Source organism: Nocardia sp. JCM 38205 (assembly GCF_058222935.1).
This window is the reverse complement of record NZ_JBYHFL010000001.1, coordinates 340,490-395,092: the sequence shown is the minus strand read 5'-3', so window position 1 is coordinate 395,092 and position 54,603 is coordinate 340,490. Positions and strand designations below refer to the sequence as shown.

The window sequence follows — 54,603 nt, the reverse complement described above, 5'->3', positions numbered from 1 at the left end:
CGCCCGGCCGGCCGAATTCGCCGCCGCCGTCGCCGATATCGACGCCGACCTGCAGCGCAGAATCGACCAGCTGGCCGGCTACCGCCGCAGCATCGCCGCACTCGACAGCGGTGAGCGGCTCGTCCTCCCGGCCGAGGTGGTCGACATCCTGGACCGCATGCGCCGCCTCGGCGTCAGCGAGCGACGTGTCCGCGCCGAACGTGACGCGTGGATTCTGATGCAGGCGCTGGAGCCGGGCGCCATGGCGCAGCGGATCCGGGAGAAGAACAGCGCCTTCGACGATCCGGAGACCGTCCGGCTGTATCTGGCCTGTGATCGCGCGGCGGACTGGGATCCGCGCGATCCGCGGCTGGACAGGCTCATCGACGAGCTCGACGCGTGGAAGACCCGGCACGAAGCAGACGGCGGCGGCTCCGGACATGTGGCGCTGGTCTTTTCCCGGATCTCGGAGGAAACCCCGGCGTGGCAGCGCATCGTCGAGGTGCTCACCTGCCGCGCCGAGCGGCACCGCACCGCCCGGTCGGGCAGTGGAGGCGGTGCGGCTCTCAGTTCGCCTACCAGTACCGATGCCGCTGCCCGTCGGTGTCGGCGATCCAGATGATCGCGTCCGCGCCCGTCAGGTCCGCCGGGGTGAACGGGATGTGGCCGGGCATCATCGGCTCGCCTGACCGGATCGTCGCGGGCAGGGCGGCGCGCAGCGGGCCGGCCGGGAACAGGGCGCGCCCGCTGGTGGCCTCCGCCAGCACACCGGCCAGGGTGCCCGGCTCGCTGTGCGGGTTCGCGTCGGCGGCCACGAAGGCATAGCGCTCACCGAGGGCGAGGGCGACGAGCGCGCCGGCGTTGGCCCACCGCACCTGGTTCTCGCCGACCGCCATGCTGGGCGGCGCGTACTGCAGGTGCACATTGTGGGCGAAGACCAGGGTGGCACCGCGGTGTTGTTCGCGGGCCCTGATGTCGAGCAGGTTGTCGGCCATCAGCTCCGCGCGCACCGCGAGCATGTGCGCGATGCGGTCGGGGCCGGTCTCGGCCATGGCGGCATGGAAGCGCAGCTGGCCGAGGACGGTGCGGGCGGAGGCGACGGCGTCGGCGTAGCCGTCCGGGTCCGCCGGGTGCAGGGCAGGCGCGGCGCGCCGCAGGGCACCGGCCAGATCGTCGGCCAGGATACGCAGGGCGCGAGCGCGTTCGGAGTCTCCGATGGAGGCGGCCGGGTCGTACATGGCGGCCTGGTTCGTCCACTCGGCGTCGTCGCCGAGTAGCGTTTCCAGCTCATCCGCCGACCGCGGGCGCAGGGGCTCGGGCAGGTACGCGACGGTCGCGCGCAGGGCAGGTCCGGGGCTCGCGATCTCGACCTGGTCGCCCGGAAAGTCGAAGCCGTAGCAGCGGACCCGATCGTGCGGCGGGCGGCCCGCGTTGTGCATGCGGAGCCATTCGACGAGTTCCCGATTGCCCGGTACGGCGCCGAAGTGATGGCTGAACCCGGTGGCGAGCACGGTGTCGAGATCGGTGCCCGCGCCGTGGACGTAGTCGTCGACCAGCGTGGCGGCGGTCATGTCGATCTCGAGCGCGATCGACCGGAAACCCCGGTCCACCAGTTGGGCGAGGAGTTTATTGCGCAGCACCGGGAAGGCCGCGATCCCGTGCGTCGGCTCGCCGAGCCCGAGCAGGGCCGTCGGCTCGGCACGCGCGGCGAGCAGTTCGTCGATGGCCCGGCCCAGGCTCGCCGAATCGCCGAGTTCGCGCCCGAGCGCGCGCAGCGAGGTGTCAGTGGACATGGATACCCCTTTCAGAAGAACCTGCCCTCGACGCTATCGTTGAAGAATCGGGTGAGACTTTCTCGAACCCCACCAGGCATTTACTGCTGAAACCCTCAAACGGAGGTCCGCGCTGCGTCCCATCGACCTCGCCCGGGAACACCGGTTGTCCGCCCAGGCGATCCGCAACTACGAGGACGCGGGCATCCTCCCGCCGAGCGCGCGCAGCGACACCGGCTACCGGCGCTACACCTCCCTGCACGCGCAGGCGCTGCGCACCTTCCTCGCCTTACGTGCCGGACACGGCCATGAACCGGCCGCGGAAATCATGCGCGCCGTCAACCGCGGCGACACCGAATCCGCCTACCGCCGGCTCGACGCCACCCATCTGGCCCTGCTCACCGAACGCGACACCCGCCTCGATGTCGCCGCCGGCCTCGGCGCACTGTCCACCACGCCACCGCCGATCCCCGGACCTCCGCTGACCGTCGGCGAACTCGCCCGCCGCATCGGTGTGCACCAAGCCACCCTGCGCGCCTGGGAATCCGCGGGCATCCTGCGCCCGCAGCGCAACCGGGCGACCGGCTACCGCGAATACGGCCCCGACAGTGTGCGCGACGCCGATATCGCTCGTCAGCTGCGCCGCGGCGGCTACCCGCTGCACAAGATCGTGCAGTTCCTCGACTCCGTCCACGAGGCCGGCGGCCCGGAAGCTCTGCACGAGTTCCTGGCGGCCTGGCAACATCGCCTCGACACCCGCAGCCGCCACTTACTCAGCGGTGCAGCACAATTGGATGCCTACCTCACCCTGCTCGATCGCCGATAGCCGGTCCGCGCCCAGGGCTGCACAGTCTCGTCGCATGCCGAGCGCACTGCGCCCGCCGCCCTGGCCCGAGCCATCCTGCACGGCGACGCATGAGCACTCCGGTGCTTCCAGGGCCGCCGTGCCCGACGGCTGCGGCTCGGGTGTGACCTCAACTGCTCGCCGGAACGCCGACCTGCTGCGGTGTCTTGTCATTGCGCAGCCCGCGCCAGCTGGGGTGGCGTAGGCCCTCGCCGGTGTATTCGCGGTATTCGATATCGCCGACCAGGACCGGGTCCACCCAGTGGGCGGCGCCGACGGCGGAGCGGGGCGGCGGTTGGGGGAAGGGCGGATCGGTGCGGGCGAGGGTATCGAGACGGGCGCGCAGGGAGCGGCGGACGGCGGCGGTGAAGCCGGTACCGACGTTGCCGAGGTAGACGAGGCGGCCGTCCGGGTCGTTGGCGCCGAGGATCAACGATCCGAAGGTGGATGCCATGGCGCCGTTGCCGGTGGTCCAGCCCGCCACGATCGCCTCGGTGGTCTTGCGCAGGGGCGTTTTGATCCAGGCGGGGGAGCGGCGGCCGGGCTGATAGGTGGAATCGATGCGTTTGGACACGATGCCTTCGAGATGGTTCTCCCGGGCCACGGCGATGAGCTTGTCGGCGTCGACGTCGAGCCAGTGCGGCGGAGTGCGCACCGGCGCGTCGGTGAACTCCAGCTCCTGCAAACGCTCGCGCCGTCGCAGGTACGGCAGGCCGGTCAGCGAGTCGGGGCCGGCACCGAGGATGTCGAACAGATGCAGCTGCACCGGCACCGCGGCGATCAATTGGTTGGTCGGCCGCACGACATGCATCCGCCGCTGCAACAATGCGAACGACGGCGCGCCCGTGGCGCTCTGGGCGATGATCTCGCCGTCGAGTACCAGCTCACGCCCGCCCGCCAGATCGCCGAGCACGCCGGCCAACTCCGGATACGACCCGGTGACATCGCGCTGATTGCGGCTGTAGAGCCGGCATTCACCGCCCCCGCAGACCACGATCGCCCGCACCCCGTCCCACTTCATCTCGACCGCCCACTCGGCATCATCGGGCGGCCGTCCTGAGACGGCAAGCATCGGCGCCGGAACCGCGACCACCGCCCCAGCGTATCCGCAGCAAACCTCCGCGTCCGCCGATTCGCTCGGGGCACGGTCGGGCGGCGTGTTCACACCAGGTCGCGGGGGATGCGCCGGTGCCAGTTCTGCGAATACACCCGCTGGTCGACCACCCGCGGGTCGACGGTGGACAGGTCGATCTCGTAGGCGTCGAGCCGGGCGTCGATGACGAACTCCTCGGCGGTGCAGCGCAGCACGGTGCGGGTGACGATCTCGGTGCGCCAGCTGCCGCGCTCGAGACGGCGCACGGTGCGGGTCTCGCCGCGTACGGAGGTGACATCGTTGCCACGGAAGCTGAACCATTCGGTGGTGGCACGCCGGACCCGGGTTCCGGTCTCGTCCAAACGGATGATGCCCTGGTCGTTCTCCACTTCGAGCGTGGAGACGCCGCTGGCCAGGTCGCGTTCCACCTTCCAGTGGTGCTTGCCCGGCTGCAACCGAGTGCTGGCGTCCGGTGGCGCCGCTTCCGGGGCGCCGAAGGAACGCGGCTCGGTGTCCCCGCGCCGGGCCGGACGATGCGGCAGCATGAGCGAGCTGCGCCCCGCCACCAGGGTGAGCATGACGGGCTCCGGCGACGGCCAGGCCAGCGGCCAGTACGACGAGGAGATCGACAGCCGGATCCGGTGACCGGGCGGGAACGAGTGGGCGATGCCGTTGAGCGGCACCCGGACCCGGTAGTGGCGGCCCGGCTCCAGCGGCCGCGGATCGGCGCTGCCGTCGCGATGGGTGAGGTTGAGCAGCCCGTAGGTCACCCGGGTCGCCTCGCCATTGGGCGCCACATCCGACAGCCGCGCGGCGACCATCGCGTTCGGACGGTCCGCCGACACCTCCAGCTCCAGGCTCGGCAGCCCCAGCACCTCGAAGGTGTCCTCCAATGCCTCGGTCTCGAAGACCAGCGACCCGCCGTCCTCCTCGCGCTGGTCCGACGGGAGATCCGGGGTCGCGGCATAGGACGCCCATTTGCCTGCGAACATGCCGACACTCAATGGCGACTGCACGTGCAGCAGGCGGGCGTCGATCTCGGCCGGCGCCTCGGCCAAGGTGTAGCGCCCGAGCACGTAGTGCCGCGGCTCGATTCCCGCGGAGGGCCACCGCGGTTCACCGACCCAGCGGCCGGGCCGGTCCTCGTAGGACGGCTGCGGTGACACGCTGTCCTGCATCCACGCCCGCAGCATCGGCTCGTCCATGATCCCGGTGTCGACGCCTTTGAGCCAGTGATCCCACCAGCGCACCAGCTCCTGGAGGAACCCGATCGCCGGGCCGGGCACCCCCAGATGCGGGTACTTGTGCCCCCACGGTCCGATGATGCCGAGACGGGGCACCTCGAGATGTTCGAGCAGCCGGAAGATGGCATTGGTGTATCCGTCGGCCCAGCCGCCGACCACCAGCACCGGGCAGCGCACCGCGCCGTAGTCCTCGTTCACCGACGCCCGTTTCCAGTAGTCGTCGCGGTGTTGATGGCGCAGCCACTGCTCGATCCACAGCCCACTGCCCGCCAGCCGTTCGTGCCACATCTCGCGCCAGCGATCACCGACGATGTCCGGATCCGGTGGCAGGCTGTTGAAGGCGAACATCACCGTCGCTTCGGACAAATTGTCCGAGAGCAGGCAGCCACCCATGTAGTGCATGTTGTCGACATAGAGGTCCTCGGTCGCCGACGCGCTCATCACCGCCTTCAACGCGGGCGGGCGCTGAGCGGCCACCTGCAAACTGTTGAAACCGCCCCAGGAAATGCCCATCATGCCGACATTGCCGTCGCACCACGGCTGCGCGGCCAGCCATTCGATGACGTCGCAGGCATCCTGGTGTTCGGTGGGCAGGTACTCATCGGTGAGCACACCGTCGGAGTCGCCGCTGCCGCGCAGGTCGACCCGCACGCTGACATACCCGTGCCCGGCCAGATAGGGATGGTTCAACGCATCTCTGGCTCGGGTGAGGTCGCGTTTGCGATACGGGATGTACTCGAACACCGCAGGTAGTGGCGTGTCGGCGACCGGTCGCCACACGCGAGCCGCGAGCCGGGCCCCGTCGCGCATCGGGATGAAGATGTTCTCGATCTCGCGCACCCGGTAGGGCAACGATTCGACCGTATGCACTCAGTCGACCTCCTGGAATTCGAACCGAAGGGCCTCGAGACAGTCCTGATACCGCTGTTCGAGCTCGGCGTGATCGTTCGCGCCGATGTAGAGGGTGGCGAGCCGGTACCGATAGGCATCCTGATTCGGCAGCTCCGACAAGCGGTCGCCGACATTCACGTCGATGTGCACCACCGTCGCCGGGAACCGCCGGCGCAGCGCCGCGATCTCGCTCTCGGCCGGCACCCTCGTGACCACACCGTCGTCGTACCGGGGGATCAGGCATTGGGCGGCGACGGCGAAATCACCCTGCCGGGAAGGCATCCGCGGCCTGCGCCCGAGCGCGACGTCGATGGCGACCGAATGATTCGAGGTGCCATCGACTTTGACGAACAGATCGCTGTGCGACTGCGAGATCCGGGTATTGATCTCGATCAGCCACAGCTGTGCGGTCTCCGGCTCCCACATGAACTCGGAGTTGAAGCAGCCGTTGTCGAAACCGATGTGGCGCAGGTACCGCTCGGTGACGTCGATCATCTGCTGTTGGACCTCGACCGGCACCGTGCGTGCCGGGTAGTCCAGGTGCACGAAACTGTGGCCCGCTTCGTCCTTGCGCATGTCGAACACCCCGTGCACGTGGTACTCGCCCTGGAACATCGATCCTTCCGGCGCCGCCTGGATCCCGCTGACGACCTGTTCGGCCAGGCAGGTGCGACCGCCGACGGCCCGGGCCTCCTCGGGGACGCGCACCCGCCCGAGTACCTGGTCGAAGGGATCGGCGATGCGCGCGATGGCGTCCCTGATCTCGGCGGTCGCGTCGGCGAACTGCTGTGCGTCGGCGATCTCGAACCCCAGCTGTGAGGAATGCGCCTTGATCGGCTTCACCCAGAACGGGAACGCCAGGTCGATCGTGTCCAGCGCGTACGCATCGAAGGGGTCGAAGGCGGCGAACCCGGGGACGCATTCGGGCACCGACGCCCGTTGCAGCAGCCGGCTCCACAACTTGTGTTCGCAGCCGATCACACTGTCCAGGCTCGGCGAGGGCAGGTGATACTCGGCGGCCAGGATCGGCACGAGCACGCTGGTCGGGAAGTCCCAATGCGCGATGATCGCGTCGATCGGGCCGTCGAACGCGGCGAGCTCGTCGCGTGCGCGCCGGAGCAGCTCGTCGAAGTCGAACTCCTCGGCCGAGACCAACGCGTCGTAATCGAGCAATCCGTGCACGCGCAAGCCACCGGGCACCTCGACCGTCTCCAGGTCGGCGCGCTGCCCGCGCGTCAGACCCGGGACGAAGACATTCACCACGTTCGTCCTCCAGATGCGGCTACCGCGATGACGGCGTCGGGCCGGGCAGCGACAGCCGCTCTCACGCCACAGCTCGACGGGCTCTTGGACACCGGCTACCCCGTACCGGGCGCGGCACGCACCCGGTACGATTCCGGGCCGCTGCGCACCCCTCGTTGAGACCGGCCATCGGGGGTTCCATCAGCCCACGGCCGCCGCGGTGCAGGTCAACAATGTGCACCTGGTGCGCGGCATGCTCGGCAGGCCCGGCTGCGGGGTGTTGCAGATGAACGGCCAGCCCACCGCCGAGAACACCCGCGAATGCGGCGCCGACGGCGACCTGCCGGGGTTCCGCAACCAACCCGGCGGTCTCGCTGCCGGAGCTGGGACGTATCCGCGAGATCCTGTCGCAGGAGCGGCTGTTTCTGGTAGTGCAGGATATTATCCGGACCGAAACCGCCGAACTGGCCGATGTGGTGCTGCCCGCGGCGGCGTGGGGTGAGAAGACCGGCACCTTCGACGGGCAGCCGCTACCGGCCTGGCACGATCCGGAATCGGCGTTCGAGGCATGGCAGCGGTGCTCGGCCGGCCGGCCCTGCGATTACACCGGCATCAGTTACCGAATGCTGCGCGGTGGTGATCGCCGGAGCGGGTGCCGCCGACCTCGGCATCTCCGAGGGGGATCTGCTCGAGCTGACCTCGCCGCGCGGCACGATCCGGGCGCACGCTCGGGTATCGAGGATTCGGCGGGGTGTGTTGTTCGTACCGTTCCACTACGGCTACTGGGATGCCGAGGGGCACGGTCATGATCGTGCCGCCAACGAAATGACCGTCACCGATTGGGATCCGGTGTCAAACAACCCCTGTTCAAGACTTCGGTGGCAGCGGTCCGCCGCCTCGCCCGCGGCAGCGAACCGGCCCGCGCACCGACCAATACATCCTCGGCGCCGCTGGACCAGTCCGTGCCGCCCACCCGCGGGGGAGCGCAGGCGATGGCGGACTCCGATGTCACCGCTACGAGGAGCTCCCGATGACATTGGCGATGCTGCTCGACGAACTCCATCGCGGTGAGCACACGCTCGAGCACGACCGCACCGCGCTCTCGGCCCGTCACCACGCCGAGCACGAGATCTGCTACATCGCAGGCGATCTCGCCGCCTGGTCGCGCGAACATCGGAAGCGGATCGAGCGAGTGGGCCCGCACCATGGTGCCGGCGCGCACCACGCGGTGAGCCTGCGATCGGTCACCGCACCACTACAGCGACGGGTGAGTGATCTGCTGGAACTGGCACAGGATTGCCATCCGCAGACCCTGCGTCAGCTGCGCTGGGCGAACGCCATGCTGAAAGTGCTGTCCCCGCAGATCCTCGCCGGCTGACCACCGTGGCCATCGAGTTATGACGAATAAGCGGTGCCGACCACACGATGTCGTAGACTGGTCGGTATTCAAAGGTTTGCCTTCAGAATGCAGGGTGGCCTGATCAGGGCGCGCAAGCGCACGGACCTGATTCGGGAGCATGATGGCACCACATTCCGAGTTCGAGACCACCCCGTTGCCGCGCCGGGAACTCTCCGCGCTGTGCGGGCACCCCGATCCGAAGGACCGGCTGGTGTGCTGCCGGCGCAGCCGCGGCCGCTCGGTCGTGCTGTCGGTGCGCGGCGAGGCCGACGCCTTCACGCTCCCGCTATGGCGGCAGGCAGTCGCCGAGGCCGCCGAGGATGCGCGTGCCAAAGGTGGCGGGTTGATCGTCGACACCACCAGACTGAATTTCCTGTCCTGGCGCACCTTGGCCACGCTGGCCGAGGACGCTGAGCGCTTCGGACGCGACGGCGTACCGGTGTGCCTGGTCAGTACCAGTTCCACGGTCTTCCGGCTCGCCGCCGCCGACCCGCGGGTCGGGCGGCTACCCATCCACTCCACCGTGGTGAGCGCGCTGACCCGGCTCGAGCTGGGCCGGCGCGGTTCACCGCCGCCGCGCGGAACCCGCCATCAGCAGACGCGCATCGCTCTCGTCGACCCGCCGCCGAGCGGGGACGGCTACAGCTCGACGAATGGGCATGGCTGACCGGGCGCACGCCACTTCGATGCCACGCCGGCGGCCCGGGCCTGCGACGTGGGCACACAGCTGCTCAGAATGACCTCGCGGACGATCACGCGGAATCTTCGTCCGGCTGCCCGTCGGAGCCGCCGTGATCGACGCCTGCCGTGCCGTCGCCTCCCAGTCGCCGGTGCACGGTGAGCAGCATGTGGTCGAATCGGATGCGCTGCTGCGCGGGCGCCTCGCCCTGCGTGGGAAGTGCCGCGACGAGTAGTTCGGCGAAATCGCGCAGTTTGATGTTGGTTTCCTGGGATCGCCACCGCAGCACCCGGAAGGCTTCGTCGGCACTGAGACCGTAGATGAGCATCAGAGCGCCCTTGGCCTGTTCGATGACGGATCGGGCGTGGATGATGTCGGGCACCGTCTCGTCGAGGATTTCCTTGCGCTGGACGTCGAAGGATCCGGTGACGTCCACGCAGTATCCGGTGGCGCCGACGACGACGCCGTCCTCGACCAGCGGCTCGCCCACCACGATGACATGATGCTGCTGCCCGGCGGTGTCCACGATGCGGTGCCTGCTGGAGAACGGTTCACCGGTCTCGATGGCCTGCGCGATGCACCGCGCGACGCCCTCGCGGTCGTCGGGATGTTTGTGTGACAACAGCAGCTCGGTGGTCGGCTCCACCTCGCCGGGTTCGTATCCGTACAACCGGGCGGCCTCATCCGACCACGCCCAGTGCTCGTCGGTGAACCAGAGCCGCAGGATCCCCATCCGCTGCGGCTCTCCCGCCACTGCCTCCAGCGGATGGACAGTGGTGCCCGGTTCACTCTCGCCGCGCATGCTCGGCACCCGCCCGATTATCGTCTAACCAGCGGAAATATGCCAGGAGCCGGATCGCGGAGGCGGGGTGGCCGGCGGGTCCGTGCGGGCTCGACAACCACACCAGGAAACAGTTCTGAATCCCATGGTGAAATCACGCGCGACCGGTCGCCGGTACTGCTTCAATTAGCTATCCGGCGAGGGCGATCGCCGGGAGCGGAGGGTGGACGATGGATCCGCAGGCGATTCGAACGGCTCTCTATGGCGGCGATCCGGCCGGGACCGATCACGGGAGACCATGGCCCGGGATCGCCCCGATATTCGCCGTGGCCGCCGCATCGGTGCTGATCTGCGCGGGATGCGGTACGACGCCTCCCACTGCTCGTACCCCACCGCCTCCCGTCGGTGCGACGACGTCGAACGAGGCGGCCATCGCGACCACGCCGAGCGGTGCCGGACCCGACAACACGACCGGTGGCCAGGTGCCGCCACGCGGCCCGGGAACCGGTGGGCCGCCGCCGGTTCCGGGGAAGCCGGATCGTGGTGGGGGCGGCGGTGGGCCGGTCGCGCCGATCCGGATCGCGAACCCGGTGCAGCGTCAGGGGACCCCCATCGACCCACTGCTCGCGGAGGTGCGTGCCGCTGTCGCCAGCGTGTGCGACGGGTGCGTGGTGACGAAGGGCATCAACCCGGATTCCGAACGCACACAATGCGTGTACGACGGATTCAGCGGCGCGCAACACGAACCGTGGGATGATGAGAGCGATCCGATCGGGGGCTATCTGCTCATCACGCCCGGTGTGCCACTGGTGTTGCTGACCGGCCCGGTTTCCTGCGATCCCACGGATCCCGGTGGGACGGGCGGTTCCGGTGAGGGCGGCACCGGTGGTCCCGGTGAGGGCGGGACGGGCGGTTCCGGTGAAGGTGGGACCGGTGGTCCCGGTGAGGGCGGGACGGGCGGTTCCGGTGAGGGTGGAACGGGCGGTACCGGTGAGGGCGGGACCGGTGGTTCCGGTGAGGGTGGAACGGGCGGTACCGGTGAGGGCGGAGCCGGTGGCTCTGGAGCAGGCGTGACCGAGACTCCCGAGACCGGTGATGGCGCAGCAGCCCCCTGAACCAGCTCCCGGCAGCGCGGAGCCGCGCAGCGACGAGCCGTCATCGTCCCCGTTCCAGGGATTCGGCAAGGTAGCCGCGACGCTCGGCCAATTCGTCGCGCCGACGACACTGCTCACCGCACTGTTGTTCTACTTCGGCTGGAACCACGTCTACTGGTACTTCCGGCATTTCGGCGTCGAGTCGGCCAGCCTGCATCCGAGCATCACCGACTACCTGATGCGCAGCGTCGATGCCCTGTTCGTCCCGCTGATCGTGGCCGGGGTGATCGGGATGGCTTTGACCTGGGGGTATCTGGCGTTGCCGGAATCGGTGCGCGGTGCGCCACGTAGTCGGTGGCAGTTGCGGGTGGTGACAGCGATCGCGGTGCTGGTGCTGGCATTCGGGTTGAGCCGGCTGTTCTTCGTGTTCCCGTTGAACAACATGCTCGGTGCGGCACCGCTGTCGGTCATCGCCGGGGTCGGCTTGCTCTGGTACGTCGTCCTGCAACGCAGGCAACTGTTGCGTGAGCGCGACCCGCAGGCGCCGCCGCGCTCGGAGGCCGCGGCGGTGATCGAGTGGACGATCCTGTTCGTCGTCGTCGGAATCAGCCTGTTCTGGGTCGCGACCGACTACTCCGCGGCGGTCGGCAACTCCCGAGCCCAGCTGTCGACCGCGGAAATCCCGTACAGCCCAGGCGTTGTCGTCTACAGCGAGAAGGATCTACACCTGTCCAGCGTCGACGTGCGCAAGGTCGCCTGCGACCCCGCCGACAATTCCGGTTACCGATTCCGCTACGACGGTCTGGTCATGCTCTCCCATATCGGCGACCAATATGTCCTGCTCCCACGCAACTGGCCCACCCACCGCGGCGCCGCCATCGTTCTGCCGGCCTCCGCACCCGGCGCGGTGCGATTCGAGTTCCGCCTGTCCGACAACCCCGCAGGCGACCGCTGCTGACACTCGCGACCGCGCGCTGAATGCGGGGCGCAGTAGGGGAAACCGGCTCGCGCTACCGGCCGACGGAATCGCGGTCGTTCAAGGCCGTGAGGACCTCATGGGCCGCGCGGGTGCCCGATTCGATGGCGCCGTCGAGGTAGCCGGCGTGCCCGTCCGCGGTTTCCGTTCCCGCCCAATGGATATCGCCGACCGGTGTGGCCGGGAAGGGTGGGAATCCGTCGGTGGTCCCTGGTTCGGGAAGGGCGACGTACCCGCCACCCGCGTACTGGTCACGGTGCCAGGACTTCTCGTGCCAGTCGACCGGTTCGGTGACCTCGGGGCCGATGTGCGGGATCAGTGGGCCGAGGATGGTGGTGCGGCGGTCCGCCGGATCGAGGTGGTCGAGATCGCGGGCGCGGGGGCCGGCGGCGAGGACACACAGGTGGCCTGGTCCACCGGGTGGGCTGGTGTCGAAGACGGCACTGCCGGGGTTGTCGAGCTGGATGAATTCACCGCCGTGACGGCTTCGCCAGAACGGGCGCTCATAGACCGCGATCGCCTTGTAGACCGAACCCATGTAGGTGTTCTGCGTGAGCGCGATTCGGCTCGGCGGCAGCGCGGGGGTGAAGGTGATGTGCCGTTGCATGGGGGCGGGCACGGTGACGATCACCTTCGCGGCGCGGATCTCGTCGTCCGGCGTGCGGACGGTGATGCCGCGGTCGCTGCGTTCGATCGAGGTGACCGGCTGCCCGCATCGCACACGCACACCGAGTTCGGCGGCCAGACCGTCGACGAGCGCGCCCACGCCTTCGGTCAGCAGGAATTCCTGCGCGCCGCCCGCGGTGGACATGATGGTGCGCAGACCGCCCTGGGCTCGGATCATCTTCGTCATCGCCTGAACCGAGATCCGGTCGAGGTCGGCCGTCCACGAGACCTCCGCGATCACTTCCAACAGCCGGCGTGCTGTGCGGCCGGGCACCCGCCGCAACCATTGCTCGACGGTCGAGTCGTTGCACCGCGCTGGTGCGCCGATCCGCGCCAGCAGTTCGACTCCGGCCAGCACCAGCCCGGCCGTGAGCATCGACGGACCTACCGGAGACAACCGGCGTGCGCCGGTCACCACGGCGGGAAGGGGCCCGGTGTGCATCGGGAACGGCGTGAGGCCGAATTCGGCCGCCACCGCGGTGATCCGATGATGATCGTGGCCGATCCATTGACCACCGAGATCCACCCGCGAATCCAGCATCGTGGTCGCACTCATCGCTCGCCCGCCGATCCGGTCGGCCGCCTCGAGCACGATCACGTCGGTACCGCGCTGATGCAGTATGCGCGCCGCCGTCAACCCGGCCAGGCCCGCACCGACCACCACCACGGTCCGCTCGCGCGATGCCTGCACCGAGTTGTCATCCATGACGTAGCCCTTCTCCGCGGGTTCGGATTGCTGTGCACGGTCCCGGCGGTTGCCGCGAGACGGCTCGCCCGGAGGGGCGGCGAGCTGAACTAAGTCGGTCAACCGTACGACATTTACGGTAGACGTCGATCCCGGGACCCGCAAGGGCCGAGGCGGGCCGGTACCAGGGACGAGCACCGTGCCGGGTGGGCTACCGGGACACGGGGCGCGGATCGGCGAAGCCGACGATCATCTCCACCGCCCGTTCGAGGTCGCGACGAGAGCGCGCGAGATCCGGATCGGTCACGTGCTGCATGATCAGCCCGTCCACCACCGCGAACGTGAGCCGGCCGAGAGTGCCGAAATCGACGGCACAGCGTTCGCCCGACGCTCGCGCGGCCGTTTCGCAGAATTCGGCGACCAGAGTCGCGTAGCGCTCGCAGAGCAGCCGGGCCAGGCCGCCGGGGCCCTCGCTGCGCACCGAATACATGGCCAGCTCGTATTGCATGACCTGGAGTCCCGGTTCCCCCTCGACGAGGGTGTCCCAGAAGTTGGTGACGCCGTGCCGGATCGCATGTTCCACGCCCTGATCGAGCTCCAGGCCGGCCCGCGCGGCGGCCATGGCGTCATCGACGACCGTGGTGATGACCGCACGCAGCATTTTGTCCTTGGTGGGGAACACGTAGTGCAATGTGCCCAAGGGAATGCCGGCCTCGACCGCGACCGCGCGCGTCGTGATGCCGCCCACCCCGACCTCGCCGAGCACCCGGATCGCCGCCGCGACGATCTGCCCCTCACGCTCGGTTGCTTTGACGTAGGCCATCGGCGTCCTCCTCATCGGGCCGATCGAGTTCCGCGCCGCCGTAGTGTGGTCGCGCCGGAAGTCGGTCGTTCGACCGACAGTAGGGTAGCCGAGATAGTGGACGGCCGCCGCGTACGGGTTCAGCTCTGGTTCGCCGCCGCGTAGTGTTCGGCGATCTCATCGCTGGTGGTGAGCCAGACGCCGTGGTGGCCGGCGATGTATTCCAGGGCCTGGTCGAGATATTTGGCGCGGTAGGGCTGGCCGGTGACGAACGGGTGCAGGGCCAGCGCCATGACCCGCCCGCTCTGCGCGGAATCGGCGTAGAGCTGGTCGAAGTGGTCGGTCACGATCTGCACGAAGTCCGGGCCGGTGAAGCTCTTCATCGTGAACAGGCCGAGATCGTTGAGCTCGACGGAGTAGGGCACACTCAGCAGTCCGGGCACGTTCAGCCGGAACGGCTGGTCGTCGGCGGTCCAGTCGAGCAGGTAGGTGAGGCCGAGTTCGGCCAGGATCTCTGGGGTGTCGAAGGTTTCGCTGAGTGCGGGGCCGAGCCAACCGCGCGGGCGTTGGCCGGTCGCCTTCTCGATGGTGGCGATCACGTCGGTCAGGTAGGCGCGTTCGTCCTCGACGGCCGACTGTACCGTGGCATTGTCGCGGCCGTGCGCCAGCCACGCCCAGTCGCGCTGCTGGCCGGCCGCGATGATCTGCGGATACTTCTCGCACACCGCCGAATTGACGAGCGCGCTGGCGCGGATGCCGTGCCGGTCGAGGATCTCGGCGATCCGCCAGATACCCACCCGCGGCCCGTAATCGCGCCAGCCGTAGTTCAGTGGGTCGGGCACCAGACCGGCGGTGGCCTCGTTCAGGCTGGTGGCGGGTGCGTCCACCGGGAAATGCTCGATATTCAGACCGACGTAGAACGCGATGCGGGCACCACCGGGCCACTGAATCGGTTCCCGATCGACGATCGGGCTGTAGTCGTAGAGCGCGTTGTCCATACGGGTCCTTCCGGTTGCGTGCCGCCCGCCGCGGGCACCGCCGCGAACGGTATGCGTTACGGCCCGCGTGCGCGACGGGGACAGGCGACGGATAGGGGACCGCACGCGACACGAGCTTGTGCTCGCGACCAACCGGCCTCCGGCCGAGCAGTGATTTGCCCAGACGTAGCCGAGAGGTATGTGCCCGCGCGGGTGCCGTGCGTACCGTGGGAATTGCCCTGGTCGGAAACGATGTGAACGGCAAGCCCATTCGCGACCACTTGCTTGCCGCGCCCCCTGCGATGGACCGTCGATCGGCCACGGCGCGCTCCCGCGCGGGATCCGCAGCCCGCGCGGGAGCACCGGCTCGCCCGGGTGTTCACAGCCAGGCCGCATCCCACGGATCGCGCCACGTGGATTCGGGCACCTCGAACACCGCGGCCTCGCCACGGTCGGCGAGCACGTGCAGCAGCGACGCCGCCGGAACGGTCAGTCCCGCGATATGCCCTGGCAGCGTGAACACCATCCGCGCGCGGGCCCGCCGGCACTCGTGCACCAGATCGAGGAACGCTCCCGGCACGAGCGAGGCGATATCGGCGCGCTCGTGAAAGATGGCGGCCATATCGAATCCCATCCGCCGGGCAATGGCGATCAAGCGTTGATCACAGCGGGGAAGTTCGACGTCGACGAGCAGTTCGTCGCGCAGATAGCCGTAGGCCAGGGGAGACAACGCTGTCATGGTCCGTTCACCACCTTCGCTGGCCCGGATCAGCACGACAGATGTCGCGCTGCGCCGAGGCCGACCCCGATCGTCGCGGGTCTGTGATGAATGTAGGGCGTCCGGCCGCCGGTCAGCAGGGCCGTCGGCAGATGTTGTGACCGCTCCCAGCAGCGCGCCGCCCGCATTGTCGCCGGACGTGATCGGCGGAATTCCCCGGTGGTGTGCCAGGGCATGGATGCGTAGCCGGGTTCGAACGGGGTATGCGATATCCACATCAGCTATCGATGATTGGAGGCGTCATGACCGACGTCGACGGCAATGTTTCGACCGGCCAGGGCAGCCGGTTGCGGATTCCGCGCAGCCGCGGGGCCGTGGGTGGGCTGGTGGTGCTGCTGCTGGGCATCTGGGGCGCGCTCATCCCGTTCATCGGCCCGTACTTCGACTTCACCTACACACCCGACGATCCGTGGGTGTGGACGGCGGCACGGGGCTGGCTGCAGGTGCTGCCCGGTGTGGCGGCGATTGTCGGCGGCCTGCTCATGTTGATGAGCAGGAACCGCGTGGTGGCCAGCTTCGGTGGCTGGCTGTCGGTGGCGGCGGGGGTGTGGTTCGTGATCGGGCCGGTGCTGGCCGATCTGCTCCGGCTCGGTGATATCGGCGAGCCGGTCGCGACGTCGGACCTGAAGCGCGCGCTGCTGCAACTGACCTTCTTCTACGGTCTCGGTGCGCTCATCCTGTTCTTCGCCGCGACCTCACTGGGACGGCTGTCGGTGCGTAGCGCACGCGATATCGCCTTCGCCCGGCGTGAGGTGGCTGCCGACGCCGGTGCTCGTCGGATGGTCGATGAACCGGTGGTACCCGCCGACGCGCCCGAGGCGGGCACCCGCAAGCGGTGGCGCAAGCCTCATCTGCGGCACCGCCCCGTGTAGCACCCGTCGCTGACCCGGTTGTGCGCTGTTCTTTTGGCGCACAACCGGGTCAGCGCAGCCGGACACAGTGCCGGTCGAGCCCGTCAGCCGGCGCGCCCGGACTCGCACCAGTGCGACGACCGGACGAGGAGCGCGGTGAGCCGGGCGGTGCGGATCGGCAGCCCGCGCAGCCCGTCCTCACTGAGGCCGAGCACGGCGGCGAGCAGGGTGGTCCGGGGCGGCAGGGTCCGCATTGCGCGGCGCCCGCGCGAGATCGGCCACCGCGAACATCGACAGGTCCTCGGCAGTATCGCCCACCGCGGGGGCCACTTCAGTCGACGGCGGAGTCCGTGGAAGATTGTTCGATCAACTGACGGCGCAGTAGCTTTCCGGTGGCGTTGCGCGGCAATTCGGCGATGACGTCGACTTCACGCGGGACCTTGTGCCGGGCGAGATGGGCCTTCACGTAATCCTTGATCTCCTGCGGGTCGAGTGCCGCGCCGCCCGCGGGGACGACGAAGGCGCGCAGGCGTTGACCGAAGTCGCGATCGGCGACGCCGATGACCGCGGCCTCGGCGATATCGGAACGTTCGGTGAGTAGGTTCTCGACCTCCGACGGGTAGACGTTCTCGCCGCCGGAAATGATCATCTCGTCGTCGCGGCCGTCGATGAACAGCCGTCCGTCGGCGTCGAAATGCCCCACGTCGCCCGAGGAGAGCAGGCCGTCGACGATTTCCTTGTTCCGGCCGTCGGTGTAGCCGCTGAAGCTCAGCCCGCTGGAGACGAAGATGGTGCCGATCTCGCCCGGCCTGGTGACCCTGTCGCGGTTCTCGTCGTAGATCGCGACGCGACAGCCCACCGGCGGGTAGCCGACGGTCCCCGGCGCCACCCGCATATCGTGCGGGGTGGCGACGGCGGCGACCGCCACTTCGGTCGAGGCGTAGAGGTTGTAGAGCACGTCTCCGAACGCCTCGGCCGCGCGCCGGCTCAGGTCCGGCGAGACCGCGGACCCGGCTGCGAAGATCACCCGCAGCGCGGAGGTGTCGTACCGGGCGAGGACGTCGGGGCCGCGGTCGAGGATCCGCTGCAGCATCGTCGGCACCAGCACCAAGGTGGCGGCATGGTGCTCGGCGACGGTGCGCAAGGTGCGTTCCGGATCGAACTTGCGCTGCTGGAAGACCACCGTATTGCCCAGCGCCCAGCCCAGCGTGAACTGCGACAGGCCGGTGCCGTGGAAGATCGGCGCGGCCATCACCATGGTGTTGTCGCGTGGCAGCGGCACCCGGTCCAGGAACTGTGCCGACTGCAGCGGCGACACCTTGTCGCGGGGAGCGCCTTTCGGTGTCCCGGTGGTGCCGCTGGTCAGGATGACCATGCCGCCGGGGCGCTTCGGTCTGCGCGGAGGTTCGGTGGCGCTCGCGGCGATGAGCGAGTCGATGGTGGCCACGCTGCCGTCGGCGGAATCGACCCAGGACAGATACCGACCCACATCGTCCGGCACCGCGGCGAGCGCACCGGAGAATTCCTCGTCGTGCACGATCGCCCGGATACGCTCGCGCCGCACCACCTCGGCCAGCTGCGGTGCGGCGAAGCCGGTGTTCAACAGTACGATTCGGGCTCCGAGTTTGCCCGCGGCGAGCAGGGTGAGCACCATGCCGCGATGGTCGCGGCACAGTGCCGCGACCACGTCGCCGGGACCGATCCCCTCGGCGCCGAGTCCACGGGCGAGCGCGTTCGACAAGGTGTCCAGCTCACCGAAGGTGAGCGGGCCGCGCTCGTCGATGATCGCGGTCCGGCCGGGATGACGGTGCAGGCCGTGGCCGAGAACGGTGACGAACGGGCCGAAGACCGCCGCATCGCGCAGCGTCCGGATGATCTCGGCCGGGCGGCGGGGATCGATCATGCCGCGCCTGGTGAGGACCGCCAGCGCCGATGCCGCATCGCTGACGGTGCCCAGGGCCGCGTTCGGTGTGCTTCGGTGTGCCATCGCCGGTCTCCAGTCGAATGCGTCGGGCTCGTATCTCCACGTTTACTTGGAGAATACGCATTAACTTACTGGCTCGGGCAAGCTTGCCGCGTTTTCTGTGCCGACTCGACCGAGCGGTGCGGGCGTCGCGCCGGAGTGACTGTTGAGGACCTCGGCGTGGTTGGTAGTCCGGCGTCGGCTCGGTCGGGTGGCCGGGTGCACCGAGCGCTGTCGGATGCGTCGGTCCCGCCGGGTCGCGAGTTCGGCCGAGCTTCGAGAATCCGCATTAAGTTAACGAGGGTGTGGCGCAGGTGATAGAACTCTTCCAGCGAGACGAAGGGGACACTCATGGAGCCGACGGCACAGCAGCGCGCGGCGCTCGCTCTGATCTGCGATACCTTCGCACCGGGCGACGGGCAGGACCTACCGTCCGCGAGCGAACTCGGCGCGATCGACACCGTCCTGCGGATGCTCGAACGCAACCCGCGCGACGCCGAGAAGAAGCAGCTGATGACGCTGCTGACGCTGTGGGATTCCCGGTTGTTCGGTGTGCTCACCGGCAGTGGCCCGCGGCGGTTTTCGGCCCTCATACCGCGGCAGCGCGAGCAGGCGCTGCTGCGGCTCGGCGACTCCCGATTCGCGGCGAAACGGACGCTGTTCCAGGCCCTGAAATCGGCGGCGCTGCTCTCCTACAACGTGACTCCCGGTGCCACCGGGGAGAACCCGCTGTGGAAGCAGATGGGCTACCCGGCGCCACCCGGCCCCCACCCGGCCGCCACCGGCCCCGCGCTCGAGCCGCTGCGTCCCACCGAGCCGACGACCCTCGACTGTGACGTGGTCGTTGTCGGTTCCGGCGCGGGCGGCGGCACGGCTGCCGCGGTCCTGGCCGGGGCCGGCCTCGATGTCGTGGTACTCGAACGCGGCGAGTACTACGACGACCGGGACTTCGGCAGCGGCGAAATGGACGGCCTGCTGCGGTTGTACGCTCCCGGCCCGCAGGCCACCAGCGAAGGCCAGCTCACCCTCGCCCAGGGCAGCTGCCTGGGCGGCGGCACCGTCGTCAACTGGAGCACCGCCCTGCCCACCCCCGATGATGTGCGCGCGGAATGGGCGGATCTCGGCGTCCCCCAATTCACCACCACCGAATACGACGACGCCCTGGCCGCGGTGCAGCAGCGGCTCGGCGTGAACCGCGACCGCTCTCCGCTGTCGGCCCGCGACGCCGTCCTCGAACGCGGTGCCACCGCCCTCGGCTGGGACATCGACACCCTGCCGCGCAATGTCTCCGACGCCTGCGACGCCGGTGCCGACTGCGGCAGCTGCGGCTACGGCTGCAGGCTCGGCGCCAAGCAATCGGTCACCAAGACCTGGCTCCAGGATGCCGCCAGCCGCGGCGCCCGCGTGGTCGTCGATGCGAACGTGCGTCGGATCGAGGTGAAAAACGGGCGAGCCGAGGGTGTTACGGCGCAGACCGGCAGCGGCGTCGCGATCGAGGTGCGAGCCCGTGCGGTGGTGGTCGCGGCCGGCGCGATCCAGACCCCGGCGCTGCTGCGGCGATCCGGCCTGCGCGACGACACCATCGGCCGATACCTGCGGCTGCATCCGGCCGCTGCCGTGTACGGGGTCTTCGACGAGCAGATCCGGCCGTGGGAGGGCGGATTGCAGGCCAGGATCTGCCGGCACCACCACAACCTGGACGGACGCGGCTACGGCGTCATCTACGAAACCGGGCCGGTGCAGCCGGGGCTCGCGGTCGGGTTCATGAACTGGCGTGGCGCCGAGGCGCACCGGGCGAGGATGCTCGAGCTCGCCAACACCGGCGTCGTCGGCGTCATCACCCGCGACCGCGACCACGGTAGCGTCAGCGTCGACCGCAGCGGCGAAGCGGTGGTCTCGTATCGGCTGTCGGATTACGACCGCGCTCACCTGCGCACCGGAATCGGCGGTGCGGCACAGATTCTCGAAGCGGCGGGCGCGCGGCGCATCTTCTCCGGGCATCAGGCCGGTGTCGAGTACGAGCCGGGGGTGCGCGGTTCGCACGCCGAGTTCGTCGCCGCCGGTGACGCGGCGGGCTACGGTCCCGGCCAGTGCGCGATGGCGGCATTGCACATCATGGGCTCGGCCCGGATGGGTGGTTCCCGCGCGCTCTCGGCCACCGATCCGGACGGCGCGACCTGGGAGGTGCCGAATATCGTCGTCGCCGATGCCTCCTGCTTCCCGACCTCCTCGGGGGTCAATCCGATGGTGACCATCGAGGCCATCGCCCACATGAACGCCACCCGCCTGGCCGCTCGACTGCGCTGAACACATCTGTCGCCCGGGCGAGTCCCTGCCCCGCGGCAGGAGCGCGAAAGTGGCTGCGGTGGTGAGCTATCCGCCGGCTACCGCCGGAATGATCATCACTTCGCTGCCGGACTTCAAGGGGGTATCGATGCCATCGAGGGTGCGGCACTCGTCGCCGTCGACGTAGAAATTCACGTACCGGCGCAACCGCCCGCTCTCATCGCGCAGCCGCCGCTCCAGCGCGGGGAACCGCTCGCGCACATCGTCGAGCAGGGTACGCAGCGACGCCGCGTCGACCTCGAGTTCCCGCTCGCCACCCGCGTACGGACGCAGCACCGATGGCAGCCGGACGGTCGCCATACCGCTATCCGATCACCGCGGCGCGCACGCACAGCACGTCGGGCAGTTTGTCGGCCACGAGCTGCCAGTGGTCGCCCTCGTCGGGGCTGCAATAGACCTCGCCGTTGCGGGTGCCGATATAGATGCCGGTCGGGTCGGCGTCGTCGGCGCACATGGCGTCACGCATGACCGCCGCCCAGAACGGCACCTGCGGCAGGCCGTCGGTCTGCGCGGACCAGGTGTCGCCGCCGTCCTCGCTGCGGTAGACCGCGCAGCGCGCGTCCGGCGGGAAACGGAACCGTTCCATCTCCGCGTCCAGCGGGAAGGTGTAGATCACGCCGGCCCGGCGCGGATGCGCGACGATCGGGAAACCGAAATTGGACGGCGGCAGCCCGGCGTCGATGCGCTGCCAGCTGATGCCGTCGTCGACGCTGCGGAACACGCCGCCGTGATTCTGTAGATACAGCGTGCTCGGGGTTTCGGCGTCGCGAGCGACCTTGTGCACGCATTGGCCCCATTCCGGCACCTCGTCCGGCATGAAGTCGGCGGCCACACCCTTGTTCGTCGGTGTCCACGACGCGCCGCCGTCATCGCTCTGGTAGACGCCGCCGGTGGAGATGGCGACGGCGAGCCGCCGGGTATCGGATGGATGCGCGAGCACCGTATGCAGTGCGAGTCCGCCGCCGCCGGGCTGCCACTGCGGCCGATGCGGATGCTCCCACAAGCCCCGGACCAGCTCGAATGTCCGTCCGCCGTCGGTGGATCGGAACAACGCCGCCGGTTCCACTCCCGCGTACACCACGTCCGGTTCCGCGGCGGTGGCCGGTGCGATCTGCCACACCCCTTCCAGTGCTGCTCCGGTGTCCTCCGGGAACGCCAGCGGTGCGTCGTCCGGCTCGGTCCAGGTCTCGCCGAGATCGTCGCTCGACACCATGGTCGGCCCGAAATGGCTGTTCAGCACGCCGGTGATCAGGCGCGGGCGCCGGCCACGGGTGTCGATGGCCAGCGCCTTCACGTCGGCGACCGGGAACTGCGGGGTGCTCACCTCCCAGCTCGACCGGCCGTCGGTACTGCGCGCCAGGAACAGGCCCTTGCGCGTTCCGATTCCGAGCATCACGTCCATAGCCGACCTCCGAGGGTCACCGCCACGCCGACGGGTGTGAGCGTACTCCCCGGGCGCGCCGGAACCAGTCCGAAACGGATCGAGGCGACACCCGCGACCGCACCGGCGCGTCCGACGTGACATTTCCGCGATGGTTTCGTAATCTAGCCGTGATCTGTTCCCGAGAGTAGGCGGTGGTCGAGTTTCATGCCCGGTCAACATCGCAAACCGGCCGCAACCCGAAAACTCGCGCCCCTGGCCGTCTGCGGCGTCGCGGCCACGGTTATCGGCATCGTGTCGGTGGAGATGGGATCGACGCAGGCCGCGCAGCCCGCGCCCGTCGCCGATGCCCGGCCGGAGCCCGCCAGGAATCCGGCACCGGCGGCCGCGCCCGCCCAGCCTGCCCCCGCTCCGGTCCACCAGGTGGCCGCCGCCGATCCGGCCCTGATGGCCAAGTCGGCGAGCCAGCACACACCGTGCCCATCGGTGCTCGCCGGCGCACTACCGCACGTGGCGCAAGTGGGCAATCTGATCGGTAAGACCTTCGCCGTCGCCGATATCGGCGGAGCGATCGGCCGAGGTAACGACGACCATGGCGCCGGCCTGGCGCTGGACTTCATGACCTCCGATCGAGCACACGGTGACGCAATCGCGAACTTCGTGCTCGCGAACAAGGAGCGCTTCGGCGTCACCTACGTGATCTGGCAGCAACGCTACAACGACGGCAGCGGCTGGTCGTTCATGGAAGACCGCGGCAGCGCCACCGCCAATCACTACGACCACGTGCACGTGTCCTTCGCACCCTCCGCGAATGTGAACCTGATCTGCTGATCCCGCGGGCTGCGGGAACGCCTGTTACTGCTCGGCGGACCGGGGTAGTCCCGGTAACGGTGCAGCGTCGCGCCGACCCATACCGGATATTCCGAAAGGGACGAGACCCGCATGAGCAACACCGCAACTCTTCTGGCGCAGCTTCGCGCTGTCCTCGACTTGACCAACACCGAAATCCAGATCGCCGAAACCCGGCTCGCGCAGGCCCGCACCGAGGCGGTGCATCGCGAACTGTCCGAGAACGCCGACAATGCCCGCGCCCGCGCCGAGGCCATCGAGGCCGCGGTGCGCGAACTCGGTGGTGTGCCACCGCTGATCGGCCCGTTCCTCGGCCGCGCGGGCGCCGCGATCAAGGCGATGGTCGAACAGGCTCAGCCGTTCGAGGAAGCGCTGCTCGGTGATCTGACCCTCGAACACCAGCTGCTCGACCGGGCCCGCTACATCAAGGCCCTCGCCACCGCCGACAAACTCCCCGACATCGTGTCCCTGGCCGACCGGCTGATCACCGCCCATTCGGCGACCGTCGACTGGCTCACCACCGTGCTGGCCGAGGACGCTCTCGGCGGCCCCGCCGCGCTGCGCCGCACCCCGCTCCAGGCGGCCGCGGGCACCGCGGTCAAACTGGTCAACCTGCCGGTCACCTGGTCGGCCCGCAGCCTGGACCGCGTGGTGGACACCGTCCGCGCGACTCCGCCCGCGCTCGGCGATCTGCTCGCGCAGGGCGCGCACGCCGGTGACGTCGCCGTCAAGACGCTCACCGCCTCGCGGGACGCGGCGCTGGAAACCGCCGAGCGGGTGGTCCGGCGTGAAGGTGCCGAGTCGGCCGCCGATGCCGTGCACTCACTGCGTGCCGTCACCGGAACCCTCGAACCGGAGGAGCTACCGATCGCGGACTACGACGAGCTGAACGTCGGCGAGGCGGTGGCCGCGATCAAGGAGCTGACCGATCCGGCCGATGTGCGCGCGGTCGTGGCCTATGAGGAGGCGAACAAGAACCGCCAGGGTGTGGTCTCGGCCGCCCAGACCCGGCTGGCCGGGATCGCGCAGGAGGTCACCGGCATCACCTGAGTGGCGGCGTTCCGGAAGAACACCGCCCGATCAGGTGTTTTCCTTCACAGACGGTGAGGTCGAACCGAGGCGATCGGCGCGATGTTCGGGTTGTACGACTCCGGTTACATTCTGGCCCGGCTGATCTTCGAGCGACTGCTCGGGCTGGTGTACCTGGTCGCCTTCCTATCGACGCTGGCCCAGTTCCGGGCGCTGTGCGGTGACCATGGATTGCTTCCGGCGCGCCGGTATCTGCGGGCGGCGGGCTTCCGGCGCGCGCCCAGCCTGTTCCAGCTGCACTACTCCGATCGGATGGCGGTGGCGCTGGCCGGGCTGGGCGTCGCGTTGTCCGCGGCCGTGGTGGCCGGTGTGCTCGATGTCGTCGCGCTGCCGGTGGCCATGGCGATCTGGGCGACCCTGTGGGTGCTGTACCTGTCCTTCGTGCACGCCGGGCGGGTGTTCTACGGCTTCGTGTGGGAGATGCTGCTGCTGGAAGTCGGGTTCCTGGCGATCTTCCTGGGAAACGCCGGCACCGCGCCGCCGATCCTGGTGGTGTTGCTGCTGCGCTGGGTGCTGGTGCGGCTCGAGGTCGGCGCGGGCCTGATCAAGATCCGCAATGATCCGGCCTGGCGTAACCGCACCGCCCTGTACTACCACCACGAGACCCAGCCGCTGCCGAACCGGTTCAGCTGGTACTTCCACCATCTGCCCAAGCCGATGCATCGCCTGGAAGTGGTGGGAAACCATGTCGCGCAGCTGATCGTGCCGTTCGGGCTGCTGTGCCCGCAGCCGATCGCGTCGGTGTCGGCGGTGATCATCATCGTGACCCAGCTGTGGCTGATGGTCAGCGGCAATTTCGCGTGGCTGAATCTGCTGACGATCACCCTGGCCACCCTCGCCCTCGATGGCCGGTTGCTGAACGCGATCCTGCCGGTCGAGCCGGCCCCGGCCGCGGATGGGCCGGTCTGGTTCACCGTCCTCGTGACGGTGGTCGCCGTGGTGATGGTGGCCGCGAGCTGGGCGCCCGTGCGCAATATGGCCTCGCGCGACCAGGTGATGAATGCCGCGTTCAACCGCTTCTACCTCGGCAACACCTACGGCCTGTTCGGCCACATCACCCGCACCCGGTTCGAGATCGTGATCGAAGGCACCGATGACGACCCCGACGCCGATCCCACCTGGAAGCCCTACGAGTTCAAAGGCAAACCCGGCACCCCGACCCGGCGCCCGCGCCAGGTGGCGCCGTATCACCTGCGGCTGGATTGGATGATGTGGTTCGCGGCGATGTCGAACCGCTACGCCGAAACCTGGTTCCTGAACCTGATGGTCCACCTGCTGCACGGCGATCCGGCGACGCTGCGGCTCCTCGGCGCCAATCCGTTCCCGCGGCGACCGCCGAAGTACGTGCGCGCCCTGCTGTACGTCTACCGGTTCACTTCCTTCGCGGAACGGCGCCGCACCGGGGCATGGTGGTCGCGCGAGCTGATCGACGAGTACATGCCGCCGGCCGCCCTGCTCAGCACCCGCCAGGGCGCAGCGGACGCGCGCGCCTCCGCCGAGGGCGAGCAGGAGTCCGGCCGGACCGCCGGAAGCCGCGACTCCAGTCGTGACAAGCGGCCGCGCCCGCCCCGCCGCTGATCGGCATCGCCGCTAATGGCCGGTCGACGCCCCGGTATCGACGACCAGCGCGACCAGCATCGCCGTGGCGGCCAGCAGGCTGAGCCCGATCAGGATCACCGGTGCGGTACCGAGGGCAGCGAGGACGGTGAGGCAGGCGAGAAAGGTGAGGATGTAGTGGTGCGCGTGCTGTGGTGCCATCGGATTCCTTCCGGCCGGGATCGGTGCGGACGGTGCGGTGACCGCGTGTACGGGCGAACCTGCACAGCTTCGGGACCGCTGCGGGTGTGCGTGGTGGTGAAAACGACGGGCTGTCCGGCGGACAGGGTCTTGTAGCCGGTGGTCTCGATCGCGGAGAAATCGACGAAGACCGCCTCGGTGCCGTCATCGGGGGAGAGGAACCCGAATCCCTTCTCCGCGTTGAACCAGGCCACAGTGCCGTGCCGCCACAGATAACCTATGCCATCCGACATAGATTTCTTATAGCACTCGGGTCAGCGGAGTTTCAAGTCGGTGCGGCGCCCGCGACATCCGACATGTGCTGCGGCAGGGGCGTTATCGTTGCGGCGGGGCCGGACGCTGCGAGCGGGCAGGAGGCGTGATGTCGCACGAAGAGGTCGACGAGGCGTTCGATGCGCTCATCGCCGCCGCGGACAGTCCGATGTGGGTGGTCACCACCGTCGCCGACGGTCGAAGGGCCGGCTGTCTGGTCGGCTTCGCCGGCCAGGTCGGCATCACGCCGCGCCGGTTTCTGGTGGCGGTGTCGAAGAACAATCACACCTACCGGATCGCCCGCCGCGCGGGATATCTCGCCGTGCATCTGCTCACCGGCGACCAGTTCGATCTGGCGCGTCTGTTCGGGTCGACGACGGGAGATTCCACCGACAAGTTCGCGCGGTGCGCGTGGTCCGGCGGCCCGCACGGCTTGCCGATCCTCGACGGGGCGGCCGGCTGGTTCGCCGGGCGGGTCATCGCCCGTAGTGATTTCGGCGATCATGTCGGTCATCTGCTCGAGCCGATGACCGCGACGGCGCCGCCGCCCACCGCGACCTCGTCGGCGCTGCACCTTCGGGCAGTGGCCGATCTGACGCCGGGCCATGAAGCCTGACGACGTGTCGCGACGAGCGGCGGCGCGTTCGAGAACCGTTGCCGGCTAGGCGGGTTCGGTCGCCGAGGTGTCCGCCTTCGCCGGTGCCGTCTCCTGCTCGGCCCGGATCTCGGCGCCCGATTCCGCTTGCGGCACCGTGAAAGTGGCCGCGACGGCAGCAACGGCGATCACGAAACAGCCGATCGTGTACCAGAGATTGCCGATCGGGTCGCCGTCGGCCGTCACGCCGTCCACGGCGCCGAAGAAGTCGGGCAACGCCGACGCCCACAGCAACGCCATCACAGCCAGATACACCAGGGCGTACCCCTGCACGAATCGATTGCGGTACCCGTATGCCCGCGTGGTGCCCGCGCGCAACGCCGCCCACTGCCGGTAGATGAGCACCGCCGCCACCACCGAGAGCACGACGAGCTCTGCGGCGTAGACGAATCCGCGCACGGAGTCGCTGCCGATCCCGATGATCGTGGCGGGCAGCGGCAGGACGAACGTGCCGACCGAGGCCAGCAGGCCGATCACCACGGTGCGCCACACCAGTTGTGGTCCGGTGAACGTCGTGCCCGCGTCGACGTGGCGGCCCACGAAGTACTGCACACACAGGGCCAGCGACATCGGCCACAGCGCGGCGAACACCACCACGCTCGGCAGCGGCACCGCATCGAAGAACGGCTGGTTGATGGGGTTGTCCAGCGACCACTCCCACCAGCGCAGCTGCGGACCGATGTGGTCGAAGATCTCGTAGAACGCGTGATGCACGAAACCGACGCACGCCGCACCGAGCAGCACGCCGTGGCGGCGGAAGATCCCGAGCATCCGCACGATTTCGAAGGCCACCGTCGCCATGAACGGATAGATCGCGATGATGTAGAGCGGCAGCCTGCCCCAGAGGAATTCCACGGTGAACAGGTTGTGCGCGAACATCGTGTCCACATGCTCGTCGATGCCGAACGCGCCGGGGAAATACAGTGGCGGTTCGATCACGAACAGGTAGGCGGTGGCGCCGAACCAGAGCACCAGGTTGGTCGGGTCACCGTGTTTGCGCAGCCGCATGATCGCGTAGATCAGTGCGAGGACCGAGCCGAGGACGATGGTGACCTCGAGCGCGAGCAGCGTCCAGTTCCCCAGCCCGGCCGGATTGCGGAACTCGACCAGCCCGCCGGTCTCCGCGCAGGAAAAGCCCATGCGCTCGGCGAGATCGGCGAAGGTCGGGGTACACAGATCGCTCATGAGTTCACCGCCGAGGCGACGGAGGTGTTCTGGTCCGCGGTGTACCAGCGGGTGCAGTCGTAGCCGGCGTCATAGCGGGCGAACCACCGGTCGGCCAGTTCGGGCAGGTTCTCGTGGGTCGGGTCGTGCTTGGGCATCTGGCTGCGGAACACACCGGCCAGTGCGGTGAGCTGTTCCTTGCGTGGCAGTCCGTCGAACGCGCGCGGCATCGGGCCCTTGGTCAGGTAGGGGGCGAAGGCGGTCAGCACCTTCTGCTTGGCGCGGTGGCGGGCGAACATCGCCATGGCATCGACCTGGCGGTCGGCGAGCGGCACATGCTGATTGAAGCCCATGCAGGCGATCCGGATCACCTTCATCACGTGCGCGAAGATCGACGGCGCCATCCGCATCCGGTAGAGCTCGTCGCCGACCACGGCGTTGAACAGGATCAGCGCGGAACTGCGGTGCTCGACCTCCTCGACGAAGTGCCAGATGAACAGCGAGGCCACCCGGTCGTCACCGGGGCGGAACAGGGTGTCCTCGTTGTCGAGCATCAGCTTGAACACCGGCGTGAAGGTGGCCTCCAGGTCGGCGGTGTAGGCGAGCCGGTAGTTCTGTGAGGTGGCCTCGGTGAGCAGATCGAACTCGCCGATCACCGCGTCGAGGGTGTTCTGCAGCCCGGGATATTTCTTGATCAGCGCCTTGACGTGCTGACGGTGCGCGGTCGAGTGATGGCCTTCCTGGCGCATGAAGGCGGTGGCTTCCGCGGCCACCTCCGGGTCGGTGAATACCGGCTTGAGCTGCATGATCAGCTTCACGATCATCTTCTCGAAGCCGACGGCCAGGAACGAGACCGCGTTCGACATGCTCGACCAGGCCGGGTTCTGCGGGTTCCACAGGAACGGGACATCCGCGTCCTCGAATCCGAAATCCATCTTTCGGGGCTGCACATTCGTCACAGGGAGTACCTCGCGTCGGGGATGGGGCGGTCGCTGCGCGGAGCAGCGCTCTGCACGTAACCATACAACCAAGCATCCGCTTGTATGATTACTTTGTGAAGATCGCCGGACCCGGACACGGCGGTGGTAATGTCCGCTCGGTGGCGCGCAGACGCGGATGGGGCGGGAGTCCGCCGAAAGACGACGAGGAAGCGCACCGGCGCATCGTCGCCACCGCGGTGGAGTTGATCGGCCGCACCGGTGCGGCGGTCAGCATCGCCGATGTCGCCGACGCCCTCGGAGTCATCCGCCAGACCGTCTACCGCTATTTCCCCAGCGCCGAATCGCTGCTGACGGCAGCCGCCGTCGCCTCGGTCGACGGATTCCTCGACCGGCTGGCCGCCCACGTCGCCGGCCTGGACGATCCGGCCGAGGCGATGACCGAAGCCGCTCTGTTCACCCTGGCCGACGTGCGCCGCACCCCGCACCTGGCCATCGTGCTGACGAGCTCGTACTCGACCATCGACCCCGACAGCATGACCTCGGTACAGGCCAAGTCGTTCGGTATGACGATGATCCACCGCTTCGACGTCGACTGGGCCCGCCACGGCTACGACGAACCCGCCCTGCAAGAACTGGTCGAATTCGTCCTCCGCACCATGCACTCGTTCCTGGTGTCCCCGGGCAACCCGCCGCGCACCGAGCACGAATTGCGCGCCTACCTGCGGCGCTGGATGGGTTCGGCCATCGCCGCCCAGCGCGACATCGTGACGCGGGCCGCCCAGCCCGGCTGACCCGGCGGCCTCAGCCGCGTACCGGCAAGCCCGGCCGGGGGAGCCGGCGGAGCGGTGCCGCCGACGTGTGCGAGTTGGAAACCGGTCTCACTCAGGTGGTGGGTTGCCGCAGCCGGCCGCCGAACTCAGGTTCAGGGCGATGTCGACGATCAGGTCTTCCTGCCCGCCCACCAGGCCGCGTCGTCCGGCTTCGGTGAGCAGGGCGCGCACTTCGACGCCATGGATGGCCGACGCGCGTTCGGCGTGCCGCAGGAAGCTGGAGTAGACCCCGGCGTAGCCCAGGGTGAGCGTCTCGCGGTCGACCTGGACGGGCCGGTCGATCAGCGGGCGGATCAGGTCGTCCGCTGCGTCGGTGAGCGCGTTCAGATCGGCGCCGTGCTTCCAGCCGGTGAGGTCGGCGACGGCGACGAACGCCTCGAGCGGGGTATTGCCTGCGCCCGCACCGAGTCCGGCGAGTGAGGCATCGACGCGGGCGACGCCCTCCTCGACGGCGACGACACTGTTGGCCACCGCCAGTGACAGGTTCTGATGCGCGTGCACCCCGATCTCGGTGGCCGGATCGAGCACGTCGCGGTAGGCGCGCACCCGCCGGCGGATACCGTCCATGGTGAGGTGGCCACCGGAATCGGTGACGTAAACACACTGCGCCCCATAGGATTCCATCAGCGCTGCCTGCTCGGCCAGCCCGGCCGGAGTGTTCATATGGCTCATCATCAGGAACCCGGAGACGTCCATGCCGAGGTCACGGGCGTGGCCGATGTGCTGGGCGGAGATATCGGCTTCGGTGCAGTGGGTGGCCACCCGTACCGAGCGCACGCCGAGGTCATAGGCGCGCCGCAGATCGGCGACGGTGCCGACGCCGGGTAACAGCAGGGTGGTCAACCGGGCAGAGGTCAGCACGCCTGCGGCGGCTTCCAGCCATTCCCAGTCGGTATGGCTGCCGGGACCGTAGGTGAGGCTGGCGCCGGCCAGCCCGTCGCCGTGGGCGACCTCCACCGCGTCCACCCCGGCGGCGTCGAGTGCGGCGGCGATGGTGGCGACGCGCTCGGGCGTGATGCGGTGCCGCAGCGCGTGCATGCCGTCGCGCAGCGTGACGTCCTGGAGAAAGACGGTGGTCATCGGGTCGGCTCCGGTGCGGCGGTGAGCTGCTCGGCCACGCGCAGGGCGGCCGAGGTCATGATGTCGAGGTTGCCCGCATACGCGGGTAGATAGTGGGCGGCGCCTTCGACTTCCAGGAACACCGACACCTGATGGGTCACCGGGTCGGCGCCGACGAGCGTGCGCACATCCGAGCCGACCTCGCTGATCTGGATGTCCTGCACGAGCCGGTAGCCGGGCACATAGGCCGCGACGGCATCGGTCATCTCCCGCACCGATTCCCGAATCCGTTGCGGTGCACCACCATCGGTGTCGTTGATCAGCGCGAGCACGGTGTCGCGCATGATCAGCGGCGGGTCGGCCGGATTGAGCACGATGATCGCCCGGCCGCGCCGCGCACCACCGACCGCCGCGATGGCGGCGCTGGTGGTCTCGGTGAACTCATCGATGTTGGCGCGGGTGCCAGGGCCCGCGGATTTCGAGGCGATACTGGCGACGATCTCCGCGTAGGGCACCTCGGTGACGCGGCTGATGGCGGCCACGATCGGGATGGTGGCCTGCCCGCCGCAGGTCACCATATTGACGTCGGCGGCGTCGAGGTGGGCGGCCAGGTTCACCGGCGGGACCACGAACGGTCCGAGTGCGGCGGGGGTCAGGTCGATCAACCGTTTACCGTACGGGGCCAATGCGGCGGCATTGACGTGATGGGCGCGAGCGGAAGTGGCGTCGAAGACGATCTCGATGTCGTCGAACCCTGGCATGGCGATCAACCCCTGCACCCCGTCGGCGGTGGCCGGTACGCCGAGGCGCACGGCGCGGGCGAGCCCATCGGATTCGGGGTCGATTCCGACCATGGCACCCATCTCGAGCCGCTGCGACAGACGCAGCACCTTGATCATCAGATCGGTGCCGATATTGCCGGACCCGATCACGGCGACCTTCGTACGACTCATGCGTTCTCCCAGGTGAATTCGACGGAGCTGACGACCTCGGCGCCGCGGCCGATCTCCGCGCGGACCAGGGTGCCCGGACACAGTGCCGCCATCGGTCCCAGCGCACCGGATAACACGATGTCCCCGGCTCGCAGCGGATCACCGAACTCACGGGCGGCGCGCGCCAGCCAGGCCAGCGCCACGAGCGGATCCCCGAGACAGTCCGCACCGGTTCCTTCGGAGACCAGCGTGCCGTCCACGCTCATCCGCATGGCGATCTCGCGCGGTTCGAACTCGCTCAGCGTCAGGGCGGGCTGCCCGAGGGTGAACCAGCCGCTCGATGCGTTGTCTGCGACCGTGTCACCGAAACTGATGTCCCAGTGCGCGATGCGGCTGTCGACGATCTCGAGTGCCGCCACCGCATGGTCGATCGCCTCGCGCACGCTGTGCGCATCCAGATCGTCGCGGTCGAGATCGGCGGCGAGCACGAAGGCGAGCTCGGCTTCCACTTTCGGTTGCAGCAGCGGAGGCCGTAGTGCGGCCGGGGTCTGCGGAACCTGCATATCGGCGAAGAGCACGCCGAAATCGGGCTGGTCCACGCCGAGCTGCTGTTGTACGGCGGGGGAGGTCAGCCCGATCTTGCGCCCCACCACCCGAGCCCCGGCCGCGCGCCTGCGCCGCACTCCGAGGGTTTGCACCGTGTAAGCCGCCGCCACGTCATCGCTGCCGATCAGGTCGCGCACCGGCGATGTGGGCACTCCCGTCCTGGTGGCAGCGTGCAGGCGTTCGGCGGCGGCCAGGACGGTGGGGCCGACGGGGTATCGGGCCACGGTCGAACTCATCGGTTCTCCTCTGCGCGGATGGACGCGGCGGGCTCCCGGTCGGAAATAGTGGCGGACAGGTGCAGTTGCCGTCGCAGCGCCGCGACGAGCTCACCGGTCCGTTCCGGTGTGGCGGCGCCGAAGACGAACCGGTCCGGGCGCATCAGCACCACTCCGCCCGGTCGCAGCTTCGCGGTGCCGAACCAGCGCATCAGCGCGCCGGTGTGGTCTTCGAGGTCGACCACGTCGTCGCGACCGTCGCCCGGCTTGCCCCGCGGACGTCCGCCGAGCGGGTACACCGAGACGAACCGCGTGTCGAGCGCGCGCAGCACGTCCAGGTCGGTGGCGGTGAAGGCGCCGCGCGGATCGGTGCCGTAACCGAGCACGGCGAATCCGAGGCCGAGATGGTCGTCGAGGCGGCTGTGACGTCCGTCGTAGCTGCGGACCTGCGGCTGCGGCGACAACCCGCCCTCGATGCCGCGCAGCCCCCGGCGCGGCAGGCCGAGGTAGGCGCCGCGACGGAAACGTGGTGCAGGCTTGAACTTGGCCTGGCGGATCCAGCCGCCGAGACCGGGCATCCGCACCGTGGTCGCGAGAAGCGCGTCGCGCACCGCGGCGAGTCTCCGATTACGCAGGGAAACCACGTTCTTGTTCACTACCGACAGGTCGATCATCGCCTTCGCATGCGGCCGGCGTTCGCTTTCGTAGCTGTCCAGAATCGCCGGATCGGCCCCGAAACGCAGGATCGCGGCGAGTTTCCAGGACAGGTTGTCCGCATCGCGCACACCGGAATTCATGCCCTGGCCGATGAACTGCGGAGTCATGTGCGCGGCGTCGCCCGCGATCAGGATCCGGTCCGCGCGCCAGCGGTCGGCGACCACGGCGTTGAAGGTGTAGACGAGCTTGCGCAGCACCTCGACCTCGTCGGGATCGACGTAGCGGGCGATGTGGCGGCGCACTGTCTGCGGGTCCTCCATCTCCTGCCCGGTCTGATCCGCCCGCAGCATGAACTCGAAGCGGTGGTGGCGGTCCGGCTGTGGGCAGGACACGATCGGCAGTTCCGGATCGCACACGAAGTCGAAGTACGGCAGGTGCCGGAACGCGTCGACGCCGTCGCGTGCCCTCAGGTCGACCACCAGCCAGCGTTCCGGGAAGCTGGTGCCGGACATGTCGATTCCGAGCTGGGTGCGCACCACCGAGCGACCGCCATCGCAGCCGACCAGGAACTTCGCCCGCACTCGCTCGGTGCTGCCCGGTTCGAGTTCGGCCGGATGCCGGCCGTACCCGGTGCCGAGGCATTCGGCGTGCTCGACGACCACACCGGCGCGGTCCTGCTCGAAGCCGGTGACCGCACGGCCGCGGCGCACCGTGACGTGCGGATACCGCTCGAGTGCGCGCTCGAGGCTGTTCTCCAGATAGGGCTGGTAGAGAAAGTTGGTGACCGGCCAGCTCAACGGCCGTTCGATCTGGTTGAACTGGGCCAGGACCCGTCCATCTCCGCGTACCCATTGCACGGTGGAATCGAGGTTCATCTCGGCGTGGATCTCGTCGGCGACGCCTGCGGTCTGGAAGATCCGCAGGCATTCGTCGTCGGTGTAGACCGCGCGCGCGAGCCCGTAGTACTCCGGCTCGCGTTCGAGGACCAGGACATCGATGCCATGGCGACCGAGCAGATTGGCCAGCGTCAGGCCGGTGGGACCGAGGCCGACGATCACCACCTCGTGATCGAATTCGTTCATCTGGCTGTACTTCCGGTGAGTTCGGGAACAGTGATCTCCGGTGTGCGCAGGCGTGCGGCCGCGGTGCGCAGCTGGGCAAGCCGCTCCAGCGGACCTGCCGAGACGGTGTGATGGCCCCAGGTGCTGATGCCCTGGTAGGTCGTGGCCTGCCAGGCGGCGTCGAGTTCGGGCGTGACTACCACCGGGTTCCAGCCGACCTCGAGCTCGAATCCCGAGGGCGTGACGCAATAGAACGACAGCTCACGATCATTGGTGTGCTGCCCGACCGACCACGCCATCCGGAAACCCAGATCGGTGACCCGGCCGTAGGCGGCGAGCATGTCGTCCAGCGTCGCGGACTGGATATTGACATGCTGCACCCGCGTGCGGATCGGATCGATCGTGATACCCCGGATATTCGCGACCGCGATCGAGTGATGCCGTTCGTTGACCCGCAGAAACCGAATCCGCATCCGCAGCCCGGAGATGTTCTCGTCGATGAAATCCGAGAGCTTGCAGTCGAACAGCGTGCGGTAGTAGGAGTGCATCGCCTCCGGCTCCCGCGACACGATCGCCACATGCCCCATCCCGGCCTCCCCGGTCACCCAGCCGGAGCTGAGCATCCGCAACGGTTCGGCCGTGGTGACGGCGGTGGTGAAGATCTCGGTCGCGATGCCCTTCGGGCCGGGAAACCGCCACAATCGCTCCACCCCGCGCAGCGCCGCCTCCAAGCCGGTGCCCTCCCGGATCGGCACGCCGCGATCGGCGAGCCGCGCCAGAATGCGGTCGAAGGTCTCGTGGTCGTCGACCTGCCAGCCGATCGCCGTCACGTCCTCGTCGGTGCCCTGCCGGATCAGGAAGCGGCACGCGCGGTCGTCGAGCCGGAACCGCAGCGTGTCGCCGTCGAGCCGGTCGACGTGCAGGCCGATGGCCGATCTGCCGAATCGGTCCCACTCGGTGAGCCTCTGTGACCGCACCTCGAGGTAGCCGAGATGCACCGCGCCGAATACCGAGCCGGGATGCGGGAAGGCGGTCATCGTGATTCCCCGAGGAAGGCCGCGGCCAGCTCATTGAACAGATCGGCGCGCTCCCACTGCACCCAGTGCCCCGTGCGCGCTGCCATGTACACGTCGCAGTTGGGCATGCGTTCGGCCAGCATGCGCGCGCCGGCCGGCCGATTCACCTGGTCGGCCTCGCCCCACACCACCAGGGTCGGGTGGTTCACTGTGGCGAGCCGGGCGTCCCGGGTGAAGTCCATCCGCCACAGCGTGCGCAACGCGGTGGGTCCAGACGGGCGGCGCAGCGGCGGGTTCGCGACCACCTCGGGATCGATGCTGTCCCGGTAGCGCCGGTCGATCATGTCGTCGGTGATCGCGCTCGCGTCGTAGACCAGGTATTCCCGCAGGAACGTGGCCAGCTTCTCCCGGCTCGGGCCCGCACCGCCGTAGTAGGCGAGCAGCGTTTGCAGGCCCTTGGTCGGCAGCGCGCGCGTGGTGCCCACCCCGCCCGGACCCATGAGAATCAGCCGATCCACCTTCTCCGGCCGGTCCATGGCCAGTCGCAGCGCCGCCGCGCCACCGTAGGAATTGCCGACCAGATGGGCGCTCGGAACGTCGAGGACGTCGAGCAATCCGCCGACCGCCGCCGCGAGATCGCCGAACGGATCGGACTGATCGATGCGTTTGGTGGAGCGCCCGTAGCCCGGCATGTCCGCCACGATCACCCGGAACCGGCCGGCCAGCGACGCCACATTGCGTGCGTAGTTCGACATCCCGGAGGCGCCGGGGCCGCCGCCGTGCAGCAGCACCACGACCGGGCCGGAGCCGGATTCGGTGTAGTAGATGTCGCGGTCGCCGACCCGGGCCGTTCGCCCGGCTTCGACGCCGATATCAGGTTTCGTCACCCGAGACCTCCAGACCATTGATGATGAAATCATCAGGCACGATGGAATCCCTTGTCAAGGTGTTCTGATGATTTCATCAACAACTGGTGATCGCTACTGACGAAACCCTCAGATATGGTTCGACGGGATGAGATGCAGGGAGAGGTGAGAATGACTGGCGAATCGACCGTGCGCACCCGCACCGACCGCCGCCGCGAGCGCACTCGCAACGCGCTGCTGGCCGCGGCCCGCACATTCCTGTCCGAGGGGCGCTCGGCGGTCAGCATTCAGGAGATCACCGACGCCGCCGACGTCGGCTTCGGCTCCTTCTACAACCACTTCGACTCCAAGGAGCAGCTGTTCGACGAGGCGGTGCGCTCCGCGCTCCAGGCCTACAGCGAGCTGCGCGACGGCATCGTCGCCCGCTACGACGATCCGGCCGAAGTGTTCGCCGTGAGCTTCCGGATGACCGGCCGGCTCCAGCGCCGCATCCCGGAGATGGTGCGCGTGGTGCTCAACAGCGGCATGGGTGTGATGATGCGTGATGAGGGGCTGGCCCCGCGCGCCCGCCGCGATATCGCCGCGGCCCAGGAGGCCGGCCGTTTCGAACCGATGGATCCGGACCTGGCCGTGATGGCAGCCGGGGGCGCGATGCTGGGGTTGCTGCAACTGCTCGACGCCGACCCGTCCGCCGACGCCGACGCGCTCTCCGACGAGATGACCTACCGGATGCTTCGCATGTTCGGCATGAACAAACGGACCGCCCAACGCCTCAGCTCCGGCCCGCTACCCGAGATTCCGGAACTCTGACCACGCCCGGCCGTGAGCTGCCCGTCCCGGGATCGAACGCGCAGCCGGGGCCTGCCGGCGCGCTGCCTAGACTGCGGTGAACGATATCGAGCTCGATCGACAAGGAGAACCCGCCGATGACATCTCCCACCGCGCGCGCACAGATCGGGGTCACCGGCCTCGCGGTCATGGGCAGCAATATCGCCCGGAACTTCGCGCGGCACGGCTACACCGTCGCCCTGCACAATCGCAGTATCGCCAAGGTCGACGCCCTGCTGGCCGAGCACGGCGGTGATGGTGATTTCGTGCGCACGGAGTCGATCGAGGAGCTGATCGCGGCGCTGGAGAAGCCGCGCCGGGTGCTGATCATGGTGAAGGCCGGTGAGGCCACCGACGCCGTCATCGAGGAACTGGCCGCGGCCATGGAGCCCGGCGACATCATCATCGACGGCGGCAATGCCCTCTACACCGACACCATCCGGCGCGAGGCGTCGCTGCGCGAGCGCGGGCTCAACTTCGTCGGCGCGGGCATTTCCGGTGGTGAGGAAGGCGCGCTCAACGGGCCGTCGATCATGCCGGGTGGGCCCGCCGAGTCCTACGAATCGCTCGGGCCGCTGCTGGAATCGGTGGCCGCGAAGGTCGACGGCGTCCCGTGCTGCACCCACATCGGCCCGGACGGTTCAGGGCATTTCGTGAAGATGGTGCACAACGGCATCGAGTACGCCGATATGCAGCTCATCGGCGAGGCGTACCACTTGTTCCGCGAGGCGCTCGGCTTCGATGCCAAGCAGATCGCCGATGTGTTCACCCAGTGGAACTCCGGTGATCTGGAGAGCTACCTGGTGGAGATCACCGCCGAGGTGCTGAACCAGGTGGACGCCAAGACGGGGAAGCCGCTGGTCGACGTCATCGTGGACGCCGCCGAGCAGAAGGGCACCGGCCGCTGGACGGTGAAGTCCGCCCTCGATCTGGGCATTCCCGTCACCGGTATCGCGGAGGCCGTCTTCGCCCGCGCGCTGTCCGGTTCGCGTGCCCAGCGTGCCGCCGCCAAGGGCCTGGCCTCGGGCACGCTCGCCGACAAGCCCACCGATGTGGAGACCTTCACCGAGGACATCCGCCGCGCGCTCTACGCCTCCAAGGTCGTCGCCTACGCACAGGGTTTCGATCAGATCGCGGCGGGCAGCGCCGAGTACGGCTGGGGTCTGAAGCCGGGCGATCTGGCCACCATCTGGCGCGGCGGCTGCATTATCCGGGCCCGGTTCCTGAACCGGATCAAGGAGGCCTACGACGAGAACCCGAACTTGGAGAGCCTGATCCTGGCCCCCTACTTCCGTGAGGCCATCGAGACCGCGATCGACAGCTGGCGCCGAGTGGTCGCCACCGCGACCCTGCTCGGCATCCCGGTGCCGGCGTTCGCATCGTCGCTGTCCTACTACGACGCCCTGCGCGCCGAACGCCTGCCCGCCGCCCTCACCCAGGGCCAGCGCGATTTCTTCGGTGCGCACACCTATGAGCGCATCGATGCCGAGGGCAAGTTCCACACGCTGTGGAGCGGGGATCGCAGCGAGATCCAGACCAGCTGAGGGCGGGGAGGCCGGAGCGGCGGCACGTCCGCTCCGTCCTCCTGTCCGGCTCAGACGCGTTCGATGCGCGCCAATGTCCTTGCGCTGCCGTCGACTTCGAGTTGGACGTGCAGTCCGTCGCGGCTCTGCCAGGAGCGGATCTGCACCTCGTCGCCGGCCATGACGGGCCCGGCGTGTTCGAGGATCACCCGGTACGGCGGGGCCGGGGCGTCGGGGTATCGGGCGAGGGCCTCTTCGACCGCCTCCCAGTGCACCGCGTTGTTGACGTGGCCGTAGCGATCCACATCGGTCACCCGCAGCGGGAACGGCCGCACCTCGCCGTCCGCGCCGGTGTGTTCGGCGAGCGCGGGCCGCCAGCGCAGCCGGTGCTGATCGGTGGCGGCGAGCATCGGCGCCATGAAGCGGTCGGTCATCCGGGCCGGGCGCCCGGCCTCGATATCGACGTGGATGAGGAACATCTCGGTCTCGATCAGGCCGCCGTTCTCGCTGCGGACCTGGATCCGCATATTGCACCACCGGTTCGACAGCGCCGAGGGCCAGCGCCGCAGATGCACCCGGTCACCGAATTCGATGGGTGCCAGCACATCGATGACGGTGCGGCGCACGATCCAGCCCGGATGCAGATCGCCGTCGTCGACCACCTGGAGGTGGTCGTAGCCGATGTCCTGGAGGTACCGCGCGACCGCGTCGAGCCGTAGCCGCTCCTCGCCGTCGGTGTCGCCGAGGCGTACCGGCCAATGCTCGTGGAAGGCCCGGTTCTCGTCCGGGCACGGTGTCAGGGGGAACGCGATCTGGGCCAGCCGGTCGGCAGTGGCAGTGCTCATGCGGCTCCTTTCGCAGGTCGCGGGCCAGCGTAGCGCCGGCGACCCTTGCGTGCACGCGCGGCGAGGGGGACCGTGTTGGTGTGGTCGCTGATGTCGAGCGAGGCCGAACCGCATTCCGCGCCGCCGCGTGGGACGAGGCGTACGCGGTGCTGGGCCGGGCGGCCGACACCGGCGAGCTCGACGCCGCGGATCAGGAGATCCTCGCCGAATGCGCCCACCTGCTCGGGCACACCGAGCAGAGCGTCGACCTGCGCGGTGGGCTGTACGCGCAGTACGTGCATGATGGCGCGCACCGCGAGGCCGCACTGTGTGCCTATCGCATCCACCTCGTGCTGAGTCTGCACGGCGATATCGCCGCGGCCATGGGGTGGCTGGCCCGCGCGCAGCGCCTGCTCGCCGCCGAACCCGAATGCGCGGCGCACGGCTATGTGTGCCTGGCCGAGGCCGAGGCGAATTACTTCGCCGGCAATCTCGACCTCTCGCTGGAACTCGGGCGCCGCGTCACCGCGCTCGGCGAACGTTACGGCGATCGCGATCTGGTCGATTACGGTCTGCACCAGCAGGGACGGGCCCGGGCTGCCCTCGGCGATATCGCGTCCGCTGTGGCTCTGCTCGATGAAGCGATGCTCGCCGTGGTCTCGGGTGAGGTGCGCAGTCCGCTGCTCAGTGCGGGCATCTATTGCAGCTCGATCAGTGTCTGCGAGGCGATCTCCGATATCGCCAGGGCGCAGGCGTGGACGTCGGCGTTCGAGCAGTGGGCGGGTTCGCGTCTGGTCGGCACGCCGATGTCGGGATCGTGCCGGATGCACCGAGCGGTGATCCTGTGGCTGCACGGGTCGTGGATCGAGGCCGAACGCGAGGCCCGGCTGGCCTGCCGGGAGCAGAACGGCACCGTCGCGATGGACGCGGGCCGCGCCTGGTACCAGGTTGGTGAGATCCGGCGACTTGTCGGCGATCTCGCGGGCGCCGAAGAGGCGTTCGCGCACGCCGGCCGATACGGCAGCGAAGTCCAGCCCGGGATGGCCTTGCTGCGCGCCGCGCAGGGACGCTCCGACGCCGCGGCGGCGGGGCTGGCGAGAGCCTTGGCCGAACGGCCCGCCGATCGCCTCGCCCGCGCGAAACTGTTGCCTGCCCTGGCCGAACTATCGCTGGCCGCGGGGGAGTACGCGCAGGCGCAGCAGGTGGTGGCCGAGCTGGAGGCGCTGGCCGATCTCGGTCCGGCGGTGCGGGCCTGCGCCGCCTACGCGCGCGGCGCGCTGCACCTGGCCGAAGACGATCCGGCCGCGGCGCTCCCGGCGCTACGGACCGCGGCGCGGATCTGGTCGGACCTCGATATGCCCTAATTCGGGGTGGATCGTCAATGGGCCGACGACCCCGACGCTGCCCCAGCGGGTGCCGAAATTGGAGCCGGCCAATCGGCCGTCCACGACGGCGGCGAAGGCGGCGCTCGGATCGACTGTCCACCGGGTGCGCACCAGGTCGGCGCTCTGGGCGAACGTCATCGGATCGGGGAGTCCGATGAAGGTGCCGAAGGCAAGGCGGAAGATCGAATCCGCTTCCGCCAGGTCTGATTCCCTCAGTGTCCGGTAGGCGGTCCCCGAGGCGTACCGGTTCGTTGTCGCAGTGCTCATATCCGAACGGTAGGGCCGGGGCCGGGGCTGCCGCATCGGGTGAACGGCCCATTCGGCCGGTGCTCGGCAATGAGGTGAAGTACCCACAGTCGTCCGGTGGACGGCGATCCCGATCTTCGGGAGGCGATGCGTGGTGAAACGCGAGGCCGGGGGAGTATGGAAGGGGAACGGGGTGTCCGCGCGTCGACGGCGCGCCGGAGACGGTGGAACGATCGGTCGAGGAGGCCGGGCATGCGCGGAATCAATCATGTCGTGCTGTACGTGTCGGATCTGGAGCGCAGTCTCGCCTTCTACGAGGGCGTCCTCGGTTTCGAACGGCTGCCCACCGGATTCCCGGGCGGCGCGTTCCTCCGGCACGCCGGTTCGGCCAACGATCACGACCTCGGTCTGTTCCAGGCGCGCAACGCCGCGGCCGCACCGCCCGGTTCGGTCGGGCTGTACCACGTGGCGTGGGAGGTCGACACCTTGGCCGAGCTCGCCGCCATGCGGACGAAGCTGGCCGGGGCGCGTGCGCTCACCGGTTCCGGCGATCATGGTTCGACCAAGGCGCTCTATGGCCGCGACCCGGACGGCATCGAGTTCGAGGTGTGCTGGTTGGTGCCCGATGCACGGGTCGAGGAGGCGTTGCGTCCCGGTACCTCGTTGACGGGGCCGCTGGATATCGACGCCGAGATCGAGCGTTACGGCGCGGATACCGAGGGTGGTCCGCGCACCGATCCGTCTGTGTGGGCCCGGATCGCGGAACGTGATGCCGCGCAACGGGGTTCGTGAACAGCCCCGGGCCGGCAGAATGCGCCGAGGCCGGGCGACGCAGCGGTGCGGCCGCCGTCAGAACAGCCGCAGATTCCCGAGGTAGATCTTGTCGCCGACCGCTACCGCGGTCTGCTCACTGGTGATTTCCCAGACCTGCCCTTCGCTGTCCCACACCTGAAGTCTGTTGCCCGCGCTGGACGATTCGGTGACGATGGCGACTCGGCTGCCGTCGGTGCCGAGCAGCGTGCCGTCGTCGGACATGGCGCCGGTGATCACATACTCACCGGTGTAGGCGTCCACCACCCGGCTCGACCCGTAGGTCGCCAGCAGCGTTCCGACTCCGCGCAGCGGCAGATGTTCGGGCCGATCGTCGCCACTGTAGGACTGCTGCTCCCAGAGCACGATCCCATTGCGCGGACTGATGCCGGCGTAGGTGGTCGTGGTGCCATTGGTCTTGATGGCCATCGGCACCGAGGTCTCCACCGGGCCCCGCTGGGTGTAGTACGGGTGTTGGCTCGGGCGCCAGCCCGCGGGCAGGTCGGCGGTTTTGGTGCCGTTGCGGTCGTAGATCCCGCGTGCATCGCCGTCGCCGAGGACGAAGCCGTCGATGAAGACGTTCCACGTGTCGTCGAACTGTTCGGCGCTCTCGCGTCGCAGGATCTCCGCACCGTCGTCGAGGCGGATCACCCGGAACTCCCACTTCGACAACGGGTTCGACGGATCGGGCGCGGAGGTGACCATGGCCAGCCGGGCCAGTCCGAACACGTCGATGGCATGGCGTGGCTGCCCGGACGGTGTGGTCGCGGCGATATCGGTGCCACTCAGCGGCGCGAGCTCGCGGCCGTCCAGCCCGACGACACGCAGCAGCGGTGACAGTGGGTCGTCGGGGCGGTCGACGAAGACGAACCGGTCACCGGCGGCGGTGAGGCTGTACACGTCGCCGGTGGCGGGCACGGTCGCGATGATCCGGCTCGCCGCGATATCGACCACCAGGACGGTGTCCGTGGGGCCGGACAGGTCGCAGGCCACGGCCGCGTGGTTCGGGCTCACGACACAGCCGACCAGGTGAGATTCGGTGTCGTCCAGGAGGATGGGCGCGGTGCCGTCGACGAGCCTGCCGGTCTTCGCGTCGACGATGTCGAGGTAATCGACCCAGTCCGCCTCCGGCGATCGGACTGTGCGGGTGAACAGCACGATCTCGGAATCGCCGCCGACCGCCGACACCCTCAGCGTGCTCGAGCCCGGCGGCCCGGGAATCTCCTGCAGTGTCCACACCGGTTCATCCGGGCGCTTGTCGAGTGCCGGCAGGATCGGTGTCACCGGGCGCCGGGGCAGCTGCGCGGCTTCCTCGGCGCCGGCATCGTGCAGATACCCCCGAATGCCCACGACAGCGCCGATGGTCGCGATGACCGCGACGACCAGCCCGGCGATCACCAGCGGAATCCGGTGCGGTCGCGCCGATCGTGACCCCGCACCGACCGAGCCGGGCGGTCGGTGCGGCACGGCAGGAGTGGGCCCGGCGGCCGGTGGCCGGGCAGGTGCGGCCGGGGCGAACGCACCACCGGCCGGGTTGGCCACCGTCGGCGCGTAACGGTCGCTCGCCGCGCCGGGGATGGCATGCTGCGGCGCAGACCCTGCCAGCGCCTGTCCGAGGGCGGCCGCGAACTCCCGGCTGGTCGCGAAACGATGCTCAGGACTCTTCGCCATCGCCCGCGCGATCACCGCATCGACCTGCGGCGCGAGGTCGGGCCGCCGCTCACGCACGCTCGGTACCGGCTGTTGCGCGTGCGCCATGATCACCGCGACCGGGCTGGTCCCGGTGAACGGCTGCGTACCGGTGAGCAGATGGAAGGCGGTGGCGGCCAGCGCGTACTGGTCCGATCGTGGTCCGACCGGCAGGCCCTGCATCTGTTCGGGCGAGGCGTAGGCGATGGTGCCGATCGTCATTCCGGTTCCGGTGAGGTCGGAACTCTCCGGACCCATGCGAGCGATACCGAAATCGGTGAGCAGGTAGTGGCCGGTCCTGGCGAGCAGGATGTTCGCGGGCTTGACATCCCGGTGGACGAGTCCGCGCGCACCCGCGTAGTCGAGTGCGTCGGCGACCTCCGCGATCGCCCGCGCCACCTCGGTGGCCGGCAGCCCGCCCGGCGCGGTCGCCAGCAGCGCCGAGACGTCGACGCCGTCGATCAGCGCGAGTGAGATCCACAATCGCCCGTCGAACTCCCCGCGGTCGTGCACGCTCACGATGCCGGGATGCGAGAGCGAGGCGGCCAGGTCGGCCTCCCGCTCGAATCGCCGCCGATACTGTTCGTCCCGGGTGAACTGCGCCGCGAGCACCTTGATCGCATCCGACCGCGGCAACCGCGGATGCCTGGCGACATACACCTCGCCCATGCCGCCCACCCCGAGTAAGCGTTCGATGGTGTATCCCGCGAACACCGACCCCGGCTCCAAAGCCCCCACCGCTGGTTACCTCCGCTATGCGATCCGTGAAACGATCACACCGTATACCGGGGGAGTCGTCGGCTGCCGCGCTTGCCGCATATCCCGGTGCGCGTCAGTGCGTGTCCGGCCGGGGAATTCGCACACCCGCGGCGCGAAGCTTGGCTTCCACCAGCGCGAGCGCCCGTGCGGTGGCCGATCCTTGTTCCTCGCCGTGGTGGGCGATCAGCTGGTATCGGGTCGCGGCCTCGGTGCCTGCTTGCAGGCCGGTCACGATGTTGAGATGGGCGGGGTTGGCCAAGTAGTGCTCGGCCATCGCGGTGGCGAGCTCGTCGATGCGGGGGTCGTCGGGTTCCCAGTCCGCGGCGTGGGCGGCGCGTTGGATCAGCGCGACGTAGCCGGGATCGTCGAGCGCCTGTTCGACATCGGTGAGGTACGCCTCGAAGCCTCCGGGGACCAACGCCTTGGCCAGTACCCAGCCCTCCCGGGTGGCGGCCACCTCGCCGGCCGGAAAGGCCAGGTCGGACATGCGTTCCAGCAGCGCGACGGCGCGGTCGCCCAGTAGCGCCCGGTCGCCGTCGGCGAAGCGGCGCAGCGTGGCGCGCCGCGCGATCAACTCCTCGATCCGTGCGGTGAGCTTCGCCTCCACGTCGGCGAGCGCGGCGGCGAAGGATGGCGCGTCGGCGGCGAGCATGGGCCCGATGTCGGCCAGCGGCACCCCGGCCGCGGCCAGCGTCCGCACCCGCACCAGCCGTAACAACTCGGCCGATCCGTATCGCCGGAATCCGGAGCTGTCGCGTTGCGGCTCGGCGACCAAGCCGAGCTTGTGATAGTGGCGCACCGTCTTCACGGTGACGCCGACGAAGGCCGCCGCCTGCCCGATCGTGACTCCGTTTCGCATGGTCTCAGCCTCCCGCATCAGGTGAGGCCGAGCGCGAAGGCGGCCGTGCCGGACGTCGCGACGAGCGAGGTGACGCCGACGTGCATCCCGATCGACAGCCGAATGTCCTTGTGCCGCCATGCCAGCCAGTACCCGGGGAAAGTGAAGATCACCCGCGAGAGGAACACCCACGGTGACCAGAAGTGGTACATCGCGAACAACACCGTGTTGCACACCGGCGCCCAACCGCCGAGATGGGCGATACGGGGCAGCAGGAAACCGCGGAAGTACAACTCCTCGATGAGCGGCAGGGCGATTCCGGTGAGCGGCAGGCAGATCGCCATCGTGGTGAGCAGCGTCGAGTACGAATAGCCGTCCAGGTCGAGGTAGGTGTTGTTACCGCTGCCACCGGTATTCGCGTACGGCAGCCAGGTGAACAAGCGCTTGCAGGCGTTGTTCAGCGGTGCCAGCGCCAGCCCGAGCACCATCATCCAGGCGATGAGTGCGATGACCATCGGCACCAGTTTCGCGCGCGGGACGGGTCTGCCCGTGTACTGCAGCACGCCGCGCAATGAGACGCGGCCGTTGCGCCGGCGGCCCAGCCACAGCAACCCGGCCAGGACCGGAATCAGGACCAGGCACAACGCGATCGCCCATCCCAGAAATGCCGGAAAACCGATGGCCGCGACGAACGGTTCCGCGACCAGCAGATAGAGGGCGACGATCAGGACGCCGGGGGCGAGATGCAAAGTCACCGACAGCGGCAGGCAGTGGCGGTCGCCCAGTAGCCGCTCGACCAGCCCGCCCGCCCGTGTGTCTGCCGAGGTGTGCATGACGAGAACTCCTCCATGTAGGTGGCCGCACCGAGCCGGATGAGCTCGGTGCCGCCAGGGCCGGCTACTCAGTGGACGCGGCGCTGGCGGCCACCGAACACCGCCGCGAGCAGCCGCTGCTGTGCGTTCTGGAACGGCACCGCGATGGACATGGCGGAATCGTCGACACAGGTCAGGGCCGCGGTCATGGTCGTGGCGCCGTCGGGGGTGCTGTACATCAGCGTCGCGTAGCCCGCGTGGGCGCCGTTGTGGGTGATCACGATGCCGCCGTCGTCGCCAAGATCCCGGATGAACACCCCGAGGCCGTAGTCCATGGCGGGGATGCCGGTCGGGTGCGGCGTGCACAGCTCCGCCAGCAGGTCGGCCGGCAGCAGTTCGCCGCGCAGCAGCGCGGAGAGGAAGGTGTGCAGATCCCGGGTGGTCGAGATCATGTCGCCGCCGCACGGGTTCCAGGAGGGGTTGTGACGAGTGACGTCGACGATTCGCTCCCCGCCGTCGCCGGTGCATCGGTAGTAGGCGTGGGCGTGCGGCTCGGGAATGTCCGGTGAGGTCTCCGGCGCCACGGTGCCCGAGAGCCCGAGCGGGTCCAGGATCCGCTGCCGCATCTCCTCGGCGAAGGACCGGCCGGTGACCTTCTCGATGAGCAGTCGCGCCAGCACATAGTTGGTGTTGGAGTAGCTCCAGCCTGCCCCGGGCGCGAACCGCGTCGGCTTGGACAGTGCCAGCTCCACCAGTTCCTGCGGCCGATAGGTCTTGAATCGGTCGGCCACCCACTCCTCGCCCGAGGGGGTGCCCGGTGCGGGGATTCCGAGCACCACCGTCCCGTCGTCGTAGAGTTCGCCGGTGAAGTTGAATATCCCGCTGGTGTGCTGCAACAGCATCCGCACGGTGATCCGCTCGTCGAGCGCGAACTCGGGCAGGTAGTGCACCGCGGGGCTGTCGAGCCCGATCGTGCCCTCGGCCACCAGGTGCAGGACCAGGGCCGCGGTGAAGGTTTTGGTGTTGCTGGCGATCCGGACGTGCCCGTCGACCGGCGGCTTCGCGGTCCCGCCGAGTTCGGCGGTCCCCGCACTGCCTGCCCATTCGCCGCGTTCGTCGTTCACCCGCACCGAGACGCCGACGAACCCGGAATCGACGATCTCCGCCATCGCCGTCCGAAGCTCCGGGCGGTCCTGCGCGGCAACGGTATTCGGCTCGATGGCCGCACTGTGCGCCCGGGTGGGGTCGAGGGCGGTGGCGGCGTTGTGGTTGTTCGGCATGGTGGTGTGCTCCTGTACTTCGCTGTGTCCCGGTCGGCTTCGTGCCGTGGCGAGGAGCGTCCACCCTGACCCGAGGTCAATGGCAACGGTGATGTGGACCACACCTAGCCGAGGGCGTTCAGGTCTATCAGGGTGGCGAGGATGGTGGCGCCGTGGTCGGTGCCTTCGGCGCCGGAGAGGATGCGATCGAGGAGGGGAGCGTTGGCGAGCATGCCCGCGCCGTAATGGCCGGTGCTGCGGGCGCTGGACAAGACGGCGTAGATGATCGCGGCGTACACCTGGGACCGGGGGATGGTGAGGCCGGGGATGGTGTCGAGGCGGGCATCGACGGCGTCGATCACTTCACGGAGTACGGCGATTTCGATCTCGCGCAATCGGTCCACGGCTAGTATCCGAACTTCATGCGATTCGACGGGGCCATCCGATTGTGTTGCACCAGTAACGTTTTCGCTTGAGATTTGATGGCGCACACGGTGATCGGGCAGTCGATGTGCTCCTGCATCACCCGGTGGGCGAGCTCGACGGACATGCTGAGAACGGCGTTGTGGCGAAAAGGGGGAAGGGCGTTCATAATCGGGAGCACCTCCGGTCTCGTCATCGGTTGGTGTGTGCCCCGAGAGCCGGGCTCCGATTGGGGCGGACCCGCACCGGCGCTCTGGAGCTGAGCTCAGTAGACACGCCGCGCAATGGCTTTGGAATGTCCATCATCGGGTTTCTTACGTCGAGACACCCAATTTCTGCGGTGGGCCGGCCACGACCATGTGTTCCACGGCGGGGCGTTCCATAATTCGAACAATCCGATAGCGAGGCTAACGAGATGGCAGCGGGGTCGACACTCCCACAACGGGCGGCCGGGCGGGAACTGCGCAGGTTGCGGATGCGGGCGGGCAAGAGTCAGACGGCGGCGGGCAAGGCGATCGAGGTGTCGCCGCAGACCATCGGGAGGATGGAGGACGGGCTACCGACGAAGTTGTCGCGGGTGTACGTCAACGCGCTGTGCGATGAGTACGGGGCGAGCGCGGCGGAGCGCGAGCGGTTGCTGACGCTGGCGGCGGAGGTCGAGGAAGCGAAGAAGGCCGGGAACGGGTGGTGGAGGAGCTATCCGGTCGCCCCGACGTTCGATCACTATCTCGGGCTCGAGGATGCGGCGCAGAAAATCACGACCTTTCAGCTGACCCTCCTGCCCGGTCTGCTGCAAATCAGCGAGTATCGCCGGGACATGATCTGGGTTGCCCACCCACATATGCCGACCGATGAGGTCGAGCGCAGGATCGAGCTCGCAGCCAGACGTCAGGCCAAGCTCGACGAGGACGGTTTCGAGATGGAAGTGATTCTCTCGGAAGCGGTTCTCCGGCACCAGGTCGGTGGCCGACCCATCATGGCAAGGCAGCTGCGGCATCTGATCGATGCGTCTTGCCGACCCGATATATCAATTCGGGTGATACCTCTGCGAGCCGATGGGCACATCGGACTGCAAGTCGGATCGTTCGTGCTGTTCGACTTCCCACCGCTGCCATCGTCCCGAATGATCGAGCCGCCGGTGGTTTTCGTCGAGGTGTACGCCGGGCACCTTTATCTGGAGCGGGAGGCGGAAACCAGGCGGTATCAGGGCGCACTGGACAGGCTTCGACCTGTAGCGTTGAACGAAGAAGACACCAGGTCTCTGATCCTGGAGATACTGAAGGAGTTCGAGGCGTGAGCGTTGATCTAACCCGTGCCCGCTGGTTCAAGAGCAGCCGGTCTGCGGATGCGGATGCCTGCGTGGAGATCGCCCACCTCGATGGCGGCATGGTCGGCGTCCGTGACTCCAAGAACCCGGCCGGCCCCGCCCTGGTGTTCACCCCGGCCGAATGGGACGCCTTCCTGAGCGGTGCTGCCCGGGGCGAGTTCGACCGCCCCTGATCCGCTGTTCGGGTCGAGGCCCCGATCCGCGGTGAGTCCTGGCGAGGCGCGGGCCCATCCGTTCATGCCTCCGCACGAACGGCCGCCGGGCGGAGGTGGGCGAGTGGTGGCGCGCGGTTCGCGGCGGGAGGCCGGGACCATGTGGGGCAGCTGTTGGCCCCTCCCGGTGTGATCCCGACCATGCTCGTCCCGCATTTCCGGCCTGCGACCTGGCAACCCCGTCCCGGTACCGGGTACCCCGATTCGCGCAACCTGCTGGTCGGCTGACAGGATCACCGGCGCAGTGCGGTCGAGGTGGGTGCATTCGCCACGTGGAATCGATGATCTACCCCCTCGATCGAGGGACACGTGGTTGGAAAGGAACACCGGGATTGACGACGGACGCGCGGGCTGAGCTGGAGGCTTTTCTGCTCGGAGACCGGTTCGCCTGTCTGGCGGGGCGCTCCGCCTGGCGGCAGGGCGGCATCACCCACCGCCACTACGAGGTGATGGGCGGCGCGGAATCGGCGCGGTTGATGGCCTCGGATCTGGCCGAATTCGTCGGCTCGGCGGAGTGGAGCGCACGCAAGTTCACCAGCTTCATCGCCACCTTCGAGCAGCCTCGGGGCGTGGACGAACTGCGTTTCGAAGAGCTGCTGTGGCAGCACCTGCAGCTGCTGCACGAGGCCGACGCCGACACGTACGCCTGGGCACCCGGCTACTCCTCGGACCCGCAGTCCGGCGAGTTCGGCTACAGCGTGGCGGGGCACCCGTTCTTCGTGATCGGCCTGCACGAAACCCACCGCCGCTACGGCCGCCGCCCACCGTTCCCGATGCTGGCGTTCAACTCCCACGAGCAGTTCGGCCGGATCAAGGCCGCGGGCATGTGGGATCGCCTCGCCGAGAAGATCCGCAAACAGGACATCGCGTTGCAGGGCGACATCAACCCGAACCTGCTCGAATACGAGAAGCTCTCCGAAGCCCGCCGCTACTCCGGCCGCCCCAAACCCGCCGACTGGCAGTGCCCGTTCAGCGCCCGCCCCGCCGCCCACGACCGCGAACTGGCCGGCGCCCAGGGCTGACCCGAGCCGGTCGCGCGGCCGACGTCACTATCGGCGAGCGGCAAGAGCGTCCAGCTTGACGTCTCGCCGGTCCGCCGGTGCCTGCGGGATTCGCGGGCGCCGAGGGCCTGGCGATCAGCGCTGCGACGATCTGCCCGGCGGTATCGACGTGCCCGGCGACACTGGGTGATCGAGTCGGTGCTCATTCGGATCGCGCCGGACACCCACGGCTGGTCCGTTGCGTGCGGGCGTCGTGACTCTGGGTCGTGGTGTCGAGGCCGACGGAGATGGCGTCGAGCTCGGCGGCTGCGGCGCCCATGGTGTGGCGTCGAATTCGGCGCCGTGGTCGACTGCCGAGCTCGCTACGCCCGATACGTGAGGCGCCATTCTTCCGCGAACGACGGCCGAGCGGTTCTGGCATCGCCATGACGGACGCCCTGCTGACCAGGGCCGCGCCTTCGTTGCGCGCGTCGGTCGCCGCGGAATGCTGGGAGATTCCGCTGCCCGGTAGGCCCGGACGTGCGTCGACGGCATTCCGGCGGTGTGACCGCGCGCGCCTGATCCGCTCGCGCGGGCTGCTGATCGTAGCGCTCGCGATCCACCAACACCTGCCATAAGTGAATCAAAAGTCTTCACTAAAAACCATGACAAGACCTACATCACCATGGTTATGTTAATGGTGATTCTGGCACTGAATGGTCCAGTGGTTGTCTGTCGGTGACCGCAGGGCGCGCAAGGATGGGTGATCGTATGCGGATGTCTGCTCCGGTGGCCGTCGCGGCGGTCATCGCGGCCGGGGTGGCCGTGCCGAGTTCGGCCGCCGGTGGTGAACGGCCCGTGCCCGCAGGGGAGGTACCGGCGACGGTGGCGGATCGCCGGCCGGAGGACGAGGCCCAGGCACGCATGGTCGGGCTGCTGCCGGTGTCGGCGCCGCCGCCGAGGATGCTGCGGTCGGTGGAGCCGGTGGGCGGTGTGCAGGCGGTACAGCGCTACGAGGTGGCGTTGCCGGTCGCTGGTGGCGCTCTCGGGATCCCGGAGGTGGTGCTCGCCGCCTACCGCAATGCCGAACTCGCGCTCGCCTCATCCACTCCGGGGTGCGGCCTCTCGTGGCATCTGCTGGCCGGCATCGGGCGTATCGAGTCGGGCCATGCCGCCGGTGGGCGGGTGGACGATGCCGGTACGACGGTGCAACCGATCTTCGGCCCCGCCCTCGACGGGACCCTTCCGGGCAACGAGGTGATCCCCGCGGCGGATGGCGGCTACGTCCGCGCTATCGGCCCGATGCAGTTCCTGCCCGGAACATGGGGCAAGTACGCCGCCGACGGCAACGGCGACGGCGCGGCCGACCCGCACAATATTTTCGACGCCACCGTGACCGCCGGGCGCTATCTCTGCTCCGGCGGCCTCGACCTGCGTGATCCGGTGCAGGAAACGCGAGCGGTGCTGCGCTACAACAACTCCCGCGCCTACGCGACCGATGTGCTGAGCTGGTCGGCGGCCTATCGCGACGGAGGCGCGCCTGCTCGGGCGGTCGATGTGACGCCCCTGCCGGTGCCACCGCCGGATTCCGGCGACGCACCGCCGGCAGTCCAGGCGGCGGCCGTCCCGGGGCCGCTCACGCTGGAGCCGATGACGTCGGTGTCGGTCCCGCATCGGCCGACTCCGCCGTTGCTCACCGTCCCCGGCCTACCGCCCATCGACTGCGGCCTGCTCTGCGCCGGGGGCCCCGAGCACACCGGCCCCTCCACCGAGTCGCCGGGATCCGATCCGGCGCCCGCCGCACCACCGGTCGAGGATGCCGAGCCCGGACTGCCCGGCCCCTCCGTATCGCCCGAGCCGCGCGAAACCCCTGAGTCGCTCGGAACTCCTCAACCGCCCGCAGCTCCTGAGCCGCTGGAACCGCCCGAGCCGCCGCAGGTGCATCGAGTACCGAGCATCACGTTGCCGTTCGGCATCGTGGTACCGCTTCCGGCGCCGCCGACGTAGGCGAGGCGAGCATGTCGTTGAGGATTCAGCCCACACCGAGCGCCATGGCGCCGGGCGCGCCGCCGCGAGCGGTCGCGATTTCCGCGGCGCGGGAAGTGCTCGACTATTTCGGCAAGTGTCCGGCGTGCGGATATCCCGCGAACGCGATCGCGCGCACGGTCACCTACAGCGATGGTTCGGTGCGCGAGCTGGCCACCGGCACCTGCGGGTTGCCCTGCGGATGGTCGGGTCCGGTCGAGCTCACCACGATGACCGGACCGAGGCGTCGATGAGCCGAACAAGCCCTCGGCGCCGCTGCCGCGCTGGGTTTCCGGATGAGTGTCACGGGAGGGGATCAACCGATGTTCGCAGGTAGGAATGCGTCGTTGCTGCATCGCTATCTGGGCGACCGCAGATTCGTGCTCGCACTCCCGCGAGCGATTTCCTTGCAGGTCCTGCAACCGGCGATCGCCGCGGCCCTGGTGGAGCATGCGCCGGAACGGTTGTGGGAGCACAAGCGACGCACCGTCTCCAGCATGGTGCACATCGCCTATTCGCAGCGTGATCTGCGCCTGGTGATCCGTTTCGGGCACGAGCACGTGAAGGGTGTCGATGATCTGGGCGAGCGCTTCCACGCGTTGAACCCGGAGCTGTTCTTCTTCCAGCACGCCACTTACGTCGACACGCTCGTCACCGCGATCTCGACCTTCATCCGCCCGCTGTCGGCCGAGGACCGGGAGGAGCTGTACGCGGATTGCCGTGACTGGTATCGCCGCTACGGCATCTCGGCGCGCAGCCAGCCCGCCACCTGGCCTGCCTTCCTCGATTACTTCACCGACGCCTGCGATACTCAGCTGCGCCCGAGTGCCCACTCCGCACTCCTGGAATCGCAAGTGCTGCGCCCGGATTCATGGCTACCCGGCACCCTCCCCGGTTTCGCGGTGCGCTCGCTGCTCCACGACCGCGCAGCCGAACTGTTGGACGCGCGTCCCAGCACCGCCGACACCGTCGCCTTCCGCACCTACGCCACCGCTGTCCGCGCCGGAATGCTGCTGGCCCCGCGCTCGGTCAAATACCTGCCGGCCGCCCGGCTCGCGGCCAAGAACGATCAGACCTACATGGACACGACCGCCACCGCCGGCGCATCGTGAAGCACCGCGCCGGACAGCGCTTTCATGGCGAGTGCCTCGACAGGGCGGAACACATCGGCCTGCCGATCATTGCGGGTCGATTCCTCAGCCGGTGAACCCGGTCGCGGCCAACGCCTCGGCGAGGGGCTCGGTGACTCCGTGAATCCGCCGAGCCCGGAGGCGAACAGTTCGGTCTCGACCGAGTCGCGGCAGCAGTTTTTCGGAAGCGCCGGACGAATTCGCGGGTCAGGCTTGGCACCGACTTCGATACCGAGGAGAACCATGTCGAGACAATCCTGGGGCCGGCTGTTACTGATCGCGGCCGCGGTGGTGAATCTGCTTCCGGCCGTTGCCGTCCTGTCCGTGGACCGCGCGGGTGCCGCATACGGGCTGGAGTCGGTCGACGGCGATCTGCGGCTGTTGCTGCGCCACCGCGGTCTGCTCTTCGCGATCCTTGGCGCGGGCTTGCTGGTGGCGGTGTTCCGTCCGCGCCTGCGCGCCGCCGCCCTCACCGCGAACGCGGTGAGCATGGCCGGTTTCCTCGCGCTGATCCCGCTCGAACAGCCCGTGGGGTCTGCGCTGATGCGCGTGGCGAAGGTGGACGCGGTGGGCCTGCTCTTGCTTGCCGGTGCGGCGACGGCGTTCTCCAAGCGCGATGCGGGGAGCCTCGGATGAGGGCGATCGTCCTGGTGCTCGCGGCCGTATTCTTCGGCGGGATGGGGCTTTACGCGTGCGCGGCACCCGCGATGCTGGCTCGGCCGTTCGGCCTGTCGGTGCAATCCCCGGTGAGCCGATCTGAGATTCGGGCGGTATACGGCGGCTTCGGGCTCGCCATGGCGCTCGTACTCGGCTGGTCGGCGTCGGGAACGGGTGCGATGCACAGCGGCGCCGCCGTCGCGGTGGGTATGGCACTCGCCGGGATGGCGGTCGGGCGCGTCGTCTCGCGTGCGTGCGACGCGCCCACCGCGTTCTATCCGATCTGGTTCTACTGCCTGGTCGAAACGGTAGGGGCCGGGCTGATCCTCGCCGTCGCGTGAGCGGGCTCGGACCGGCGAGGACGGCGTCGTGCGTGCAGCGCACAGCCTTCAGCTATATTGAAGCTCGGCCGATTGTGCGCTACTCTCGCCGGCATGACGGAAA

The 54,603-nt window shown here is 68.7% G+C and carries 56 protein-coding genes and 2 pseudogenes (2 of these 58 only partly in view); 27 read left to right on the top strand and 31 right to left on the bottom strand.

Annotated elements, in window-relative coordinates; translation table 11 throughout:
- On the top strand, positions 1-601 hold the 3' portion of the coding sequence (locus AC4HOU_RS01860; RefSeq protein ID WP_490724060.1) for a MerR family transcriptional regulator. It extends 206 nt beyond the left edge of the window; the window shows 601 of its 807 coding nt (coding positions 207-807); its start codon lies off the left edge, out of view; it ends in the stop codon at positions 599-601.
- On the opposite strand, the gene AC4HOU_RS01855 is transcribed toward AC4HOU_RS01860, so the two are convergent.
- Complete coding sequence (locus AC4HOU_RS01855; protein WP_490724059.1) at positions 555-1,772, bottom strand: erythromycin esterase family protein; 1,218 nt, start codon at positions 1,770-1,772, stop codon at positions 555-557. The genes AC4HOU_RS01860 and AC4HOU_RS01855 overlap by 47 nt on opposite strands.
- A 112-nt stretch (positions 1,773-1,884) precedes the next feature.
- On the opposite strand from AC4HOU_RS01855, the gene AC4HOU_RS01850 reads away from it, so the two are divergent.
- On the top strand, positions 1,885-2,577 hold the full coding sequence (locus AC4HOU_RS01850) for a MerR family transcriptional regulator (RefSeq protein WP_490724244.1): 693 nt from the start codon (positions 1,885-1,887) through the stop codon (positions 2,575-2,577).
- A 148-nt stretch (positions 2,578-2,725) separates the two neighbouring features.
- Here the strand turns inward: AC4HOU_RS01850 and ligD are convergent, their stop codons facing one another.
- The 3 genes from ligD to AC4HOU_RS01835 all read right to left on the bottom strand — a co-directional run bounded on the left by ligD (position 2,726) and on the right by AC4HOU_RS01835 (position 7,083).
- A complete protein-coding gene (gene ligD / locus AC4HOU_RS01845) occupies positions 2,726-3,667 on the bottom strand; it encodes a non-homologous end-joining DNA ligase (protein ID WP_163811147.1) in 942 nt (313 codons plus the stop codon).
- Positions 3,668-3,756: 89 nt separating this feature from the next.
- On the bottom strand, positions 3,757-5,802 hold the full coding sequence (locus AC4HOU_RS01840; RefSeq protein WP_194990411.1) for a CocE/NonD family hydrolase: 2,046 nt from the start codon (positions 5,800-5,802) through the stop codon (positions 3,757-3,759).
- The gene (locus AC4HOU_RS01835; protein ID WP_490724058.1) at positions 5,803-7,083 is read right to left on the bottom strand and encodes an ATP-grasp domain-containing protein; all 1,281 of its coding nucleotides are present in this window, start codon (positions 7,081-7,083) and stop codon (positions 5,803-5,805) included. It lies immediately after the preceding gene.
- Between the two features lie 139 nt (positions 7,084-7,222).
- Here AC4HOU_RS01835 and AC4HOU_RS01830 point away from each other — a divergent pair.
- The 3 genes and pseudogenes from AC4HOU_RS01830 to AC4HOU_RS01820 form a co-directional block, all read left to right on the top strand.
- Positions 7,223-8,099: pseudogene (locus tag AC4HOU_RS01830) on the top strand (molybdopterin oxidoreductase family protein); the annotation flags it as partial.
- Positions 8,096-8,443, top strand: a complete 348-nt coding sequence (locus AC4HOU_RS01825; RefSeq protein ID WP_490724057.1) for a hypothetical protein — start codon at positions 8,096-8,098, stop codon at positions 8,441-8,443. The pseudogene AC4HOU_RS01830 and the gene AC4HOU_RS01825, both read left to right, overlap by 4 nt.
- Before the next feature lie 142 nt (positions 8,444-8,585).
- Positions 8,586-9,131: an STAS domain-containing protein gene (locus tag AC4HOU_RS01820; protein WP_490724056.1), complete on the top strand. Its 546-nt coding sequence runs from the start codon at positions 8,586-8,588 to the stop codon at positions 9,129-9,131.
- Between the two features lie 85 nt (positions 9,132-9,216).
- On the opposite strand, the gene AC4HOU_RS01815 is transcribed toward AC4HOU_RS01820, so the two are convergent.
- Positions 9,217-9,945 (bottom strand): PAS and ANTAR domain-containing protein, encoded by a 729-nt coding sequence (locus tag AC4HOU_RS01815; protein ID WP_490724055.1) that lies wholly within the window; start codon positions 9,943-9,945, stop codon positions 9,217-9,219.
- A gap of 305 nt (positions 9,946-10,250) precedes the next feature.
- Between AC4HOU_RS01815 and AC4HOU_RS01810 the strand changes: the two genes are divergently transcribed.
- The gene (locus AC4HOU_RS01810) at positions 10,251-11,039 is read left to right on the top strand and encodes a hypothetical protein (protein WP_490724054.1); all 789 of its coding nucleotides are present in this window, start codon (positions 10,251-10,253) and stop codon (positions 11,037-11,039) included.
- Positions 11,020-11,976: a hypothetical protein gene (locus AC4HOU_RS01805; protein ID WP_490724053.1), complete on the top strand. Its 957-nt coding sequence runs from the start codon at positions 11,020-11,022 to the stop codon at positions 11,974-11,976. The genes AC4HOU_RS01810 and AC4HOU_RS01805 overlap by 20 nt, the downstream gene beginning before the upstream one ends.
- 52 nt (positions 11,977-12,028) lie before the next feature.
- Here the strand turns inward: AC4HOU_RS01805 and AC4HOU_RS01800 are convergent, their stop codons facing one another.
- From AC4HOU_RS01800 to AC4HOU_RS01785, 4 genes are all read right to left on the bottom strand, one after another.
- A complete protein-coding gene (locus AC4HOU_RS01800) occupies positions 12,029-13,366 on the bottom strand; it encodes a flavin monoamine oxidase family protein (protein ID WP_490724052.1) in 1,338 nt (445 codons plus the stop codon).
- Between the two features lie 190 nt (positions 13,367-13,556).
- Positions 13,557-14,168: a TetR/AcrR family transcriptional regulator gene (locus tag AC4HOU_RS01795; protein WP_490724051.1), complete on the bottom strand. Its 612-nt coding sequence runs from the start codon at positions 14,166-14,168 to the stop codon at positions 13,557-13,559.
- 119 nt (positions 14,169-14,287) lie between these two features.
- Positions 14,288-15,145 carry a polysaccharide deacetylase family protein gene (locus AC4HOU_RS01790; RefSeq protein ID WP_163811007.1) on the bottom strand — a complete coding sequence of 286 codons (858 nt, stop codon included), beginning with the start codon at positions 15,143-15,145 and terminating at the stop codon, positions 14,288-14,290.
- A 358-nt stretch (positions 15,146-15,503) separates the two neighbouring features.
- Positions 15,504-15,863, bottom strand: coding sequence for a hypothetical protein (locus AC4HOU_RS01785; RefSeq protein WP_163811009.1), 360 nt, complete (start codon positions 15,861-15,863; stop codon positions 15,504-15,506).
- A 281-nt stretch (positions 15,864-16,144) separates the two neighbouring features.
- Between AC4HOU_RS01785 and AC4HOU_RS01780 the strand changes: the two genes are divergently transcribed.
- A complete protein-coding gene (locus tag AC4HOU_RS01780; RefSeq protein WP_163811011.1) occupies positions 16,145-16,774 on the top strand; it encodes a hypothetical protein in 630 nt (209 codons plus the stop codon).
- Positions 16,775-16,857: 83 nt separating this feature from the next.
- Here AC4HOU_RS01780 and AC4HOU_RS01775 read toward each other — a convergent pair whose 3' ends face one another.
- Positions 16,858-17,007: a hypothetical protein gene (locus tag AC4HOU_RS01775; RefSeq protein WP_490724050.1), complete on the bottom strand. Its 150-nt coding sequence runs from the start codon at positions 17,005-17,007 to the stop codon at positions 16,858-16,860.
- Between the two features lie 77 nt (positions 17,008-17,084).
- On the bottom strand, positions 17,085-18,740 hold the full coding sequence (locus AC4HOU_RS01770) for an acyl-CoA synthetase (RefSeq protein WP_490724049.1): 1,656 nt from the start codon (positions 18,738-18,740) through the stop codon (positions 17,085-17,087).
- Between the two features lie 327 nt (positions 18,741-19,067).
- Between AC4HOU_RS01770 and AC4HOU_RS01765 the strand changes: the two genes are divergently transcribed.
- On the top strand, positions 19,068-21,023 hold the full coding sequence (locus AC4HOU_RS01765) for a GMC family oxidoreductase N-terminal domain-containing protein (protein WP_490724048.1): 1,956 nt from the start codon (positions 19,068-19,070) through the stop codon (positions 21,021-21,023).
- Between the two features lie 66 nt (positions 21,024-21,089).
- On the opposite strand, the gene AC4HOU_RS01760 is transcribed toward AC4HOU_RS01765, so the two are convergent.
- Positions 21,090-21,362 carry a MoaD/ThiS family protein gene (locus AC4HOU_RS01760; protein WP_163811019.1) on the bottom strand — a complete coding sequence of 91 codons (273 nt, stop codon included), beginning with the start codon at positions 21,360-21,362 and terminating at the stop codon, positions 21,090-21,092.
- A 4-nt stretch (positions 21,363-21,366) separates the two neighbouring features.
- Entirely contained in the window at positions 21,367-22,464 is a 1,098-nt protein-coding gene (locus tag AC4HOU_RS01755) for a WD40/YVTN/BNR-like repeat-containing protein (protein WP_163811020.1), read from the bottom strand.
- Positions 22,465-22,650: 186 nt separating this feature from the next.
- Between AC4HOU_RS01755 and AC4HOU_RS01750 the strand changes: the two genes are divergently transcribed.
- The 3 genes from AC4HOU_RS01750 (at position 22,651) to AC4HOU_RS01740 (ending at position 25,959) form a co-directional block, all read left to right on the top strand.
- On the top strand, positions 22,651-23,274 hold the full coding sequence (locus tag AC4HOU_RS01750; protein ID WP_490724047.1) for a VldE C-terminal domain-containing protein: 624 nt from the start codon (positions 22,651-22,653) through the stop codon (positions 23,272-23,274).
- Between the two features lie 111 nt (positions 23,275-23,385).
- Positions 23,386-24,342 (top strand): ferritin-like domain-containing protein, encoded by a 957-nt coding sequence (locus AC4HOU_RS01745; RefSeq protein ID WP_163811025.1) that lies wholly within the window; start codon positions 23,386-23,388, stop codon positions 24,340-24,342.
- A gap of 81 nt (positions 24,343-24,423) precedes the next feature.
- Positions 24,424-25,959, top strand: coding sequence for a lipase maturation factor family protein (locus tag AC4HOU_RS01740; RefSeq protein ID WP_195019456.1), 1,536 nt, complete (start codon positions 24,424-24,426; stop codon positions 25,957-25,959).
- Positions 25,960-25,971: 12 nt separating this feature from the next.
- Here the strand turns inward: AC4HOU_RS01740 and AC4HOU_RS01735 are convergent, their stop codons facing one another.
- Both AC4HOU_RS01735 and AC4HOU_RS01730 read right to left on the bottom strand, forming a co-directional pair.
- Positions 25,972-26,139: a hypothetical protein gene (locus AC4HOU_RS01735; protein WP_228806660.1), complete on the bottom strand. Its 168-nt coding sequence runs from the start codon at positions 26,137-26,139 to the stop codon at positions 25,972-25,974.
- A gap of 65 nt (positions 26,140-26,204) precedes the next feature.
- Positions 26,205-26,411: pseudogene (locus AC4HOU_RS01730) on the bottom strand (cold-shock protein); the annotation flags it as partial.
- A 128-nt stretch (positions 26,412-26,539) separates the two neighbouring features.
- Here AC4HOU_RS01730 and AC4HOU_RS01725 point away from each other — a divergent pair.
- Positions 26,540-27,046, top strand: coding sequence for a flavin reductase family protein (locus tag AC4HOU_RS01725; protein ID WP_163811032.1), 507 nt, complete (start codon positions 26,540-26,542; stop codon positions 27,044-27,046).
- Positions 27,047-27,091: 45 nt separating this feature from the next.
- Here AC4HOU_RS01725 and AC4HOU_RS01720 read toward each other — a convergent pair whose 3' ends face one another.
- Together AC4HOU_RS01720 and AC4HOU_RS01715 are read right to left on the bottom strand one after the other, a co-directional pair.
- Entirely contained in the window at positions 27,092-28,270 is a 1,179-nt protein-coding gene (locus AC4HOU_RS01720; RefSeq protein ID WP_490724046.1) for a hypothetical protein, read from the bottom strand.
- Positions 28,267-29,208, bottom strand: a complete 942-nt coding sequence (locus AC4HOU_RS01715; protein ID WP_163811037.1) for a metal-dependent hydrolase — start codon at positions 29,206-29,208, stop codon at positions 28,267-28,269. The genes AC4HOU_RS01720 and AC4HOU_RS01715 overlap by 4 nt, the downstream gene beginning before the upstream one ends.
- 140 nt (positions 29,209-29,348) lie before the next feature.
- Here AC4HOU_RS01715 and AC4HOU_RS01710 point away from each other — a divergent pair, with 140 nt between their 5' ends.
- Entirely contained in the window at positions 29,349-29,981 is a 633-nt protein-coding gene (locus AC4HOU_RS01710) for a TetR/AcrR family transcriptional regulator (RefSeq protein WP_490724243.1), read from the top strand.
- Positions 29,982-30,068: 87 nt separating this feature from the next.
- Here the strand turns inward: AC4HOU_RS01710 and dmpG are convergent, their stop codons facing one another.
- Genes dmpG through AC4HOU_RS01680 form a run of 6 tightly spaced genes read right to left on the bottom strand, consistent with a single transcriptional unit; the run spans position 30,069 to position 36,453 of the window.
- Positions 30,069-31,100, bottom strand: a complete 1,032-nt coding sequence (gene dmpG / locus AC4HOU_RS01705) for a 4-hydroxy-2-oxovalerate aldolase (RefSeq protein ID WP_194991289.1) — start codon at positions 31,098-31,100, stop codon at positions 30,069-30,071.
- Entirely contained in the window at positions 31,097-32,032 is a 936-nt protein-coding gene (locus AC4HOU_RS01700) for an acetaldehyde dehydrogenase (acetylating) (protein ID WP_194991290.1), read from the bottom strand. Before AC4HOU_RS01700 ends, dmpG begins: the two co-directional genes overlap by 4 nt.
- Positions 32,029-32,853: a 2-keto-4-pentenoate hydratase gene (locus tag AC4HOU_RS01695; protein ID WP_490724045.1), complete on the bottom strand. Its 825-nt coding sequence runs from the start codon at positions 32,851-32,853 to the stop codon at positions 32,029-32,031. The genes AC4HOU_RS01700 and AC4HOU_RS01695 overlap by 4 nt, the downstream gene beginning before the upstream one ends.
- On the bottom strand, positions 32,850-34,571 hold the full coding sequence (mhpA, locus tag AC4HOU_RS01690) for a bifunctional 3-(3-hydroxy-phenyl)propionate/3-hydroxycinnamic acid hydroxylase MhpA (RefSeq protein WP_490724044.1): 1,722 nt from the start codon (positions 34,569-34,571) through the stop codon (positions 32,850-32,852). Before mhpA ends, AC4HOU_RS01695 begins: the two co-directional genes overlap by 4 nt.
- Positions 34,568-35,587 carry a VOC family protein gene (locus AC4HOU_RS01685; protein ID WP_490724043.1) on the bottom strand — a complete coding sequence of 340 codons (1,020 nt, stop codon included), beginning with the start codon at positions 35,585-35,587 and terminating at the stop codon, positions 34,568-34,570. Before AC4HOU_RS01685 ends, mhpA begins: the two co-directional genes overlap by 4 nt.
- Complete coding sequence (locus AC4HOU_RS01680) at positions 35,584-36,453, bottom strand: alpha/beta fold hydrolase (RefSeq protein WP_490724042.1); 870 nt, start codon at positions 36,451-36,453, stop codon at positions 35,584-35,586. The genes AC4HOU_RS01685 and AC4HOU_RS01680 overlap by 4 nt, the downstream gene beginning before the upstream one ends.
- Before the next feature lie 150 nt (positions 36,454-36,603).
- On the opposite strand from AC4HOU_RS01680, the gene AC4HOU_RS01675 reads away from it, so the two are divergent.
- Complete coding sequence (locus tag AC4HOU_RS01675; protein WP_228815087.1) at positions 36,604-37,242, top strand: TetR/AcrR family transcriptional regulator; 639 nt, start codon at positions 36,604-36,606, stop codon at positions 37,240-37,242.
- A gap of 116 nt (positions 37,243-37,358) precedes the next feature.
- On the top strand, positions 37,359-38,804 hold the full coding sequence (gene gnd, locus AC4HOU_RS01670) for an NADP-dependent phosphogluconate dehydrogenase (protein ID WP_194991542.1): 1,446 nt from the start codon (positions 37,359-37,361) through the stop codon (positions 38,802-38,804).
- A 50-nt stretch (positions 38,805-38,854) separates the two neighbouring features.
- Here gnd and AC4HOU_RS01665 read toward each other — a convergent pair whose 3' ends face one another.
- Positions 38,855-39,628 (bottom strand): acyl-[acyl-carrier-protein] thioesterase, encoded by a 774-nt coding sequence (locus tag AC4HOU_RS01665; RefSeq protein ID WP_490724041.1) that lies wholly within the window; start codon positions 39,626-39,628, stop codon positions 38,855-38,857.
- Between the two features lie 80 nt (positions 39,629-39,708).
- Here AC4HOU_RS01665 and AC4HOU_RS01660 point away from each other — a divergent pair, with 80 nt between their 5' ends.
- A complete protein-coding gene (locus AC4HOU_RS01660) occupies positions 39,709-40,971 on the top strand; it encodes an ATP-binding protein (RefSeq protein WP_194991544.1) in 1,263 nt (420 codons plus the stop codon).
- On the opposite strand, the gene AC4HOU_RS01655 is transcribed toward AC4HOU_RS01660, so the two are convergent.
- Positions 40,927-41,259, bottom strand: a complete 333-nt coding sequence (locus AC4HOU_RS01655; RefSeq protein WP_195019447.1) for a hypothetical protein — start codon at positions 41,257-41,259, stop codon at positions 40,927-40,929. The two genes, AC4HOU_RS01660 and AC4HOU_RS01655, sit on opposite strands and share 45 nt — an antisense overlap.
- Before the next feature lie 231 nt (positions 41,260-41,490).
- Here AC4HOU_RS01655 and AC4HOU_RS01650 point away from each other — a divergent pair, with 231 nt between their 5' ends.
- Positions 41,491-42,030, top strand: coding sequence for a VOC family protein (locus AC4HOU_RS01650; protein ID WP_195019446.1), 540 nt, complete (start codon positions 41,491-41,493; stop codon positions 42,028-42,030).
- 57 nt (positions 42,031-42,087) lie between these two features.
- Here AC4HOU_RS01650 and AC4HOU_RS01645 read toward each other — a convergent pair whose 3' ends face one another.
- The 5 genes from AC4HOU_RS01645 to AC4HOU_RS01625 all read right to left on the bottom strand — a co-directional run bounded on the left by AC4HOU_RS01645 (position 42,088) and on the right by AC4HOU_RS01625 (position 47,809).
- Complete coding sequence (locus AC4HOU_RS01645; protein ID WP_490724040.1) at positions 42,088-44,475, bottom strand: serine/threonine-protein kinase; 2,388 nt, start codon at positions 44,473-44,475, stop codon at positions 42,088-42,090.
- Between the two features lie 94 nt (positions 44,476-44,569).
- Positions 44,570-45,355, bottom strand: a complete 786-nt coding sequence (locus tag AC4HOU_RS01640; protein ID WP_490724039.1) for a MerR family transcriptional regulator — start codon at positions 45,353-45,355, stop codon at positions 44,570-44,572.
- A gap of 17 nt (positions 45,356-45,372) precedes the next feature.
- The gene (locus AC4HOU_RS01635) at positions 45,373-46,167 is read right to left on the bottom strand and encodes a CPBP family intramembrane glutamic endopeptidase (RefSeq protein WP_163811052.1); all 795 of its coding nucleotides are present in this window, start codon (positions 46,165-46,167) and stop codon (positions 45,373-45,375) included.
- Positions 46,168-46,235: 68 nt separating this feature from the next.
- Entirely contained in the window at positions 46,236-47,426 is a 1,191-nt protein-coding gene (locus tag AC4HOU_RS01630) for a serine hydrolase domain-containing protein (RefSeq protein WP_490724038.1), read from the bottom strand.
- Between the two features lie 104 nt (positions 47,427-47,530).
- On the bottom strand, positions 47,531-47,809 hold the full coding sequence (locus tag AC4HOU_RS01625) for a hypothetical protein (protein ID WP_194992207.1): 279 nt from the start codon (positions 47,807-47,809) through the stop codon (positions 47,531-47,533).
- A 434-nt stretch (positions 47,810-48,243) separates the two neighbouring features.
- Between AC4HOU_RS01625 and AC4HOU_RS01620 the strand changes: the two genes are divergently transcribed.
- The 6 genes from AC4HOU_RS01620 (at position 48,244) to AC4HOU_RS01595 (ending at position 53,484) form a co-directional block, all read left to right on the top strand.
- Positions 48,244-49,125: a helix-turn-helix domain-containing protein gene (locus AC4HOU_RS01620; RefSeq protein WP_490724037.1), complete on the top strand. Its 882-nt coding sequence runs from the start codon at positions 48,244-48,246 to the stop codon at positions 49,123-49,125.
- A complete protein-coding gene (locus tag AC4HOU_RS01615) occupies positions 49,122-49,328 on the top strand; it encodes a DUF397 domain-containing protein (protein ID WP_490724036.1) in 207 nt (68 codons plus the stop codon). The genes AC4HOU_RS01620 and AC4HOU_RS01615 overlap by 4 nt, the downstream gene beginning before the upstream one ends.
- A gap of 371 nt (positions 49,329-49,699) precedes the next feature.
- Positions 49,700-50,389, top strand: coding sequence for a guanitoxin biosynthesis heme-dependent pre-guanitoxin N-hydroxylase GntA (gene gntA / locus AC4HOU_RS01610; protein WP_163811064.1), 690 nt, complete (start codon positions 49,700-49,702; stop codon positions 50,387-50,389).
- Between the two features lie 735 nt (positions 50,390-51,124).
- Complete coding sequence (locus AC4HOU_RS01605; RefSeq protein WP_490724035.1) at positions 51,125-52,354, top strand: lytic transglycosylase domain-containing protein; 1,230 nt, start codon at positions 51,125-51,127, stop codon at positions 52,352-52,354.
- Between the two features lie 11 nt (positions 52,355-52,365).
- Positions 52,366-52,626 (top strand): hypothetical protein, encoded by a 261-nt coding sequence (locus AC4HOU_RS01600; protein ID WP_163811068.1) that lies wholly within the window; start codon positions 52,366-52,368, stop codon positions 52,624-52,626.
- A gap of 69 nt (positions 52,627-52,695) precedes the next feature.
- Positions 52,696-53,484, top strand: a complete 789-nt coding sequence (locus tag AC4HOU_RS01595) for an oxygenase MpaB family protein (protein WP_490724034.1) — start codon at positions 52,696-52,698, stop codon at positions 53,482-53,484.
- Here AC4HOU_RS01595 and AC4HOU_RS01590 read toward each other — a convergent pair.
- Positions 53,448-53,747 carry a hypothetical protein gene (locus AC4HOU_RS01590; RefSeq protein WP_490724033.1) on the bottom strand — a complete coding sequence of 100 codons (300 nt, stop codon included), beginning with the start codon at positions 53,745-53,747 and terminating at the stop codon, positions 53,448-53,450. The genes AC4HOU_RS01595 and AC4HOU_RS01590 overlap by 37 nt on opposite strands.
- Here AC4HOU_RS01590 and AC4HOU_RS01585 point away from each other — a divergent pair.
- The 3 genes from AC4HOU_RS01585 to AC4HOU_RS01575 all read left to right on the top strand — a co-directional run.
- Positions 53,746-54,138, top strand: coding sequence for a hypothetical protein (locus AC4HOU_RS01585; protein ID WP_490724032.1), 393 nt, complete (start codon positions 53,746-53,748; stop codon positions 54,136-54,138). The two genes, AC4HOU_RS01590 and AC4HOU_RS01585, sit on opposite strands and share 2 nt — an antisense overlap.
- Positions 54,135-54,500 (top strand): DUF4345 domain-containing protein, encoded by a 366-nt coding sequence (locus AC4HOU_RS01580; protein ID WP_490724031.1) that lies wholly within the window; start codon positions 54,135-54,137, stop codon positions 54,498-54,500. Before AC4HOU_RS01585 ends, AC4HOU_RS01580 begins: the two co-directional genes overlap by 4 nt.
- Positions 54,501-54,593: 93 nt before the next feature.
- Positions 54,594-54,603, top strand: the beginning of a protein-coding gene (locus AC4HOU_RS01575; protein WP_490724030.1) for a Dyp-type peroxidase. It continues 1,304 nt past the right edge of the window; the window shows 10 of its 1,314 coding nt (coding positions 1-10); the start codon lies at positions 54,594-54,596; its stop codon lies off the right edge, out of view.

What these genes read in the sequence shown, in the direction of transcription:
- AC4HOU_RS01855 (WP_490724059.1), bottom strand. Translation starts at nt 1,772, where the DNA reads ATGTCCACTGACACCTCGCTGCGCGCGCTCGGGCGCGAACTCGGCGAT.
- ligD (WP_163811147.1), bottom strand. Translation starts at nt 3,667, where the DNA reads ATGCTTGCCGTCTCAGGACGGCCGCCCGATGATGCCGAGTGGGCGGTC.
- AC4HOU_RS01825 (WP_490724057.1), top strand. Translation starts at nt 8,096, where the DNA reads ATGACATTGGCGATGCTGCTCGACGAACTCCATCGCGGTGAGCACACG.
- AC4HOU_RS01820 (WP_490724056.1), top strand. Translation starts at nt 8,586, where the DNA reads ATGGCACCACATTCCGAGTTCGAGACCACCCCGTTGCCGCGCCGGGAA.
- AC4HOU_RS01815 (WP_490724055.1), bottom strand. Translation starts at nt 9,945, where the DNA reads ATGCGCGGCGAGAGTGAACCGGGCACCACTGTCCATCCGCTGGAGGCA.
- AC4HOU_RS01805 (WP_490724053.1), top strand. Translation starts at nt 11,020, where the DNA reads ATGGCGCAGCAGCCCCCTGAACCAGCTCCCGGCAGCGCGGAGCCGCGC.
- AC4HOU_RS01800 (WP_490724052.1), bottom strand. Translation starts at nt 13,366, where the DNA reads ATGGATGACAACTCGGTGCAGGCATCGCGCGAGCGGACCGTGGTGGTG.
- AC4HOU_RS01795 (WP_490724051.1), bottom strand. Translation starts at nt 14,168, where the DNA reads ATGGCCTACGTCAAAGCAACCGAGCGTGAGGGGCAGATCGTCGCGGCG.
- AC4HOU_RS01790 (WP_163811007.1), bottom strand. Translation starts at nt 15,145, where the DNA reads ATGGACAACGCGCTCTACGACTACAGCCCGATCGTCGATCGGGAACCG.
- AC4HOU_RS01785 (WP_163811009.1), bottom strand. Translation starts at nt 15,863, where the DNA reads ATGACAGCGTTGTCTCCCCTGGCCTACGGCTATCTGCGCGACGAACTG.
- AC4HOU_RS01780 (WP_163811011.1), top strand. Translation starts at nt 16,145, where the DNA reads ATGACCGACGTCGACGGCAATGTTTCGACCGGCCAGGGCAGCCGGTTG.
- AC4HOU_RS01775 (WP_490724050.1), bottom strand. Translation starts at nt 17,007, where the DNA reads ATGCGGACCCTGCCGCCCCGGACCACCCTGCTCGCCGCCGTGCTCGGC.
- AC4HOU_RS01770 (WP_490724049.1), bottom strand. Translation starts at nt 18,740, where the DNA reads ATGGCACACCGAAGCACACCGAACGCGGCCCTGGGCACCGTCAGCGAT.
- AC4HOU_RS01765 (WP_490724048.1), top strand. Translation starts at nt 19,068, where the DNA reads ATGGAGCCGACGGCACAGCAGCGCGCGGCGCTCGCTCTGATCTGCGAT.
- AC4HOU_RS01760 (WP_163811019.1), bottom strand. Translation starts at nt 21,362, where the DNA reads ATGGCGACCGTCCGGCTGCCATCGGTGCTGCGTCCGTACGCGGGTGGC.
- AC4HOU_RS01755 (WP_163811020.1), bottom strand. Translation starts at nt 22,464, where the DNA reads ATGGACGTGATGCTCGGAATCGGAACGCGCAAGGGCCTGTTCCTGGCG.
- AC4HOU_RS01750 (WP_490724047.1), top strand. Translation starts at nt 22,651, where the DNA reads ATGCCCGGTCAACATCGCAAACCGGCCGCAACCCGAAAACTCGCGCCC.
- AC4HOU_RS01745 (WP_163811025.1), top strand. Translation starts at nt 23,386, where the DNA reads ATGAGCAACACCGCAACTCTTCTGGCGCAGCTTCGCGCTGTCCTCGAC.
- AC4HOU_RS01740 (WP_195019456.1), top strand. Translation starts at nt 24,424, where the DNA reads ATGTTCGGGTTGTACGACTCCGGTTACATTCTGGCCCGGCTGATCTTC.
- AC4HOU_RS01735 (WP_228806660.1), bottom strand. Translation starts at nt 26,139, where the DNA reads ATGGCACCACAGCACGCGCACCACTACATCCTCACCTTTCTCGCCTGC.
- AC4HOU_RS01725 (WP_163811032.1), top strand. Translation starts at nt 26,540, where the DNA reads ATGTCGCACGAAGAGGTCGACGAGGCGTTCGATGCGCTCATCGCCGCC.
- AC4HOU_RS01720 (WP_490724046.1), bottom strand. Translation starts at nt 28,270, where the DNA reads ATGAGCGATCTGTGTACCCCGACCTTCGCCGATCTCGCCGAGCGCATG.
- dmpG (WP_194991289.1), bottom strand. Translation starts at nt 31,100, where the DNA reads ATGACCACCGTCTTTCTCCAGGACGTCACGCTGCGCGACGGCATGCAC.
- AC4HOU_RS01700 (WP_194991290.1), bottom strand. Translation starts at nt 32,032, where the DNA reads ATGAGTCGTACGAAGGTCGCCGTGATCGGGTCCGGCAATATCGGCACC.
- AC4HOU_RS01695 (WP_490724045.1), bottom strand. Translation starts at nt 32,853, where the DNA reads ATGAGTTCGACCGTGGCCCGATACCCCGTCGGCCCCACCGTCCTGGCC.
- mhpA (WP_490724044.1), bottom strand. Translation starts at nt 34,571, where the DNA reads ATGAACGAATTCGATCACGAGGTGGTGATCGTCGGCCTCGGTCCCACC.
- AC4HOU_RS01685 (WP_490724043.1), bottom strand. Translation starts at nt 35,587, where the DNA reads ATGACCGCCTTCCCGCATCCCGGCTCGGTATTCGGCGCGGTGCATCTC.
- AC4HOU_RS01675 (WP_228815087.1), top strand. Translation starts at nt 36,604, where the DNA reads ATGACTGGCGAATCGACCGTGCGCACCCGCACCGACCGCCGCCGCGAG.
- gnd (WP_194991542.1), top strand. Translation starts at nt 37,359, where the DNA reads ATGACATCTCCCACCGCGCGCGCACAGATCGGGGTCACCGGCCTCGCG.
- AC4HOU_RS01665 (WP_490724041.1), bottom strand. Translation starts at nt 39,628, where the DNA reads ATGAGCACTGCCACTGCCGACCGGCTGGCCCAGATCGCGTTCCCCCTG.
- AC4HOU_RS01655 (WP_195019447.1), bottom strand. Translation starts at nt 41,259, where the DNA reads ATGAGCACTGCGACAACGAACCGGTACGCCTCGGGGACCGCCTACCGG.
- AC4HOU_RS01650 (WP_195019446.1), top strand. Translation starts at nt 41,491, where the DNA reads ATGCGCGGAATCAATCATGTCGTGCTGTACGTGTCGGATCTGGAGCGC.
- AC4HOU_RS01640 (WP_490724039.1), bottom strand. Translation starts at nt 45,355, where the DNA reads ATGCGAAACGGAGTCACGATCGGGCAGGCGGCGGCCTTCGTCGGCGTC.
- AC4HOU_RS01635 (WP_163811052.1), bottom strand. Translation starts at nt 46,167, where the DNA reads ATGCACACCTCGGCAGACACACGGGCGGGCGGGCTGGTCGAGCGGCTA.
- AC4HOU_RS01630 (WP_490724038.1), bottom strand. Translation starts at nt 47,426, where the DNA reads ATGCCGAACAACCACAACGCCGCCACCGCCCTCGACCCCACCCGGGCG.
- AC4HOU_RS01620 (WP_490724037.1), top strand. Translation starts at nt 48,244, where the DNA reads ATGGCAGCGGGGTCGACACTCCCACAACGGGCGGCCGGGCGGGAACTG.
- AC4HOU_RS01605 (WP_490724035.1), top strand. Translation starts at nt 51,125, where the DNA reads ATGTCTGCTCCGGTGGCCGTCGCGGCGGTCATCGCGGCCGGGGTGGCC.
- AC4HOU_RS01600 (WP_163811068.1), top strand. Translation starts at nt 52,366, where the DNA reads ATGTCGTTGAGGATTCAGCCCACACCGAGCGCCATGGCGCCGGGCGCG.
- AC4HOU_RS01595 (WP_490724034.1), top strand. Translation starts at nt 52,696, where the DNA reads ATGTTCGCAGGTAGGAATGCGTCGTTGCTGCATCGCTATCTGGGCGAC.
- AC4HOU_RS01585 (WP_490724032.1), top strand. Translation starts at nt 53,746, where the DNA reads ATGTCGAGACAATCCTGGGGCCGGCTGTTACTGATCGCGGCCGCGGTG.
- AC4HOU_RS01590 (WP_490724033.1), bottom strand. Translation starts at nt 53,747, where the DNA reads ATGGTTCTCCTCGGTATCGAAGTCGGTGCCAAGCCTGACCCGCGAATT.
- AC4HOU_RS01580 (WP_490724031.1), top strand. Translation starts at nt 54,135, where the DNA reads ATGAGGGCGATCGTCCTGGTGCTCGCGGCCGTATTCTTCGGCGGGATG.